Consider the following 56,622-nt stretch of genomic DNA (forward strand, 5'->3'; position numbering starts at 1 on the left):
CGGCGGCACCGCGCGTGAGCGCGAGCGGCCTGTGGCCGCGGTGGTGGTGGCACCACCCGCCGCACGGGCGCCGGTGGCCGATCCGGCGCGCCCGCGTGAGTCGCTTGGCGCGCCGCTCCCAGCCAACGGGTCTGCCCCGCGCTCCACGCAGGACCCCGGCGCTGCGCCGCCGCCCGCGAGCCCGGTGTTCGCCCAGACCGACCTGCCGGACACCCTGCGCGCGCAGTTGCCCGCGCTCAAGGTCACGGGGGCCACGCATTCCAGCAACCCGGTGTACCGCATGGCCATCGTCAACGGGCAGGTGCTGCACGAGGGCGACCAGGCCGCGCCGGGCCTGGTGCTGGAGAAGATCGAGCCGGGGCGCACGGTCTGGACCTTCCGCGGCTACCGGTACGCGGTGGCCGCGCAATAGGGCGTCCCCGGGGCGCCGGCACCCCCTGGGATGCCGGCCGGTGCGTCTGCATGACGCCTGCCGCTCCACCAGGGCCGCCCGTGGCGCGGCCGTGGACTCTTTTGCTCTCCTGGCGCGGGCCGCGCTGAACGCGCTTTTGCGGGGCTGGTCGCCGCCGCAGGGCGGCGAACGCCTGGGCTCCGTGCGGCCCGGTGGACCGCGGTGCGCCACCGGGGGAGCCCGCGCCGGTGCACGGGGCGGCCACGCCTTTCTGCCGCGCGCCGCGTTCGGGGTGGGGGGGTGGAGCGGGTCTTACGACCCGGCGCACAAGGTCGTAGGACATCAGTCGGATGGATTTGCCGCGCACCGCTTCGGACAATGGGCCCGGTGGCGGAGCGCTGCCTGCAAGGCCTGCGCTCCTGCCTGCCGCCGCCAAAGCGCCGTGCCTGCTGCCGGTATAAATCCAATAGCAAAGAATCAATATGGGACAAGCGTCAAAGCCACATTTGATTCAGGAATCACACCGTTCTGCCGCGCGGCGTTTTTGTTTTCTTTTGCCCTTTGCCTTGTCTTCCAGGAGAAATTTCACCATGCCCCATCTACCAGCGGCGAGGGAGCGCGCAGCGCGTTCCTGGCGCATCCGGTCCCGCCATGCAGGGACCCTGCTGCGGCTATTGGCCGCCTCCTGGATGCTGGCCGGCGGCAGCGCGATAGCGCAGGTCAGTTGCGCGCCGGGCCAGTGGCTGGCGGAGTACTTTCCCAATACCGGACTGTCCGGCGCACCGGCGCTGACCCGCTGCGAAGAGGGGCCGATCGACCGCTACTGGATGACCGACAGCCCCGACCCCCGGCTGCCGGTGGATGGTTTCTCCGCGCGCTGGACGGCCTCGGTGCCCTTTGCGGCCGGCACCGCCCGGTTCGTGACGTTTACCGACGATGGCGTGCGCGTGTTCGTCAACGGCCAGCGGGTGATCGACAACTGGACCCCGCACGGCATCACGATGGACGTGGCCGAACTGCCCCTGGCGGCCGGCAACCATACGGTGCGCATGGAGTATTTCGAGGCCGGCGGAGAAGGCCTGGCCCAGCTCGTCATCGAAGGCGGGGCCGAGCCGCCGCCGCCCGCGCCGCCACGCATCCTGTCGTTCGGGGCGGACCCGGGCACCATTGACGCTGGCGCCACGAGCACCCTGGCGTGGAGCACCGAGAACGCCGCCACGTGCACGGCATCCGGCGGCTGGAGCGGCGACCGCCCCGTCAGCGGCACCGCCCCCGCCAGCCCGGTGGTGACGACCACCTACAGCCTGAGCTGCAGCAACGCGCAGGGAGATGCCACCGGGGCCTCCACGGTGATCCTCGTGCGCAACAGCCCGCCGCCGGTGCCCCCCACCATCGCTAGCTTCGCCGCGACGCCCAGCCGCATCCGGCCGGGAGAAAGCGCGCGCCTGGACTGGCAGTCTCAGAACGCCTCCGGCTGCACCGCCTCGGGTGGCTGGAGCGGTGCGCGCCCGGTGCAGGGCAGCGAGCAGGTCAGTCCTGCCGCCAGCGCCGCCTACACGCTGGAGTGCGTCAACAGCGCGGGCCAGGCCACCAGCGCGCTCGTCAACGTGACGGTGGACGCAGGCAACCCGCTGCCCCCGGTGGGCGGCGTCACCGCCACGGCCACCCAGCAGGGCGTGCGTGTTGGCTGGAACCCCGTGACCAAGAGCGGTAAGTGGGTCAATGGCTACTACGCGGGCTGGTTCTGGAACCTGTTCCCGCCGGACGCCGTCGACATGACCACCATGACCCATTTCGTGTTCGGCCGCTATGCGCCCGCGCTGGGCTCGCTGCCCGGCGGACAGGCGGGCGATCTGCTGGAGGGCGCCGGAACGGGCCATCTGGCCAACGTGGAGGACGCGCTGATCGCCAAGGCCCATGCGGCGGGCGTCAAGGCGGTGATGATGGTGGGCGGGGACAGCGATGGCGCGGGGTTCATCGCCGCCACGGCGAACCCCACGGTGCGCGCACGCTTCATCAAGAACATCCTCGACAAGGCGGTGCAGAAAAACTACGACGGCGTGGACATCGACTGGGAAGAAAAGCTGGACACCGAGGTCGGCCGCGCCCAGGCCCTGGCGCTGCTGCGCGAGCTGCGCGCCGCCTCGGCGCTGCGTGCCCGCTACCAGGCGCCGAACGCGCCGCTGGAACTGAGCTGGCCCGGCTTCTGGGTGAACAAGAACCAGCCGGACATCACGCCCTGGCACGCCCAGGTGGCCGAGCTGGTGGACCAGTACAACCTGATGACCTACAGCATGGCGGGCGACTGGGGCTGGAAGTCGTGGCACCACTCCCCCCTGTTCGGCGAGGGCGACCTGCACCCCACGTCCATCGCCTCCACGGTGCAGGCCTACCTGAGCGCGGGCGTACCGCGCACCAAGCTGGGCATTGGCATCGGGCTCTACGGCGTGTACTACCCCCGTCCGGTGACGGGGCCGCGCCAGGACCTCACGGGCATGCAGGGCTGGGTGGACAACGGCGACTGGATGAACAACTACCAGCGCCTGGTGGAGGAAAACGCCTTCGGGCAGCCCGGCGCCGCATATCGCTGGGACGACGTGGCCAAGCAGGGGTACATCACGTACTCGCAGCCCTGGTACCGGGGCTCCACGCCGGTCACCTACCTGAGCTTCGAGGATGAGCGCTCCATCGCCGAGAAGGGCAAATGGGTGCGCGAGCAGGGCCTGGGCGGCACGCTGGTGTGGACCATCAACTACGGCTATCTGCCGCAGTCCGGCACCAACCCGCAGATGCAGGCGGTCAAGAAGTCCTTCATTGCAAGCAGTGCCGCCAGCTACCGGGTGTACCGCGACGGCGTGGCGATCGCCACGGTCACCGATCCGGCCTACACCGACACCACCGCGCCCAGCGGCAGCCACAGCTACCAGGTCAGCATGCTGGATGCGTCCGGCAACGAAGGCCCCCTGTCCGCCGCGGTGGTGGTTCAGGTGCCCTGATTCCGCCCGCGCCACGGGGCGGGCGGCGCCCGTCCGGTGGCCGGGGGAGGGCAGAACGGCCGAAGGCCGCCGAGGCCCGGGCTCAGCGCAGGAAGCGCCCGTCGCGCCCGACCAGCGTCAGCTCGACAAAACGCGAGGCGTTGCGGTCCGGGGTGGTGGCATGGATCTCGAAGCCGCCCAGGTCCCACTTCTTGAGGTTCCAGGTGGCATCGATGAAGGCGGCGCGCGTGGGGTTGCGCCCCGCGCGCTGCAGTGCCTCGGCGAACACGCGGGCGTTGATGTAGCCCTCCAGCGCCAGGTGCGAAGGTTCTGCGGTGGCGCCCGCCGCCTTCCAGGCCGCCTGAAAGTCCCGCACCACCGGCATGACCGCATTGGAGGGCAGCGGCACGACCTGCGAGATCGCCATGCCCGTGGCGTCCGCGCCCAGGGCCTTCACGGTGGCGGGCGTGCCCATCACCGACAGCGCATACAGCGTCACGCCGCGCTTGATGGCGCGGAACGCCTTCACGAACTCCAGCGTGGGCTTGCCCGCCAGGCCGATCACGATGGCCTCGAGGTTGCCGCCCGCCAGCTTGGCCGCCGCCGTGCCCGCGTCCGAGGCATTGTTCTCCACCGTCACGGTCAGCGCCTCGGGCAGCTTGAGGCGGTCCATCGACTGCTTGGCGGCGGTGAACACCTCTTTGCCGAACGAGTTGTTCTGGTAGACGATGCCGATGCGCTGGATGCCGATGGTGGACAGGTGCTGCACCAGCTTTTCGGCCTCGTCGGCGTAGCTCGCGCGGATGTTGAACACGTTGCGGGCACTCTTGGTGCGGCTCAGCTGCGCGCCCGTGAACGGCGCGAAGAACGGGATCCCGCTGTCGACCACCTTGGGCAGCATGGCGTCGATCATGGGCGTGCCCATGCAGTTGAACAGCGCGAAGGTGCCCGGATCGGCCAGGAACTGCGTCACGTTGGCCAGCGCCTTGGGCACGTCGTAGCTGTCGTCCTGGGTGACCAGCTCGATGGTCTTGCCGTGGATGCCGCCCCGTGCATTGATGCCCGCAAACGCCGCCTTGGCGCCCTGGTGCATGGCCGAGCCGAGATCGCCCAGCGGGCCGGTGAGGGCGGTGGACTGTGCAATCCGGATGGCCCCTTCCTGCGCGCGGGCGCTGCCCAGTCCCAGCCAGGGCAGGCTGACGGCCGCGGCCAGCAGCTGGCGCCGGGCAAGGCGTGGCGAAGGGCGGATGGCTGGCCGTGCCAGGCCTGCGGGCGGGTGGTTGTCGGGCATGCGTGTCTCCTCGGGTGGCCCAGGCGGGCGCATCGGCTGCTGGGGAGGCGACATCATCCTGTCACAATTGACATTTTTTTGTCGTTCTGACGACAATCCGGGTCGTGGTATTCCCGCATCGCATGCCCCCTTTGTTGCTCTCCCCCGGACCCGCACCGCCATGGACTCACGCATGAACCAGGATCTTTCGCTCCACCAGCGGCGCCGGCCGCCCACGGTGGACGAGCTCGGCGGCATACCCTGGCTGAGCCTGCTGCTGCCCGCCGAGCGCGAGCGGGCCGTGGCGTCGCTGCTGGTGGGGGACGCCAACGCGGGCGACTACGTCTGCCGGGTGGGGCGGCCGGTGACCTACTGGTTTGGCGTGGTGGAGGGCCTGCTCAAGATGAGCAGCGACAACGCGCAGGGGCAGACCATGACCTACGCCGGCCTGCCGCCCGGGGGCTGGTTTGGCGAGGGCACGGCCTTGAAGCGCGAGCCCTATCGCTACAACATCCAGGCGCTGCGCAAGAGCGTGGTGGCCGGGTTGCCGATCGACAGCTTCCACTGGCTGCTGGACCACTCCATCGGCTTCAACCGCTTCGTGATGAACCAGCTCAACGAGCGGCTGGGCCAGTTCATCGCCGCGCGCGAGATCGACCGCCTGAACAACCCCGACGTGCGCGTGGCCCGCAGCCTGGCATCGCTGTTCAACCCGGTGCTGTACCCCGGCGTGGGGGAGGTGCTGCGCATCACGCAGCAGGAGCTGGCCTATCTGGTGGGCCTGTCGCGCCAGCGCGTGAACGAGGCGCTGGCGGCGCTGGAGGCGCAGGGCGCGATCCGGGTGGAATACGGCGGCCTGCGCGTGCTGGATCTGCTGGCGCTGCGCTCGAGCATCTTCCCGCTGCAGCAGGGCGTTTGAGCGGCGGCGGGCCTCAGCCCGGCAGCGAGGGTTGCTGGCCGCGCGAAGGGGGCTGCAGGCTGGCGCGCTGCGGGGGCGCCGGTACGGGCACCGGCGCGGGCGAGGCCGCGCCGCCGCTCCAGTGGTTCTCGCCGCCGCCGTCGCGCGTGAGGCGGAAGGTGCCCACCATCTGGGTGAGGCGGCCCGCCTGGTCCTTGAGGCTGTCGGCCGCCGCGGCCCCTTCCTCCACGAGGGCGGCGTTCTGCTGCGTCATTTCCTCGAGTTCGCCCACCGAATGGCTCACGTGGCCGATGCGCTGGCTCTGTTCCTGCGTGGCGGCGGTGATCTCGCCCATGATGTCGGACACGCGGCGCACCGACAGCACCAGCTCCTCGATGGTCTTGCCCGCGTGGTTCACCAGGGTGCTGCCCTCCTGCACCTGATCGACGCTGGCGCCGATCAGGGCCTTGATCTCGCGCGCGGCATTGGCCGAGCGGCCGGCCAGGCTGCGCACTTCGCCCGCCACGACGGCGAAGCCCCGGCCCTGTTCGCCGGCGCGGGCGGCTTCCACCGCGGCGTTGAGGGCCAGGATGTTGGTCTGGAAGGCGATGCCGTCGATCACGCTGATGATGTCGGCGATCTTGCGCGAACTGGCGCTGATGGTGTCCATGGTGCGCACGACCTGCGACACCACCTCGCCCCCGCGCGTGGCCGCGTCGGACGCGGTGGAGGCGAGCTGGTTGGCCTGGCGGGCCGAGTCGGCGCTTTGCGACACGGTGCCGGTCAGGTCCACCAGCGCGGTGGCCGCGCCCTGCAGATTGTGCGAGGTCTGCTCGGTGCGCTGGCTCAGGTCCAGGTTGCCCGAGGCGACTTCCGAACTGGCCACGAGGATGGAGTCGGCGGTCTGGCCGATCTCGCCCACCAGCGTGCGCAGGCGCTCCTGCATGGCGGCGATGGCTTCCAGCAGACGGCCGGTTTCGTCCTGGATGCGCACTTCCACCTGCGAGGTGAGGTCGCCGCGCGCGATGCGTTCCGCCACCACCACGGCGCGGCCGATGGGGGCGGTGATGCTGGCGGTGATGCGCCACGCGATCAGCGCGCCGAGCCCGATGGCCAGCAGCACCAGCAGGCCGCCCACCATGCGGGCGTTGCTCTGGGTCTGCTCGGCCGAGGCCGTGGCGTCGGCGTTGAGGCTGTTCTGCAGCTCGATGAGTTCGCGCAGCTTGGCGCGCCACGCGGTTTCCACGGGCGCCACGCGGGTCATCAGTGCCAGGGTCGCGCTCACCGTGTCGCCGTCGTCGGCCGATTTGATCGCGTTGTCGAGCTCGGGGCGCGCCTTGCGGCCCAGCGCCTGCACCTCGCCCAGCAGCTTGATCTCGGCGGGCGTGGCGCCGGCGGGGGTGAGGAGTTCGCCCAGGGCGGTTTCCTGGCGGCCGTATTCCTTGAGCGTCGCGGAAATGGCAGCGATCTGTTCGTGTGCCTGCTTGGGGTCGATGTCGTTGAGCATGGCCGCCGAGCGGCTCTGGATGCCGATGGCGCTCACGCTCTCCAGCATGCCGTTGACGAGCTTGGACTTGCTGGCGCCGGCACCGGTGACCTGGCGCATCTGCTCATGCACCTTGCCCACGGAAAGCTGGCCCACGGCAGCGACGGCCACCACCAGCACCAGCATGCAGCCGAAGCCCAGGCCGAGCCGGCTGGAGATCGACAGGGATTTGAGTGATGAAGCGGCCGGCATGGTGTTCCTTGAGGTCTCTGGGTGCAATGGATCGGGATGCACAAGGCAAAGCAATAACGGGGCCCGCATCAGCCGGGCCGGCGGCCGCGCCCCGCACGCCGGCCCAGGGCAGTGTAGGCAGAATTGACAAGAAGTGTCATGAGGCTTGCGGATGGCGCCATGCCCGTTGTGCATGGGTGTTTGTTACAAATGGCCTTCCAGGGCGTGCACCACTCCCGCAGGGCAGAAGGCGGGGGGGAGGCTGTGGAAAATGAGGGAAAATACGGCAAATCGGTGTACTGCATTGGGTTTTTTGCTATTTGATTGGTAGCACTTGACGGGTGCTTCGTTGGCCGGTGGCCCCCGGTGGCGCACCCCATCATGTATAAACCCGTTACAGATGTGAGGCCTCAGGATGAACCCGCTTTCCCTCCCCCTGGCGTGCCGCGCCGCCGCCGCCGCGCTGGTGGTCGCCGCGCTCGCCAGCTGCGCCACGGCACCCGCGCCGGACCAGCGCGAACTGGTCGTCGCGGTCACGGCGTCGCACGAGCTCATCACCTTCCATGCCGGCCAGCCGGAGCGCATCCTGGAGCGCCGCTCCGTGACGGGCCTGGCCTCGGGCGAGCGACTGGTGGGCCTGGACTTTCGCGTGGCGCGCGGCGTGCTGTATGCGCTCTCGCAGGCGGGGCGGCTGTACACGCTCGACATCCCCACCGGGGCCCTGCGCCCCGTGGGCCCAACGCCGGCCGTCCTGGCCCTGCGGGGGACGGCCTTCGGCTTTGATTTCAACCCCGTGGCCGACCGCATCCGCGTCGTCTCGAACGCGGGCCAGAACCTGCGGCTGCACCCGGACACCGGCGCCGTGGTGGACGGCGACCCGGCCGTCGAGGGCGTGCAGCCCGACCCGGCCCTGCGCTATGCCTGGAGCGACACGAACGCCGGCCGCGCGCCCGATATCGCGGGCGCCGCCTATACCTACAACGCGCAGGACGGCAAGCTCACCACCAACTACGCCATCGACCGTGCGCTCGGCGTGCTGGTGACGCAGGGCTCGCGGGAAGGCGCCACGCCCGTGGTGTCGCCGAACACCGGCCAGCTGCGCACCGTGGGGCCGCTGGGCCTGGGGCCCCTGACCGATGTGTCGTTCGACATCTCGGATGTCGGCAACACCGCGCTGATCGCCGTGCGCACGCCGGCCGACGGCCAGACGCGGCTGCACCTGGTGAACCTGGACACTGGCGCCACCCGTGCGCTGGGCAGGGTGGGCGAGGGCGCGCCCTTGCTGGGCATGGCCATCGAACCATGACGCATGCCTGCTTTCCCGCGCGCCGCACCGGGCGCCCGGTGGCCGCGTTCCTGCTGGCCGGCGCGTGCATGGCGGGCCTGGCCACGGCGGCGCGGGGTGCCACGGTGCAGGTGGACGTGCTGGACACCGCGGGCAAGCCGCTGGCCGACGCCGTGGTGTTCCTCGACTCGGCCGACGCGGCCCGGCAGGCCCGGCCGCTGGCCGGTGTGGAGATGGCGCAGGAGAAGCGAAGGTTCGTGCCCGGCGTGCTCGTGGTGCCGGTGGGCACCGAGGTGCGCTTCCCCAACCATGACTCGGTGCGCCACCACGTCTATTCGTTCTCGCCCGCCAAGAAATTCGAGCTCAAGCTCTACACCGGTACGCCCTCCAATCCCGTGCTGTTCGACCGGCCGGGCGTGGTGGTGCTCGGCTGCAACATCCACGACCAGATGGTGGGCTGGATCCTGGTGGTGGACACCCCGCACTACGCGCGCAGCTCCGCCGCCACGGGCAGGGCGCAGCTCGACAATGTGCCGCCCGGCACCTACACGCTGCGCGCCTGGCACACGCGGCTGCCGGTGGGCGCCCCCGCGCAGGAGCAGGCGCTGACGGTGCCCGCCGCCGGCGGCGCCGCCGCGTCGGTGCGTTTGGCGGGGTTGCAGCCTTGATGCAGCTGCGCCTGCTGCGGCGCAGCCTGATCCTGCGGCTGGTGGGACTCTCGCTGCTGCTGCTGCTCATCGTGCAGGCGGCGGGTTTTGCGGTGGTGCGCGCCACCATCGAGCGCAATGCGCGCGCCCAGATCGCCCAGGCCCTGGACCTGGACGAGAACGTCTGGCGCCGGCTCCTCGAGCAGAACGCCGACAAGCTGCGCCAGGGCTCGGCCCTGCTCGCGGCCGACTACGGCTTTCGCTCCGCCGTGAATTCGGGCGACGAGGAAACCATCCAGTCCGTGCTGGAGAACCACGGCAGCCGCATCGGCGCCGCCGTGACGGCGCTGCTGGGCACCGACCTCACGCTGCGCGCGGTCAGCCTGTCGGGCAGCATGGAGGCGTTTCCGGCCACCCTGCGCGAACTGGTGCCGCCGCTGGCTGCGCAGGCCCAGGGCAGCCAGATCGCGGTGATGGACGGCGTGCCCTACCAGTTCGTGATGGTGCCGCTGCGCGCACCGGTGGTCATCGGCTGGGTGCTGATGGGCTTTCCCATCCACCAGCCGCTGGCCGACGAGATGCGGCAATTGCTGTCGGTGCATGTGGCGCTGGTCGTCCAGGGCGCGGACGGCTCGGTCCAGGTGCCCGTGAGCACGCTGCCGCCCGGCCCGCTGGCGCTGCTGCAGCGCCAGGGCATTGCTTCGGGTGAACTGCAGACGCCGGAAGGCACCTTGCTGGCGCGCACCATCCGCCTGCACAGCGTGGGCGGCGAGGTGCAGGCGCTGCTGCTGCGCTCGGTGGACGAGGTGCTCGCGCCCTACCGCCAGCTGCAGGTGCTGCTGGCCATCATCACCGTCGCCGGCGTGCTGCTGTTCGCGGTGGGCACGGGGCTGGTGGCGCAGCGCCTGACCACGCCGCTGCGCTCGCTGCTGGCCGCCACGCAGCGCCTCTCGCGCGGCGAGTACGACGTGCCGCTGGCGCACACCGCCCGCAGCGACGAGATCGGCAACCTCGCGCGCTCGTTCGACCATATGCGCGTGGACATCGGCGCGCAGCAAACGGAAATCCGCCGCCTGGCCTACTGGGACCGGCTCACCGGACTGCCCAACCGGGAGCGCTTTCGCGAAGCGGTGGTGCAGGCGATCGCGGGCGCGGGCGGCGTGGCGGCAGGGCCACCGCAGCCGCTGGCCGTGCTCACGCTCGACCTGGACCGCTTCAAGCATGTGAACGACGTGCTCGGCTATGCCTTCGGCGACCGCCTGCTGCAGGCCGTGGCCGAGCGCCTGCGCCAGCAGGTGCCGTTGCCCGGCCACATGGTGGCACGCCTGGGCGGCAACGAATTCGCCGTGCTGCTGCAGGGCGCCGATGCGGCCGCCGCCCACGACACCGCGCTGCGCATCACGCGCTCGTTCGAGGAGCCGCTGGCCTTCGAGGACCAGACGGTGGACCTGAGCGCCGGGATCGGCATTGCCTGCTGGCCAGGCGACGCGGACGATGCCGACACGCTGCTCAGCCGTTCCGAGATCGCCATGTACGCCGCCAAGCGCAAGCTCAGCGGGGCGCTGCAGTACGACGCGTCGTTCGATTCGGCCAGCACGCAGACCCTGTCCCTGCTGACCGAACTGCGCCGCGCCGTCGAACACCGCGAACTGCGCCTGTACCTGCAGCCCAAGGTGGCGCTGCGCGGCCAGCCCGGCCTGGCCGCCGAGGCCCTGGTGCGCTGGCAGCATCCGCAGCGCGGCCTGGTGCCGCCCATGCAGTTCATCCCGTTCGCCGAGCAAACGGGCTTTGTGCGCCAGCTCACGCTGTGGATGTTCGAGGAGGTCGCGCGCCTGCTGGCCGACCCGCGCACCCGGGGCCTGCCGCTCAGGGTCTCGGTCAACCTGTCCACGCGCGACCTGCTGGACCCGGAGCTCAGCGCGCGGCTGGCCGACATCCTGGTGCGCCATGGCGTGTCCGCCAGCGCCTTCTGCCTGGAGATCACCGAAAGCGCCATCATGGACGACCCCCAGCGCGCCGAGGCCATGCTCAACCGCCTGTCCCAGCAGGGCTTCAAGCTCTCCATCGACGATTTCGGCACGGGGTACTCCTCGCTGGCCTACCTCAAGCGCCTGCCGGTGGACGAGCTCAAGATCGACAAATCGTTCGTGATGGGCATGGCGGCGGGCGAGGACGACGCGATGATCGTGCGCTCGACCATCGACCTGGCGCACAACCTGGGGCTCAGCGTGGTGGCCGAGGGCGTGGAAACCGCGGACATCCTGGAGCGGCTGCGCTCACTGGCGTGCGACGAGGCGCAGGGCTACCACATTGCACGGCCCCTGCCCGTCGATGATTTCCTGGCCTGGCAGGCGCGCCAGGGGTAAGCTGTCCGGTTTTTCACCGGAGGCGGATGCCGCAGAGGCACCGCCGGCCGGCCTTTCCGCGCCGGGCCCGCAAGGCCCGTGCGGCCCACAGGCGAAAATACGCGCAATGTCCTCTTCCAGTTCCCGTCCGCCCGCCGGCCCCGCAGCGGCTCCCGCCCCGGATGCCGGCGGCCCGTCCGCACCCGCGCCGCGCCCCGTGCTTCGCCGTCCCGTCATCGAAGCCAAGGCGGCCAAGGCAGCGCCCGCCCGTCCCGCGCCGCCGCCCCGGCCCTCCCGCGCGCTCGCACCGCCCACCTACCGCACGGCGTCGGGTGGCTTTGTCGCGCCGGTGCGGCAGGTACCCCCGCCTGCCGCACGCACCGTGGCACCCAACGGCCTGGTCAGCTCCCGCCTGAACAAGCGCATGGCCGAGCTGGGCATGTGCTCCCGGCGCGAGGCGGATGACTGGATCGCCCAGGGCTGGGTCAAGGTCAATGGCGAGGTCGCGGAGATGGGCGTGCAGGTGCTGCCCACCGACCGCATCGAGGTCGACAAGGTCGCCCAGGGGTTCCAGGAGCAGCGCGTCACCATCCTGCTGCACAAGCCCATGGGCTATGTGAGCGGGCAGGCCGAGGACGGCCACACGCCCGCCGTGGCGTTGATCAACCCCCGCACGCACTGGCGCGACGACCCCAGCCGCAACCGGTTCTCGCCGCCGCAGCTGCGTGGCCTGGCGCCGGCCGGGCGGCTGGACATCGATTCGGTGGGCCTGCTCGTTCTCACCCAGGACGGCCGTGTGGCGCGCCAGCTCATCGGCGAGGACTCCACGGTGGACAAGGAGTACCTCGTGCGCGTGCAGTACGGCGATGTCGCCACCGACGTGCAGTCGGCCTTCCCGCGCGAACAGCTCGCGCGGCTGTGCCACGGCCTGGCGCTCGACGGCCAGCCGCTCAAGCACGCCCAGGTCGACTGGCAGAACCCCGAGCAGCTGCGCTTCGTGCTCACCGAAGGCAAGAAGCGCCAGATCCGCCGCATGTGCGAGCTGGTGGGGCTCAAGGTGGTGGGGCTCAAGCGCATTCGCATCGGCCGTGTCACCCTGGGCAACCTGCCGGTCGGGCAGTGGCGCTACCTTTCTCCCGGCGAACGGTTCTGACAGGCCGGGCGCCCCGGCTTCTTCCTGTGTCGCTTGACCATTCCTGAACGGAGCCTTTCCACCCATGTCCCCATCACCGCGCCGCGGCGCCAATGCAGCCGGCCCCGGGGCAAGGCGCCCCGCCGAACCCTCCACGCCTGGCCCCCTGCGGCAGTTGCGCGTTTCCGACCTGCGCGGCGTGGCACGGCTGGTCACGCAGGCCACCACGGGCATCAGCCGCGTGGCCGAGGGCGTGCACCAGTCGGTGCTGGGCACCCTGGGTTTGCCTGGCGGGGCGCAGCCCGGGCAGGCGCGGGGCCTCACGGGGCTGGTCTACCAGAGCATTCGGGGCGTGACATGGCTCGTGGATGCGGGGCTGCAGGCGGGCCTGGCGCGGCTGGAGCCGTTTTTCGAGCCGGCCGTGCCGCACACCGGCGTGCAGTGGGAGCGCGAGGCCGTGCTGGCCGCCCTCAACGGCGTGATGGGGGACCGCCTCCAGCGCGACGGCAACCCGCTGTGCACCCGCATGGGGTTCCACCGGGAGGGGCTGCCGCTCGACCTGCCCGCCCTGGCCGCCAGCGGCGCGGCCACCGGCAAGGTGCTGGTGCTGGTCCACGGCCTGTGCATGAACGATCTGCAGTGGCGGCACGGCGGCCATGACCATGGCGCCTACCTCGCGCAGGCGCTGGGCTGCACGCCGGTCTACCTGCGCTACAACACGGGCCTGCACACCTGCGCCAATGGCGCGGAGCTCGCGGCGCAGCTGGAATCCCTCGTGAGGGACTGGCCGGTGCCCGTGACGGAGGTGGCGGTGCTGGCCCACAGCATGGGCGGGTTGGTCGCGCGCAGTGCGTGCCACCAGGCGGTGGCGCAGGGGCTGGGCTGGCCGGCGCTGCTGCGCCACCTGGTGTGCCTGGGCACGCCCCACCATGGCGCGCCGCTGGAAAAAGCCGGCCTTTGGGTGGACATCCTGCTGGGCAGCACGCCGTATTCGCGCCCCTTCGCACGGCTGGCGCAGCTGCGCAGCGCGGGCATCACCGACCTGCGCCACGGCCACGTGCTGGAATCCGACGGGCAGGGGCGCGACCGCTTTCACCGGCAGCCTGACCGGCGCGTTCCGGTGCCGCTGCCCGAGGGCGTGGCCTGCCATGCCGTCGCCGCCACGCTGGCCGCGCGGCGCAGTCCGGTGGCCGAGCGGCTGGTCGGCGACGGGTTGGTGCCGTTGCACAGTGCCCTGGGCATCCACGATGATGCGCGGCGGACCCTGGGTTTTGCCAAGGATCGGCAGGCCGTGTTCCACCGGATGGGCCATCTGGCGCTGCTGGGCGATGCGGGCGTGGCGCGGCAGCTGGAGCAGTGGCTTCGGCCCGCGTGAGCGGCAAAGGGAGGAAAGCGGTCCGGTGGTCCGCTTTTCCACGCCAACGGCCTTGTGGGGCCTTGGCCCGCGGCTACCATGTGGCCATGAATATGTGACAAGGAGAAACTAGTGAGCGACGTGAAATACCGGCTGGTAACCCGCAGCGACTTCGACGGCCTCGTGTGTGCCGTGCTGCTCAATGAGCTCAATCTCATCGACGAGATCACCTTCGTGCACCCGAAGGACATGCAGGACGGCAAGATCGCCATCACCAGCCGCGACATCACCACCAACCTGCCCTATGTGCCGGGGGCCCACCTGGTCTTCGACCACCACGAATCGGAAACCGTGCGCAACTCGGGCCGGCGCGACGAAAACCACATCATCGAGGCCCATGCGCCGTCGGCGGCCCGCGTGGTCTACAACCACTACGGCGGCAAGGCGGCCTTTCCGCGCATCACCGACGAAATGATGGCGGCGGTGGACCAGGCCGACTCCGCCCAGTACTCCCGCGAAGACATCCTGGACCCCCAGGGCTGGGTGCTGCTGAACTACATGATGGATTCGCGCACGGGACTGGGGCGTTTCCGCGACTTCCGCATCAGCAACTATGCGCTGATGATGGACCTCATCCAGTATTGCCGCGACCACGACATCGCCGACATCCTGGCTCTGCCCGACGTGCAGGAGCGCGTGCAGCTGTACCGAGACCATGCCCCCAAGGCCCAGGAGCAGCTGCAGCGCTGCGCCATCCGCATCGGCAAGCTGGTGGTGCTGGACCTGCGCGAGGAAGAAACCATCTGGGCCACCAACCGCTTCATGATCTACGCGCTGTTCCCCCAGTGCAACATCTCCATCCACGTGATGTGGGGCCTGCAAAAGCAGAACACGGTGTTCGCCACGGGCAAGTCCATCCTCGACCGCAGCAGCCAGGTGCACATCGGCAACCTCATGCTGGAGTTTGGCGGCGGCGGGCATGCGGCCGCGGGCACCTGCCAGGTGGCCAACGACAAGGCCGACAAGATCCTGCAGACGCTGGTGCAGCGCATCACGATCGAGGGCTGAAGCCCGCCCCCTCAGTCGTCGCTGAGCAGCGCGCGGTAGATGGCGGCGCCCAGCAGCGCGCCTGCGATGGGCGCTGCCCAGAACACCCACAGTTCCGACAGCGCATAGGCCGGGCCAAACAGCGCCGGGCCGGTGCTGCGCGCGGGGTTGACCGAGGTGTTGGTCACCGGGATGGAGATCAGGTGGATGAGCGTGAGGCACAGGCCGATCGCCAGCCCGCCAAAGCCGCTGGCCGCGCGTTTGGCCGTGGCGCCCAGGATCACGATGAGGAACACGGCCGTCAGCACGACCTCCGTCACCACGGCGGCCACCAGGCCATAGCCGCCGGGGGAGTGTTCGCCATAGCCGTTGGTGGCGAAACCCCCGATGTCCGCGCCCGGCTTGCCGGTGGCGATGAGGTACAGCACGCCCGCCGCGGCGATGGCGCCCAGCACCTGGGCCACCACGTAGCCGGGCAGCTCGGACGCCTTGAAGCGGCCACCCAGCGCCAGCCCCACCGACACGGCGGGATTGAAATGCCCGCCCGAGATCGGTCCCAGGGCATAGGCCCCTGTCAGCACCGTGAGGCCAAAGGCCAGGGACACGCCGACAAAACCAATGCCCAGCTGCGGGAAGGCGGCAGCCAGCACGGCGCTGCCGCAGCCTCCCAGGGTCAGCCAGAACGTGCCGAGGAACTCGGCGGACCATTTTTGAAGGGATGTGGGCATGGCAGGACGGCTCCGAAAGAAAAAAGGGCACAGGGTTCTGGAAGGCTGCTCCCTTCGGAACAGCGGCGGCGCGTGCATCTTATGGGGGGCAAATGACAAAAAATACTGCCAGTTGCCTGCAGATTGTCAACAATCTTCAGCGCCCGGCCCCGTCTGCCCGCCGTCTGCAGGGACGGACGGCAGGCCGCGCCGGAGGCCGCCGTGTGCGAAACACCCTTGAAATCAGCCAGTCCGCCCCGAGGTGAACACGCGCGAACGCCTTTCCTCGCCACCCACGTGGCCCGTGAAAGGCGTTCCCTTGCACCTTACACAGCAATCTCCAAGACACCATGAGCACCAAACAGACCCTGTCTTTCCAGGCCGAAGTGGCCCAGCTGCTGCACCTTGTCACGCACTCGCTGTACTCCAACCAGGAGATCTTCCTGCGCGAGCTGATCTCCAACGCCTCGGACGCGTGCGACAAGCTGCGCTTCGAAGGCCTGAACAATTCCGCGCTGTTCGAGGACGCTCCCAACCTGGAAGTGCGCGTGACCTTCGACAAGGACGCGAAGACGCTCACCATCACCGACAACGGCATCGGCATGAGCCAGCAGGAGGCCATCGAGCATCTGGGCACCATCGCCAAGAGCGGCACCAAGGACTTCATGGGCAAGCTCTCGGGCGACCAGAAGCAGGACGCGCAGCTCATCGGCCAGTTCGGCGTGGGCTTCTATTCGGGCTTCATCGTGGCCGACAAGATCACGGTCGAGTCGCGCCGCGCGGGCCTGCCTGCCGGCGAAGGCGTGCGCTGGGTGAGCGGCGGCACGGGCGACTTCGAGGTGGAAACCATCAACCGTCCGCAGCGCGGCACCAGCATCATCCTGCACCTGCGCGACGACGCCGAGGAATACCTCAACGCCTGGAAGCTCAAGTCCGTCATCGCCAAGTACTCCGACCACATCAGCCTGCCCATCCTCATGGAAAAGGAAGAGTGGAAAGACGGCGAGCTGATCAACCCTTCGGACGAGAACGGCGGCCGCCAGCCGGGCGCCATGGTCAAGACCGGCGAGTGGGAAACCATCAACAAGGCCAGCGCGCTGTGGAGCCGCCCCAAGAAGGACATCACGGACGAGCAGTACGCCGAGTTCTACAAGACCATCAGCCACGACCATGAAGCCCCGCTGACCTGGGCGCACAACCGCGTCGAGGGCAACACCGAGTACACGCAGCTCCTGTACATCCCCGCCAAGGCGCCGTTCGACCTGTGGAACCGGGACAAGAAGGCCGGCGTGAAGCTGTACGTCAAGCGCGTGTTCATCATGGACGACGCCGAGGCGCTGATGCCCACCTACCTGCGTTTCGTCAAGGGCGTGATCGACTCGGCCGACCTGCCGCTGAACGTGAGCCGCGAGCTGCTGCAGGAAAGCCGCGACGTGCGCGCCATCCGCGAAGGCTCGACCAAGCGCGTGCTCAGCATGCTGGAAGACCTGGCCAAGCACGACAAGCATGAGGCCACGGCGGGCGACGACGGCGTGACCGATGTGGTCGACGCCGACGACAAGGCCAAGGAAGGCAAGTACAGCCAGTTCTACGCCGAATTCGGCGCCGTGCTCAAGGAAGGCCTGGGCGAAGACTTTGGCAACCGCGAGCGCCTGGCCAAGCTGCTGCGTTTTGCGTCCACCACCAGCGACACCGCCACCGTGGGCTTTGCCGATTACAAGGCCCGCATGAAGGAAGGTCAGGAGGCCATCTACTACATCACCGCCGACACCCTGGCGGCGGCCAAGAACAGCCCGCAGCTCGAAGTCTTCAAGAAGAAGGGCATCGAGGTGCTGCTCATGACCGACCGCGTGGACGAGTGGGCGCTGAACTACCTGCACGAATTCGACGGTACGCCGCTGCAAAGCGTGGCCAAGGGCGCGGTGGACCTGGGCAAGCTGCAGGACGAGGCCGAGAAGAAGGCCGCCGAAGAGGCCGCCGAGACCTTCAAGCCCGTGCTCGCCAAGCTCAAGGAGGCGCTCAAGGACAAGGCCGAGGACGTGCGCGTGACCACGCGCCTCGTCGATTCACCCGCGTGCCTGGTGGTGCAGGACGATGGCATGAGCACCCAGCTCGCGCGCATGCTCAAGCAGGCGGGCCAGCAGGCGCCGGAGACCAAGCCCGTGCTGGAGGTCAATGCCGAGCATGCGCTGGTCAAGAAGCTCGACGGCAGCGTGCATTTCCACGACCTCGCGCACATCCTGTTCGACCAGGCGCTGCTGGCCGAAGGCGGCCTGCCCGAAGACCCGGCGGCCTACGTGCGGCGGGTGAATGCGCTGCTGGTGTGACGGGGATGAAATAGGCTGCTGGCGCCCGGCCATCAAGCGCCGATAGCTATTAAAAATAGAGCAAACCCCGTCGATGCCAGGGCATCACGGGGTTTTTTTGCGCCGGCGCTGGCGTCCTCCGCGCCAGCGGGCGGGGGCGGTGCGCCTCAATCCTCCGGCCGCGCCTGCTCCAGCAGGCGGTCGTGCGCGCGGTTGCGCTCCTGCGGGTCGGCGTCGATCAGCTCCTTGAGCGCGCCCTGCGGCGCCAGCAGCCCCTTGCGCCGGTCATTCTTGACGGGCAGGTTGCGCCAGCCCGAGAGCACCAGCCAGTCCCAGAGCTCGGGCGGCACGGGGCAGGTGATCGCCATCTTGACCGGCCCCCGGATGATGAACGTGCCCACCGCCGGCAAGGGCCCCACCGGGGCAGGCCGGCGCTGCTGGCGGATGGAAAAGAGGTTGCGGAACAAATCCTTCATGGCCGGGGCAACTCGCTGGGGATCTGGGATGGCGCAGCATAGCCCAGTGCCGTGGAACCGGTCCACTGTCCGGGGGCGCCTGCGCGCCACGGCCGGCGTGGTGGAAACAATACGCAATACGGTTCACGAACGTTAACGATTGTTTCTGCGCGGATTACGCCTGCCGCGCTCGATAAATTCAGGCCCTGCCTTTGCCCATGGCGGCCCAGGCGCGTTCACGCACTCCCTCGCATTTTTTGCCAGCCCTGAGGGGCCTGGTGAGGTCGCGGCGTGGCCGGAAGTTCGAGCCATCCACTTCAGGAGAATTCAATGCCCTATCGATTGACGCGACTATGGACGAGCGGCCGCGCTCCCTGGCGCGCGCAGACATCCAGCGGGTCCATGCAGCCTGCCAGCGATGCCACCGCGCAGGCACGCGAGGTTCCTGCGGCTGCGCCCGCGCAGCGCGCCGTGCGCCGCTTCCGCTGGCTCTTGCTGGCCAGCGGGTTGTTTGCCGGGGCCGCCCTGGCGCAGTCCGCCGACCTGGTGGTGAACCATGCGGATTCCCCGGACCCGGGGCCCGCCGGAGGCATCTTCACGTACACGCTGCGCATCGACAACAACGGCCCGAACGGCGCCACCGGCGTCACGCTGGTGGACACCCTTCCCGCGGGCTCCACGTTCATCGACGTGAACACCACGGCGGGCTCGTGCAGCGAGGCTGGCGGCACCGTCAACTGCGCCGTGGGCAACATCGCGTTCAACACCAACCAGACCGTGACGATCCGCGTGCGGCTGCCTTCCGCGGGCGTGTGGACCAACACCGCCACGGCCTCCAGCGCCACGTCCGATCCCAACACCAGCAACAATGTCAACAGCGTGCAGGACACCACCGCCACGCAGGCGGCCGACCTGGCGCTCGTGGCCACGCCTTCCACGGCCAACGTGGTGGCCGGGCAGGCCTACAGCTATGCGCTGCAGGCTGCGAACAACGGCCCGAATGCGGCCGATGGGAGCCAGCGCATCACCTTCACCGTGCCGGCCGGCGCCTCCATCACGTCGACGCCCACGGGCACGGGCTGGTCGTGCACGGCCTCGGGCGGTTACCCGCTGAACAGCGGCACGGTGACCTGCACCCGCGCGGGCACGCTCGCCAATGGAGCGTCCGCCGCCGTGCTGACGGTCCCCGCCGTGTCCAACGTCAACGGCACGGTGACCGCCGCATTCGCCATCGACGGCCTCAAGCCCGACAACTCGGCCATGCCGGACGGCAACACCTCCAACAACACCACCTCCGCCGACGTGACTTCCGCCTCCGGTGCCGATGTGGCCATCACCAAGAGCGCCGCCAGCTCCAATGTGGCCCAGGGCACCAACGTGGTGTACACGCTCACGCCGCGCCTCAATGGCGGGGAGTCGCTGGTGGGCCGGCCCGTCACGGTGACCGATACGCTGGGCGCGGGGCTCACCTTCGTGTCCGCCGTGGGCACAGGCTGGACCTGTGACGCCACGATCACCTGCACGCGCACGGAGTACACCGGTGCCAACTTCACCAACATGCCCGTCATCACCGTGACCGCCACGGCCAACAGTGCGGGCACGCTGGGCAACACGGCCGCCGTCAACACGCCGCTGGCCGACCCGGTGCCCGCGAACAACTCGGACTCGGTCAACGTGACGGCCAGCAACGATGCGGACATGCAGCTGACCAAGACGGCCAGCATCAACCCGGTAGTGCCGGGCCAGGCGTTCAACTACACGCTGACGGCGCGCAACACCGGCCCCTTGGCGGTACCCAACGGCCAGGCGATCACCATCTCCGACGTGGTACCTGCCGGTGTGACGCTCAACAGCCTCGTCAGCGCCACGGGCTGGACCTGCGATGCACTGCCCTTTGTCGGCAACGGCGTGGCAGCCTGGAACTGCACCCGCTCCACGGGCCTGAACGCGAACTCCAGTGCGCCTGCCGTCACGGTGTCCGCCGTGCTGGCCAGCGCGGGTACCGTCACCAACAATGCCTGTGTGGCGCTGGGGGGAGGTGCGCGAGTGGACAGCAACGGGACGAACAACTGCGTGGGCGTGGGCGTCACCGCCACCGCCACCCAGGCCGACCTGCGCGTCGTGTCCAAGACCGCAGCGCCGGACCCCGTGGTCGCGGGCCAGAACCTGACCTACGTCATCACGGTCGACAACGTCGGCCCGGCGTCCGCCAGCAATGTCATCGTGTCGGACACGCTGGCCAGCCTGGTGACCACCGGCGGCTTCCAGTCCGCCGTGGCCTCGCAGGGCAGCTGCACGCCCAACGGCGTCACCAACGGCACCTCGCAGAACCTGAGCTGCAACCTGGGCACGCTGAACTCCGGCGCGCAGGCCACGGTGACCGTGGTGGTGCGCCCCAGCATCGCCGCCACCGGCCCGCGCACCAACATCGCCACCGTGCGTTCCGCCGACGTGGGCGACCCCAACCAGGCCAACAACAGCGGCAGCGTGACCAGCCAGGTCACGGCCATCGTGGACGTGACCGCCGCCAAGACGGCCACGCCCTCCACGGTCGCGGCCGGTGCGCCCATCACCTTCGTGGCGACCATCGGCAACACGGGGCCTTCCACCGCACAGACCGTGCAGATGGTGGACACCCTGCCGTCCAATGCCGCCTTTATCGACGTGGTGAGCGTGAGCGGGGGCGGTAGCTGTGTCCCCGTCGCGGCAGGCACGGTGGGCGGAACGCTCACCTGCAACTGGGCCAGCATCAATGCCGGCGTGCAGCAGACGGTGAACTACCGCATGCGTCCCCTGGGCAACGCGGCAGGCAGCAGCGTGGTCAACAGCGTCGCCGCGACCACCGCCACCACCGAGTCGAGCCTGGCCAACAACAGCGCCACCACCACGACGCCCGTCACGGCGCCGCAGCTGGACATCCTGGTGAACAAGGTGGACAGCTCCGACCCGGTGGACCTGGGGCAGTCGACGACGTACACGATCACGGTGAACAACAGCGGCCCGTCCTTCGGCACCAACGTGGTGATGACCGACGTGTTCCCCGCGCCGGGCTCCTCGCCCACGGCCACCTTCAGCTACCGGGGCTCGCTCACGGTGAATGCGGGCGGCTCCTGCACCGAGCCCGCGGTGGGTGCGACCAGCGGCACGCTGATCTGCTCCTTCCCAGGGCTCAGCAGCGGCCAGAGCGCCACCATCACCTACGTGATGCGCGCGGAAACCCTCACCGTCGCGGGGGCCACCAGCGGCACCGCGTTCAACCAGGCGAGCGTGGTGGTGGAGGAAACCGAGACCACGCTGGCCAACAACGTGGTGACGCATGACACGACCGCGCGCCGCTTCACCGTGGCCACGGACCTGGCTCTGACCAAGACGGCGCCCGCGGGCCCGATCGCACCGGGCGCGGCGCTGGACTACACGCTGGTGGTGACCAACAACGGCCCGCTGGCCAGCGATGGCGCGCAGGTGGTGGATGTGCTGCCGGCGGGTGTCAACTTCGTCTCCGCTGCCGGGTGCGTCAATGCCTCGGGCACCGTGCGCTGTGCGGTCGGCGCACTGGCGGTAGGGGCTTCGCGCACCTTCACGATCAGCACCATGCTGTCGTCCCCCTACAGCGGCGCACGTCCGCTGGTGAACTCCGCCACCGTGGATGCGCCGGGCGATACCAACCCGCCCAACAACACGGCCAGCGCCACGACCACGGTGTCCAACACCACCAGCAGCATCCCCACGCTGTCCGAGTGGGGCCTGATCCTGCTGGCGGTCCTGCTGGGGCTGATGGCCTGGCAGCACCCTGCCGTGGGTCGCCGCCGGTAGTGCGCGCGTGGCAGCGGCTATCGCGGTGATCGCGCCGGGATAGCCTGCTGCTCGCGGCCCGGTCCAAGGCCAGCACGCTGCCTGCGTGCTGGCCTTTTTTCATTCCGGGATGCGTGTGGGGTGCGGGAGGTCCGCCGGGTGTGTGCCGCGGGCTGCGTGTGCGCCGCGTGGGCCGGCCCGCACGCTGGCGGGGGAGGGCGCGGGGGCCGTCTAGCCGCGCGAATCCGCGGCGTCCAGCCGGTAGCCCATGCCGTAGATCGCGGTGATCGTGTAGCCGTTGCCCGGGGTCAGCTGCAGCTTGGCGCGCAGGCGCGATACATGGGTGTCGAGCGAGCGCGAAGCCGCCTCGCTGATTTCGCCCCACACGACTTCGCGCAGGTGCGCGCGGGACAGCAGCCGCCCCGCGTTGCGGAACATGAACAGGGCCAGTTCGTACTCGCGGTTCTTCAGCGCCAGCGGAGCGCCGTGCAGGGTCAGCAGCCGCCGCTCCGCGTCGAAGCGGTAGGGGCCGAAGACCAGCGCCTCGCCCATGGTCTGCGGGTAGGCCCGCCGCAGCAGGGCCGAGACGCGTGCCACCAGCTCGCCCATGCGCACCGGCTTGGTCATGAAGTCGTCGGCGCCCCGGTTGAGGGCCTCGATCACGTCGCGCTCCTCGTTGCGCCGGGTGACCAGCAGGATGGGAAGCTGGTGCCCGATCATCTCGCGCATGCGCTGTATGACCTCGATCCCGTTCATGTCGGGAAGATGCCAGTCTGCGATCAGCAGATCGAAGGTCTCGTGGCGCACGTCCTTGAGCAGGCTCGCGCCGCTGGCATAGAAGTGGCACACGTGGTGGAGGCGCTCGAGGGCGCCCTTGATCATGTCGGGCAGGAGGGGGTCGTCGTTGAGGACGGCAATGCGCATGGTGGTGTGAGTCTTCGGGCCTGGAGGCCCTTCGCAAGTCAGAAAAATGCCCTTCTTGAAGGTCGTTTTTCTGATGGTGCGCGACATCGCACCCGCGTGCACACGGGTTGACAATCGTTTGCAATGAAGAGGCGCCAAGGGCATCGCCGGCACCCGCGGGGCGAATCCCGTGGCGCGGCACGCAGGCCGCGGGGCTGCCTCAGGCGGACAGGGGCTCTTCCTGCATGGCCTCGATCTGCTCGATCAGCATGTCCACCTGCCCGCGCCAGTAGTCGCTGGTGCCGAACCACGGGAAGTTGACCGGGAAGATCGGGTCCTGCCAGCGGCGCGCGAGCCAGGCGCTGTAGTGGATCAGGCGCAGCGTGCGCAGTGGCTCGATGAGCGCCAGCTCGCGGCGGTCGAAGCCGCGGAACTGCTCGTAGCCGTCGATCAGGGCGCCGAGCTGGTGGGTGCGCTGGCGCCGGTCGCCCGACAGCAGCATCCACAGATCCTGCACGGCCGGGCCCATGCGGGCGTCGTCCAGGTCCACGAAGTGCGGGCCGCCCCGGCCCCATTCGTCCAGCGGCGTCCAGAGGATGTTGCCGGGGTGGCAGTCGCCGTGCAGGCGGATGGGGGTGGCATCTTTCAAGCTAAATGGGGCTCCAGCGCTTGATGGATAAGCGCTGGAAGCTATCAATTCAAGAGCCTTTTCGCACTGGGCCTTCCACTGGGCCTGCATGTCGAGCGGGATGATTTCCCGGGCAAGCAGCCAGTCGTACGACGCCGTGCCAAAGGTCTGCACGTCCAGCAGCGGGCGGTGCACAAACGGCCGGGCCGCGCCCACGGTATGGATGCGGGCGAGAAAGCGGCCGATCCATTCGAGCACCTCGAAGTCATCCAGCTCGGGCTGGCGGCCGCCGCGCCAGGGGCTGACCGAAAACGCAAACCCGTCGTGCTGGTGCAAGGTGCTGCCGTTCAGCACCAGGGGCCCCACGGCGGGCACCTCGGCGGCCATCAGCTCGGCGGCAAAGGCGTGCTCTTCCAGGATCTGCGCCTCGCTCCAGCGGCCAGGGCGGTAGAACTTGGCCACCACGCGCTCGCCATCCTCCAGGGTGACCTGGTACACCCGGTTTTCGTACGACGACAGGGCCATGAGGCGCCCATCGCCATACAGGCCCACGCCGGCCAGCGCGTCCAGCACCTGGTCGGGGGTGAGGCGGGCGTAGGGGTGCTGGTCGGCGGGGGGGCGGGTGTCGGGCGCGGTGTCGGGAGGCAATGGGGTCATGCCCCATTGTCGCCGCCCGCCCCGGCATGTCCCGCGCGTTGCGTGTCAGCGGGGCAGCATGGTGGCGATGTGCCCGGCGCGCGGGTCGCCGCTGCCGGCCAGCACGGCGGCAAACAGCGCCTGCGTGGCCTCGGGCCCCTCATGGTTGTGCACCACCAGCCAGGGGTTGGAGGCGGTCTGTACGGCGGCGCTGAACTGGTTCCAGGCCGCCACCAGGCGGTCGTTGAGGCCCTGTGCACCCCAGTCGGCGTGGCGCTTCTTGACCTGGGCGGGCGCAAAGAACATCACCGGGCGCGGGCCGGGCAGCTGGCCGGCACCGCCCAGATCGCCCACATGACTTGCACCCACCGAGCAGCTGTAGGCCAGGCCCGTGAAGTGGGCGTGGATGCGCTGGCGCAGGCCCACGCTGCCCGCGAAGTCGATGTACACGCTGGGCGTGGCGCCGTCGAGCTGCGATTCCAGCGCGTCGTAGGTGACCACGCGGTCGTAGCAGCCCAGGCTTTCGCAGAAGGCCACATTGCCCGGCGACGTCAGCCCCACGACCTCGATGCCGCCCCGTTGCGCCAGCTGGAACGCGGTGCCGTAGGCCGTTTTGCTCGACGCGCTGGACAGCAGCATGCGCCTGGCGCCGAAGAACTGCTGGTCTGCCAGAAAGTCGTCGATGAGCCACGAGGTGATGAACAGCGGCCGCAGCAGCGCCTGCACGTCCTCGTTGTCGGCGCGGTACAGCGGGTCGGTGCGGGTGCGCAGGTAGTGGTTGTAGACGGCGTGCAGGCCCGCGCGGTGGGGGGCACCGTCGCTGAAGCCGGCCGCGTTGGCGCGCTGGGGCGAGAGCACCGCCTGGGTGCCCATGGGCCAGTAGCCGTACAGCCGCTCGCCCACCGCCACGTCGGGGTGCGATGACTCGGTCACCGTGCCAAACCCCCACACGGGCACGATGCCCCAGCCGGGCTCGCTGGTGGGGAAGAACTGCCAGTAGTTGAGCATGTTCCCCAGCGCGGCATAGGTGATGTTGTTGGACGTGAGGGCGAACTGTTCGACCCGCACGCGGACCTGGCCCTCGGCGAGGGCGGGTTCTTCGGCGGCCCACTGGCGGGTGGTGGCCAGCTGGTCCTGGCGCACGAGGAGGGTGGTGGTGGTGCTCATGCCGCGACGCTAAACGAAACCCCCCGCCGGCTCAAGATGCCCGCGCCGCCTGCGCGACAGCGCGGCACGGCCGCTCAGCCGCCCAGGGGGTGCGCCAGCTGCTCGAACGGAAGCGACTGCTTGACCAGGATGACGGTGCAGGGCGCGTCGCGCGCCACGCGCATGGGCACCGTCGCGATGAAGCGCTGGGTGTGCAGGCCGTGGGTGGCCGCGCCCAGGATCATCATGCTCACGTGGTTGCTGGCGGCGTAGCGCACCAGCGCCTGGGCCACGTCGCTGGCTTCCAGCACGTGGTAGCTCGCGTGGTGGCCCGACAGGTCCAGCCCCTGCGCCCATTGCCGCAGGCTCGCCATGTGCTGGCGGTGCAGCGTGGTCTCGCTGCGTTCGCTGTCGCTCGTGCTGCTGGCCGAGGGCGAGATCACCGTCACGCAGGCCAGGCGCGCGCCGGGCCGGATGCCCAGCGAGCGCGCGACCGCCTGGCGCAGCGAATACAGCGTGGCATCGCTCACGTCGGCATGTGGCACGGCCACCATGAGGATGGGAGTCTCCTCGATCTGCTGCGCGGGCAGGGGGCTGGGCTGGTAGTGCATGCCCGCCGCGCGCACCCAGCGGCGCAGGTGCGTGGTGAGCGGCGTGCCCTGCGTGCGCTGGCCGCGCGCGGTGATGGGCACCTGCGCCGGGTGGGTCAGGTCGAACGCCAGGTGGGCGGCCGAGGGGTAGCGGCTGGCGGCCTCGGGCTCCAGGCAGCGCAGGATGGCTTCCTGCAGCCAGGGCGGGATGTCGGCGCGGTGCTTGCGGGGGGGCGCGGGCGTCATCCACAGCCGCTGGCGCAGGCCGCCCTGCGTGGTGGGCGAGCCAAAGGGCAGCTCGCCGGTGGCCAGCTCGTACAGCATCACGCCGATGGCGAAGATGTCGCTGCGCGGGTCGCCGCGCACGCCCACCACCTGTTCGGGGGCGATCCAGGTGGGCGAACCCACGGCCTGGCGCATTTCCTCGGCCAGCAGATCGGGGTAGTGCGCGTGGCACGAGAGCCCGAAGTCCAGCAGCACGGCGTCGCCGTCGCTCTTGATGAGCACGTTGGCCGGCTTGAGGTCGAGGTGGCAGACGTTCTGCTGGTGCAGGCTGTGCGCGGCGTGGGCAATGGCCGCGCCCAGCCGCGCAATGGTCTCTGGCGGGGTGGGCGCCATGCCCGGACCGGCGGCGCCGTCCAGCCAGTGCTGCAGCGTCTGGCCCGGCACGTATTCCATGACGAGGTAGGGCAGGCGCACCAGGTCGCCGGCGGCGACGAAGCGCGGCACGTGGGGGCCGGTGAGGACCGGAAGGATCTGCAGTTCGACCTCGAAGCCCACGATGTTCTCCGCGCCGTCGCCCGCGGTCATGCGCGGGATCTTCATCGCCATCGGAAAGCCGGGGCTGCGGCCTGCCTGCGCGTACTCCACGGCATAGATATGCGCCATGCCGCCCGCGTGGATGCACTCGGCCACGCGAAAGCCGTCGATCTCGGTGCCGGGCTCAAGCAGTTTCATGTTGATTTTCCCTTGCGCCGCGTGCCGCGCTGGCGCCGTCCCCCTGCCCGCATCCCCCAGCGATGCGGGGGCGGGAGAAGCGGCGCGGCCGCTCAGGGGGGTGTTTCATCCCTACTGGCCTTTTTCCAGGCGGTCCGCATAGAAGCCGGGCAGGCCCGCCGCGCGGATGGCGGCCGCGGCGGCCAGGTGGTCGTACGGCACGCGATGGAAGGTGATCTGCGCCGCCGCGTCGTCGAACAGCGCGTACATGGCGCGTGCGTCGCCGTCGCGCGGCTGGCCCACGGAGCCCACGATGGCGAGCCACTGGCGGTGTGGCGGCACGGGCACGGGCACGCCGGGCTCGGGCGCAAAGCGCATGAGCTTGGCGGTGGGCGTGAGGAAGTACAGCACCTGCTCGTGCACATGGCCGCAGAACACATAGCGGATGGCGGGGTCGATGGCCTGCGCCGCCATCATGCAGCGCTCGGCCGCGTTGGAGTCGTCCACGTAGCGCCACTGGGCGGGTGCGTCGGCGCTGGCGTGCACGAGCAGGGCGTTGCCGCCCAGCCGCGCGGTCAGCGGCAAGGCCTGCAGGAAGGCGTGGTGCCGCGACGCGAGGCGGTCGTGTGTCCACCGCGCGCCCAGCTCTGCGCGGTTGCGGGGCGTCGCGGGCGGCGCGAGCGCCATGGCGTCGTGGTTGCCCAGCACGCACAGCGCGCCGTTCTGCGCGAGCGCCATGGCCTGGTCTGCCACGGCCACGGGGTCGCCGCCGTAGCCCACGAGGTCGCCCAGCAGGGCGAATCGCTGGGCGCCCTGCGCGCGGGCATGCTGCAGGCAGGCGTCCAGGGCCTGGCGGTTGGCGTGGATGTCGGAGAGGAGGGCGGTCTTCATGGCGCGAGTATTGGGCACCATCATCGCGCGCGTGGCTGAATGCCAGCTTGCAGCGCGCGGGCCGGGCGCCGGGGAGCGCCATGCCGCATGTGAGAATAGCTTCCAGCGCTTGGCTGGCAAGCGCTGGAAGCTATGATTTTTGTAGCTATTACAGACTGCGCTGGCGCGCGGGCTTGTCCAGGGCCAGCACCAGGGCCAGGGCGATGATGGCCGGCAGCGCCTGGGTGAAGAAGATCTTGGGCACGGCGGTGGCGGCGCCGAAGACCCCGGCCACGATCACGCAGCCCAGGAAGAAGATCTTGAACAGCCGGTTGCCGGTGAACAGCCCCCAGAACAGCCCGGCGGCCAGGAAGCCGTTGTACAGCCCCTGGTTGGCCGCCAGCGTCACGGTGGCATCGGCCAGCTCCTGGGTCAGGTTGAAGGTCTTCAGGCCCAGGGGCTTGTTCCAGAAGAACATCTCCAGCACCAGGATGTACACATGCTCGATGGCCACGAGGGCCACCGCGATGCGGGGAAGCAGCAGCCGGCCCATGGCTTACACCAGCGTGATGGTCACGTCGATGTTGCCGCGCGTGGCGTTGGAGTAGGGGCAGACCTGATGGGCTGCGTCCACCAGCTTCTGTGCCGTGGCCTTGTCCAGGCCGGGCAGGCTGATGGCCAGGCGCGCGGCGATGCCGTAGGCGTTCGGGATGGGGCCCAGGTCCACTTCGGCGTCGATGGACACGTCCTGCGGCACGGGGATGCCGATCTTGCCGCCCACGGCCTTCATCGCGCCGATGAAGCAGGCTGCGTAGCCCGAGGCGAACAGCTGCTCGGGGTTGGTGCCGGTACCGGAGGTGCCGGGCGAGGACAGCTTGACGTCCAGGCGGCCGTCATCGGTCTTGGCGGCGCCGTCACGGCCACCGGTCACGTGGGCCTTGGCGGTGTAGAGGACTTTTTCGAGTTGCGTCATGGTGTCTTCCTTTGCAGTGGGTCAATGAATGTCCGCGATGCGGACGGGGGGTGGAAACGAACGGTGAAAGAAAAGGGTCAGCGCGGCGGGTTGATCCGGTCGCGGAAGGTCTTGAGCTGGCCGGTCAGGGCGGTCAGCTCGGGCAGGGTGCACTGGCTGCTTTCGAGCACGCAGGGCGGAATGTTTTCCGCCTTGTCGCGCAGCGCCCGGCCCGGGGCCGTGAGGCTGATGCGCACGCGGCGCTCGTCCTGCGCATCGCGGATGCGGGCGATCAGGCCCGAGGTCTCCAGGCGCTTGAGCAGCGGGGTGAGCGTGCCCGAGTCGAGGAACAGGCGCTCGCCGAGGTCGGAGACGGTCACGCCGTCCTGCTCCCACAGCACCAGCATCACGAGGTACTGGGGGTAGGTCAGGCCCACGGCCTCCAGCAGGGGCTTGTACAGCTTGGTCATCGCCAGCGAGGCGGAATACAGCGCGAAACACACCTGGTTGTCCAGGCGCAGCGCTGCCGGGCTGGGGGTGGTGGAAGTGTTGCTGCGTGCCATGGGGTGGATTGTGCGGTGCAATTCAATTGCGTGCAATTGAATTGTGTAATCTTTTGTTGCTGGGTTGGTTTTGCGGACGGACGCGGCGGCCTTTCGCCCACGGTGCTATCCGCGCGCAGCGCGTGCCATCAAGGCGCAAGAGGCCCGGCCCAGCCTGGCCGCGGCCTCTGCGGGCTGTCAACGCCCGGTGAAACGCGCGGGCCGCTTTTCAACGAAGGCGCGCACGCCCTCGGCCGCATCCTCGCTGTTGGCCAGCTGTTTCTGCACGGGAATGAAATCGGCCACCGCGGCGGCCTGCCCCTGCTCGATGGCCTTGAGCACGTTGAGCCGCGTGGCCACCACGGCCCGTGGCGCCTGGGCCTCGATGCGCCGGGCGATGGCGATGGCCTCGTCCAGCACCTGCGCGGCGGGCACCACCTTCTGCACGAAGTTCAGGCGCAGCGCCTCGCTGCTTCCGAACTCGTCGGCGGTCAGCAAATGCAGCAGCGCATTGCCGGTGCCCGCGCGTTCGGCCATGCGCAGCGTGGCGCCGCCCGTGGCCATGATGCCGCGCTGCACCTCCATCTGCGAGAAACGGCAGTCATCGGCGGCGACCACGATGTCGGCGCCCAGCATGAGCTCGATGCCCACCGTGAAGCAGATGCCCTTGACCGCCACCACCATGGGCTTGCTGCGGCGCCGGTAGCCGGGCAGGCCGTAGTCGTGGGGCTCCACCAGGCCTTCGGGGATGGCTTTTTCGCCGCGCTGCATGTAGGCGCTCACGGCGGGCAGGTCCAGCCCGGCGGTGAAGTGGTCGCCAAAGGCATGCAGCACGCCCACGCGCAGCTCTGGGTCATCGTCGAGCCGGGTGTAGGCCTCGGCCAGTTGGCGGAACATGGGCGGCGTCCAGCCATTGCGCTTGGCCGGGCGGTTGATGCCGATCAGCAGGATGTGGCCGAGCACCTGGGTGTCGATACAGCCTTCGGCCGGGGGCGTGGTGGGGGTGATGCTGCTGGTCATGGGCGCAAATGTCTCCTTGCCCATGATTGAAAACCCAACGCGATGGGCGCGCCGTCCCCGGGGGGACAGCGCGCCTGGGGTCCTCAGTAGGTGTAAACGCCCTGGCCGGTCTTGCGGCCCAGGCGGCCGGCGGCCACCATTTCCTTGAGCAGCGGGCAGGGGCGGTACTTGCTGTCGCCGAACTCGGTCAGGTACACGTCCATCACGGCCAGGCACACGTCCAGGCCGATCATGTCGGCCAGCGCCAGCGGGCCGATGGGCTGGTTGCAGCCGAGCTTCATGCCCGCGTCGATGTCCTCGGGCGTGGCCAGGCCCTCGGCCAGCACGAAGAAGGCCTCGTTGATCATCGGCACCAGGATGCGGTTCACCACGAAGCCGGGCGCGTTCTTCACGGTGATGGGGCTCTTGCCCAGGGCCTCGGCCAGGGCCTTCACGGCGTCGTGCGTGGCATCGCTGGTCTGCAGGCCGCGGATGATCTCCACCAGCGCCATCATGGGCACGGGGTTGAAGAAGTGCATGCCGATGAAGCGGTCGGCACGCGACGTGGCGGCGGCCAGCTTGGTGATGGAGATCGAGGAAGTGTTCGAGGCGATCAGCACCTCGGGCGCGACCAGCGCATCCACCTGCTTGAGGATCTTGAGCTTGAGCTCGTAGTTCTCGGTGGCGGCCTCGATCACGAGCTGCGCGGCCTTGAGGTCGTCGTAGCTGGTGGAGACCTTGATGCGCGCCAGCGCCGCGTCCTTGTCGGCCGCCGTGATCTTGTCCTTCTTGATCAGGCGGTCCAGGCTGCCCGACACCGTGGCCAGGCCTTTTTGCACCGCGGCATCGGAGATGTCGACCATCACCACGTCGATGCCCGAGACCGCGCAGGCCTGTGCAATGCCATTGCCCATGGTGCCCGCGCCGATGATGCCAACCGTTCGAATCGTCATATAGAGAGCTCTCTTCAAAGTGAAACAGACGGGCAGCATGGTAAAGCGAATCGAACGCTCGTTCGGTTATCGTGCCTCCACACCGCCGCCATGTACGGCGCAGGAGGCAACACAACATGTTCGATTACATCGTCATTGGCGGCGGTTCGGCGGGCTCCGTCCTGGCGGGCCGGCTGACCGAAGACCCCGCCGTGCGGGTCTGCCTGCTCGAAGCAGGCCCGGCCGACAGCAGCGTGCTCATCCATTGCCCCGCGGGGCTGGCCGTGATGGCCAAGTTCGAACTCAACGGCTGGGGCTTCAACACCACGCCGCAGGCCGCGCTGAACCACCGCAGCGGCTACCAGCCGCGCGGCAAGGTGCTCGGGGGCTCCAGCTCGATCAACGCCATGGTCTATATCCGGGGCCAGCATGCCGACTACGACCATTGGGCCGCCCAGGGCAATCCCGGCTGGGGCTGGGAGGATGTGAAACCCTACTTCCTGCGCGCCGAGAACAACGAGCGCGGCGCCGATGCCTGGCATGCCCAGGGCGGCCCCTTCAACGTGGCGGACCTGCGCGCGCCAAACCGCTTCAGCCAGTACTTCGCCGACGCGGGGGTGCAGGCCGGGCATCCGTACAACCCCGACTTCAACGGTGCCACGCAGGAGGGCGTGGGGCCGTACCAGGTCACGCACAAGAACGGCGAGCGCCACAGCGCCGCCAAGGGCTATCTCACGCCGCACCTGGCACGGCCCAACCTCCAGGTCGTCACCGGCGCGCAGGCCACCCGCATCCTGTTTGACGGCCGGCGCGCCGTGGGCGTGGAATACCGCCAGGGCGGCGCGCTGCGGCAGGTGAAGGCCTCGCGCGAGGTGCTGCTGAGCGCGGGGGCGCTGCTGTCGCCGCAGCTGCTCATGCTCTCCGGCGTGGGGCCGGGCGCGCAGCTGCAAAGCCACGGCATCCCGGTGCTGCATGGCCTGCCCGGCGTGGGCGCGCACCTGCACGACCATCCCGACGTGGTGCAGGTCATGGATGCGCCCGCGCTCAAGGACCTGTTCGGGCTGTCGCTCTCGGGCATGGCGCAGACCCTGCGCGGCATCCGCGAATGGCGGCGCAGCCGCACGGGCATGCTGACCACCAACTTCGCCGAGGCCGGTGGCTTCATCAAGAGCGATCCGTCCGAGCCCCTGCCCGACCTGCAGCTGCACTTCGTGATCGGCAAGCTCGTGGACCACGGCCGCAAGACGGTGTTCGGCCACGGCTACTCGGCCCACGTGTGCCTCCTGCAGCCGCGCAGCCGGGGCTCGGTGACGCTGGCGAGCAAAGACCCCATGGCCCTGCCGCTGGTGGACCCGCAGTTCCTCGCCGACCCCGATGACATGCGGCGCATGGTGCGCGGCTTCCAGCGCACGCGCGAGATCCTCGCGCAGCCTGCGCTGGCGAAGTTCGGCGCCAAGGAGCTGGCGGCATCCGCCAACGCGCGCACCGACGTGGAGATCGAGCAGTTCATCCGCCAGTACGCCGACACCATCTACCACCCCGTGGGAACCTGCCGCATGGGGACGGGGCCCATGGACGTGGTGGATGCCGAACTGCGCGTGCATGGCCTGTCGGGCCTGCGCGTGGTGGACGCGTCCATCATGCCGCGCATCGTGAGCGGCAATACCAACGCGCCGACGGTGATGATCGCGGAGAAGGCGGTGGACCTGCTGCGTGCGCGGGTGTGAAGGAATTCACATTCGCGGCACTGAACGCGGTTTTTAAGGTTCGAAGAAGGTCTGCTTAAGGAGTTTTTAACAGGCAAACCGGCCGCGCTTTTCTAGACTTCTTTTCATGGAAGCGGGTGCATGGTGCACCCGGCCCGGCACCCCTAGAAGCAGGGTGTTGAGAGGTCCCACGAGGCCATGAAAGAAGCAGATGAAGATTGATGCCCGCGAAATTGCCGCACTGACCCAAGCCCAGCCCGCCGCCCGCCGCATGGACATGTACGCCAGCATCCACAAGGCGCTGCGCGCCTTCATGGCCGACACGCTGCTAGGCCTGGGCCGCATGGATGTGGAGGACGACCTGGAGTTCGCCCACACCTGCGACCGTGTGATGCAGCTGCTGGACCTGTGCCGCGCGCACCTGCACCACGAGAACCAGTTTGTGCACGCCGCCATGGAGGCGCGCCAGCCCGGCTCCAGCCAGAGCATTGCGGGTGAGCATGTGGAGCACGAACAGGCCATCACGGCCTTGGCAGACGGGGTGAACCACCTCATGGCCTGTGCCAAGCCCGCACGGGCTGCGGCCACCCTGGCCCTGTACCGCCAGCTGGCGCTGTTTGTGGCACACAACTTCGAGCACATGCACGAGGAAGAGACTGCGCACAACCGCGTGCTCTGGCAGTGCTACACCGACGCGGAACTGGCGGGTGTGCACGATGCGCTGGTGGCCTCGATCCCGCCGCACGAAATGATGGTGGTAGCCCGCTGGATGGTGCCCTACATGTCACCGGCCGAGCGCACGGCCATGCTGTCGGACATGCAGCAGCATGCGCCCGCCCCCGTGCTGGCCGCAGTGCTGGCGCAAGTGCAGCCGCACCTCACGCAGCCCGAGTGGACCAAGCTGATGCGCAGCCTGGGCCTGCCGGTGGTGCCTGGTCTGGTGCACTGAGGCGTCAGGCGTCTTCCAGCACCACGGGGCGCAGCACGCACAGCCGAAAACGCCCGCGCCCTGTTTTTTCGATATGGATGTGCGGGCAGTTCTCCTGCAGGCGGCGCTGCAGCAACAGCAGGCGGGCCTCCAGGTTGTCGGCCACATCGGGCAGGCGCAGGGTGGGGTCCAGCCGCAGTTCGCGGTTGGTGAAGTCCACGCGCCCGGTGTGCTGGTGGTCGCGCAGCAGCTTCCAGATGATGGCTCCTGCCACGCCCTTGATCAGGTAGTCGTCGTTGATGAACACGCTGTCATTGGCCGCAAAGTGGCGCACCCGCAGCGCGCTGCCGCTCACTGGCGTTGCTACAGCGGGGGCGGGCAGGGGCTCGGTCGCATCGGGCGCTGCCTGCAGCAGGTCGATGGCGGCAGCCAGCTGGCCCGCAATGGCCACCAGCAGGTCTTCATCTTCGAAGCCAAAGCGCATGTCCTGGGGGCTTTCGGCAAACAGCACGCCCAGCGGGCGTCCGGCGGACATCAGGGGCACCGCCACCTGGCTGTGCGGCTGGGCCAGGCCCGGGTAGGGAATGTCCAGGCCGCGGGCGGGCTGGGGATTGCCGGTGCCGGCATGGGCATCCAGGCTCTCGCGGATGGCGTGGCTGTAGCGGGCGGCATTGGTGAAATGGCTGATGCGCACGGGTGTCCCTTCCTGGGCCGCGACGCCGATCACCCCCTGGCCGAGGCGGATCTCCGATCCGACGCCCGAGGTTGCGTAGCCGCAGCTGGCCACCGTGTAGAGCTGGCTGGAAGGCGCGTCGAGCAGGAGCACCATCGCGTGCTCGATGTCCAGCTGCTCGCGCAATGCGCCCAGGGTGCATTGCAGCAGCTCGTCGAGCGCGGTGCAGCGGGCCATGCGCTCGCTGCAGGCCCGCAGCGCGTGCAGCATGCCGGGGCGCGGCGCTGGCGGAGGCAGGCTCTCGCCCGCCACGGATTCGATGCGGTCCACCGCGTAGATGTCGGCCCCCTTGAGTTCGAAGACGCCCGCCATTCCCGCGTGCGAGGCAATGCCCGCCAGCTGCGCGCGCATGCTCTCGAACACCGGGCCCGTGGCTTCCGTGCGCTGGTAGTCGAGGTGCAGGCGGTAGAAGCTGGCCGTGCGCGGGTCCAGGACCAGCACCGAGGCGCGGGGGTTGCGCAGGATGTTCTGGCGCGTCTTGTTGAAGAACTGGAACGACAGGGCGACATGCCCTTCGTCCACGTACACCGCCTGCGAGATGTAGGCGACGTTGGGGGTTCCATCGGCGTCGCAGGTGGCCATGACGGCCGGTATCGCTCCTTCCAGGCAGGGGCGGATCGTGTGCAGGGACAGGAGGGGCTGGCTCATGGCTGCGGCGCGGGCAGCGCGGCGCCCGCGCGCGGCCCCGGTGTCTGGTCGAAGGCCCTGGCAGGCGTGAAGCTGACGGCGACCACGTCCGCCAGCGGCGCTGCCAGCATCGCGCCCACGTAGCGCGGACCGTACCCCACCAGGCCCACCTCGTGTTCCATGGAGCGCAGGTACGCCTCCAGCAGCGGCGCGTCGGCGGCGGCGGCCGGGCGCTGCACCGCCCGGCTGGCCTTGAGCTGCAGCGTGCGGTGCGTGGACGGCTCGCTGAAGACGACGGCGATCTGCCCTGTCTCGGCAATGTCCTGCAGCAGTTGCCGCGACTGGCTGCGGCGCAGGAAGACGGTGACCTGATGCCCGTCCGCGCTGATGTGGGAGCCGACCGCGCGCATGATGCTCGGCTGCAGCTGGGCGTTGCACGATGCCACGATGGCCGACACGCCCTTGGCGACCATGGCCATGCGGTCCGGATCCAGCAGCGGGGGAAGGGCCATGGCGGTGCCGCCGGTTCAGGCCTTGAAGCGCCTGCGCGTGAGCGCCAGGGCCACCCAGAAGGCCACCACCGTGGTCACCACCAGCACCAGCCCGTGGCGCAGCGCATTGGCAGGCCACTGGTCCATGAACAGGGGCCGCACCAGCTCGACCGCATTGGTCAGCGGCAGCCAGTCCGAGATGGCGCGCACGATGGGCGGCAGCTGCTCGCGCGGGAAGAACACCCCCGACAGGAACATCATGGGCGTGAGCACCAGCGTGAAGTAGTAGGTGAAGAAATCGTAGCCCTTGGCGAGTGCGTTGAAGATGAGCGCGATGCTGGAGAACATGATGCCGACGAAGAGCAGCACCGGCCAGGCCACGAGCAGCTTGGGGCTGTGGCTGATGGAGAGCGCGAGCATCACGCCCAGGATGGCCGTCACCGTGAACAGCGCCTTGAAGGCGGCCCACAGCATTTCGGCGAGCACCACGTCGTCAAGCCGCACCGGCGCGTTCATGATGCCGTCCCAGGTCTTTTGCACATGCATGCGCGAGAAGGCGGAGTACAGCGCCTCGAAACTGGCGGCGTTCATCGCGCTCATGCAGATCGAGCCACTGGCCAGGAACAGGATGTACGGCACCTGCGTCGTCGCGCCGCCCGCCGTCCCCACGTTCACCTGTCCCACCAGGGCGCCCATGCCGTAGCCAAACGCCACCAGCCACATCAGCGGCTCGGCGATGTTGCCCACCAGGCTAGGGATGGCCAGCTTGCGCCAGACCAGCAGGTTTCGCAGGAACACGGGCCACCAGCGCGCCGAGAGGCTGGGCGCGCGCCAGACGGAGGCAAGGGGCGGGGCGGCAGCGGTTGCCGTGGAGGGGGATACGGATTGCATGGGCTTATTGTGCTGTGTCGGGCCGGGGGTGGATAGGTGGCCGTGTCCACCGCCCCACGGGCCTGTGGGGCCGGCGGGCACGGGCATTGCTTGCGGTCGTGCCATAGCGCACTGATCCGACACCCGCCCCCAAGGAGCCCCCATGAACCGCAACGACGTCACCGAGAAGATCATCAGCACCAAGGTCGCCAAGGGCCTGCAATGGGATGCCATTGCCAGGAAGGTCGGCCAGTCCAAGGAGTGGACCACCGCCCTGTGCCTGGGCCAGATGACCGCATCGCCCGTGCAGGCCAAGGTGCTGGGCAAGATCTTCGGCCTCACGGCCGAGGAGCAGAAGTGGTTGCAGGTCGTGCCCTACAAGGGCTCGCTGCCCACGCCCGTGCCCACCGACCCGCTGATCTACCGCTGGTACGAGATCGTGAGCGTGTATGGCACGACCATCAAGGAACTGATCCACGAGGAGTTCGGCGACGGCATCATGAGCGCCATCGACTTCAGCATGGACATCACGCGCGAGGCCGACCCCAAGGGCGACCGCGTGAAGGTGGTGCTGTCGGGCAAGTTCCTGCCGTACAAGCAGTACTAGGGCGTGCCATCAATCCCTACCCCCACGCGCTGGCCCCGCAATGCGGATAGATGCGCGAAGCGGTGCGCGGCGGGGCGGGCAGCGGCCTACGCCGCTTTCCAGAAGATGTAGTCGGCCTGGTACTTCACGCTCTGGCGCTCGCCCTTGTTGGCGGCCGCACAGGGCGAGGCAGGCGCCACGCCGCCCTTCAAGGCCACGCGCTGGATGAAGGTCACACCTGCCATCGCGCCGCCGCCCATGGCGGGGTGGGCCTTGACCAGCTGGTAGGGCAGGTTGCCTGCACCCGATGGCGCCACGGCCAACTGGGTGGCCGTCAGCTTGGAGCCATCGGCCGACTCCCAGGTGGCGGGTGGGCCGTAGTAGGTGCCCACTTGCTTGCCGCTGCGGTCGTTCAGTACCGCCTTGGGGCCCACGAACACCCATTCGGTCTGGCCGGGCGCGTTGGCCTTGTCGCGGCATTCATAGGTGATGTCGCCCACGCCGATGGTTTCCATGGCGACCCGGTTGCCGGCGGGTACCTTGATGGCGTCCGGCAGGCTGTCCTGCGAGAACATGGGGCTGGGGGTGGGCTGCTTCATCGCCCCGCAGGCGGCCAGCAGGGCCGTGGCGGCAAGTGCGCCCGTCAGGGCCGCGAAACGGGAGCGCAATGGCTGGGTGTGCATGGTATTTCCCTTTTCTTCAGTGGGTTGAAAAAGCGCAGCGGTCCCAAGAACGGTCTGCTGCCCCTGGGAGTACGCGCGCCAGCGCCGCCTGGATCCACCCGGCGCAAAAAATAGTCCGCACGCCCTGTGGCCGGGGTGGCGGGGCGCGCAACCCGTGCATTAAAGTTGGCCGATCGCCGCGGCTTCACGACCCTTTCTGCCGCCCGTCCTCACTTTTTTTCTGGAAAACCTCCCATGACCACCCTCGGAACCCCGCTGTCGCCCCATGCCACCAAAGTCATGCTGCTGGGCTCGGGCGAGCTGGGCAAGGAGGTGCTGATCGCGCTGCAGCGCCTGGGTGTGGAAACCATCGCCGTGGACCGGTACGAGAACGCCCCCGGCCAGCAGGTGGCCCACCACCAGCGCACCATCACGATGAGCGACCCGGCCCAGCTCAAGGCCCTGATCAAGGCCGAGAAACCCCACCTGGTGGTGCCCGAGATCGAAGCCATCGCCACGCCCATGCTCGAAGAGCTGGAAGCCGCCGGCACCGTGCGCGTGATCCCCACCGCCCGCGCCGCGCGCCTGACCATGGACCGTGAAGGCATCCGCGTGCTGGCCGCCGAGACGCTGGGCCTGCCCACCAGCCCGTACAAGTTCTGCAACTCGCTTGAGGAACTGCAGGCGGCCATCGATGCCGGAATCGGCTACCCCTGCATCGTCAAGCCCGTGATGAGCAGCTCCGGCAAGGGCCAGAGCAAGATCGACGGCCCGGCCGACGTGCAAAAGGCCTGGGACTACGCCATGGCCGGCGGCCGCGTGAGCCATGGCCGTGTCATCGTCGAGGGCTTCATCGACTTCGACTACGAGATCACCCAGCTCACCGTGCGTTCGGTGGGCGCGGACGGCCAGATCGCCACCAGCTTCTGCGACCCCATCGGCCATGTGCAGGTGAGCGGTGACTACGTGGAAAGCTGGCAGCCCCACCCCATGCACCCGGCCGCGCTGGAGAAGTCGCGCCAGATCGCCAAGGCGGTCACGGACAACCTGGGTGGCCAGGGCCTGTTCGGCGTGGAGCTGTTCGTCAAGGGCGAGCAGGTGTGGTTCAGCGAGGTGAGCCCGCGCCCGCACGACACCGGCCTGGTCACGCTGTGCACCCAGCACCAGAGCGAGTTCGAGCTGCACGCCCGCGCCATCCTGGGCCTGCCAGTCGATACCAGCCTGCGCAACCCCGGCGCCAGCGCCGTCATCTACGGCGGCGTGGAGGCCCAGGGCATCGTGTTCGACGGCGTGGACGAGGCCCTCGCCGTGCCCGGCACCGACCTGCGCCTGTTCGGCAAGCCCGAGAGCTTTGCCAAGCGCCGCATGGGCGTGGCACTGGCGCGTGCGGCCGAGGTGGAGACGGCGCGCACCAATGCCAAGCTGGCGGCCAGCAAGGTGAAACCACGCACCCCCTGAGCCGCTTCGCGCCTTCCCTCTGTCTCGCTTCGCGGGAGGGGGACGCCACCCGTGGCCTGGCAAAGCCAGTTCCACGGTGGCACCGGCTTGCGCTGCGTCAGTTTTCGCCGTTGCGTGAAGCGTGGCGCACCGGAGTGCACTGATCCAGACTTCAGTTCAGCCATCCTCGCGGATCTGCCGCCCCGTGAGCTTGAGGAACAGGTCCTCCAGGTTGGCCGGCCGGTGCAGGGTGCGCAGGTGCGGGTGCGCGCCCAGCGCCTGCAGCAGAGGCCCTGCGTTCTGGGTGTAGAAGAACACCGTCTCGCCGCTGATCTCCACGCGCGCCGCCAGGGCCCGCAGGGCGGCATTCTCGGCCAGCGCCACGGCGCCCACGCCGAACACTTCCACCACGTCCGGCTCCAGGTGCTGCGCGATCAGTTCGCGCGGGCGGCCCTCGGCGATCTTCTTGCCGTGGTCCAGCACCAGGAGGCGCGAGCACAGGCGCTCGGCCTCGTCCATGAAGTGGGTGGTCAGCAGGATGGACTTGCCCTGCTGGAGCAGCAACTGCAGGCGCTCCCACATGAGGTGGCGGGCCTGCGGGTCCAGCCCCGTGGTGGGTTCGTCCAGCAGCAGCAGGCGCGGGTCGTTGACGAGTGCGCGGGCCAGGCTCAGGCGCCGCTTCATGCCCCCCGAGAGTTCGCCCGGCTTGGCGTTCGCCTTGTGCGTGAGCGCCGCGAAGTCGAGCAGGCGCGGCACGCGCTCGTCCATCACCGCGCCCTTGAGCCCGAAATAGCGGCCGAACACGCGCAGGTTCTCGGCGCAGGTGAAGTCGGGGTCCAGGGTGTCGAACTGGGTCACCACGCCCAGCTGGGCCTTGATGGCGAGGGCATCGCGCGGCATGTGCAGCGGGGCGCCGCCCGGCGCGGGTGTGAAGTGCACCGCACCGCCGTCGGGCGCCGTCAGGCCCAGGCACATGCGGATGGTGGTGGTCTTGCCCGCGCCGTTCGGGCCGATGACGCCCAGGCATTCGCCGGGAGCGATGGAAAAGGAGACATCGTCCACCACGGTGGTGTTGCCATAGCGCTTGCGCAGTTGCAGGGCTTCGAAGAGTGCGGTCATGGCCTGATTGTGTGCCATGCTGGCACCCCGGGCCGCGCGGCGGATGATGGCCGCACCCCCGCAGAGCGCCCGCCCCTTTGAACGAGAAATGCGCCATCCTGCCTGCACCATGAAACCCAGCCCCGCCGATACCAGCTATGTCGAATTGCCACTGGACGCCCTGGATGCGACCCGGATCGAAGCCGTCTGGCGCTACGACGCGGCGGCCCAAGGCCGGCAACTGGTGCTGCCGGACGGCAGGATGGACCTGGTGGTGCATTGCGCCCTGCGGCCCGATGGCATGGTGGCGTCCGTCTGGCCGGTGATCGCGGGCCCCGCCGACCAGCCCGCGTTCGTGAGCCTGCGCGCCGCGACGGTCGTCCTCGGGGTGCGTTTTCACATGGGCTGGGGCGGCGCCTGCCTGGGCACGGCGCCCGGGGCGCTGCGCAACCGGACGGTTTTCGGCGCCGAGGCCGCGCGGATGCTGGGTCCTTCTTGTGCCACCAACCCCTTGCTGCAGGCGCGCACGCTGCGGGGCGTGGAGCAGGCCTTGCGCTCCACCGCCCGCGCGCTGGCGGCCCGGGCCTCGGTGGCAGCGGCCCAGGGTCGGGCGCTCGCGGCCATCGAGCAGATGGTGCGGCAGGGCCAGACCGTGGAGGAAGGCGGTGGCGGCTGGGCCGTACCCTCCTCGCGCACGCTGCGTCGGGACATGGCGGCGGTGGCGGGCTTGCCCCTGCGGAGCCTGGCGGGCATCCTGCGCTTTCAGCGCGCCATGGACCTGCTGCAGGCCGGCCGCCCTTCGCTGGGCGAGGTCGCCTTGGCGGCGGGCTATGCCGACCAGGCGCACATGACCCGCGAGTTCCGCCGCTACGGGGGCTTCACGCCCGCGGCGCCGGCACCGGCGCCGCTGGTCCGGCGGGCGCCCTGCTTGCCCTGATGGCGTTGGCCGAAACCTTCAAGACGCGCGCGTGCGCAACGGCCAGACTTCCCTCTTTTTTGAGCCCGTGCGATGTACAGCCAATCCCTCTTCTCCATCGACGATGTCCGCGAACTGCAGGGCCTGGTGCGCTCCTACCCCCTGGCGACCGTGGTCGCGGCGGCGCACGCGGGCCTGGAGGCCCACCTGCTTCCGCTTCTGCTGCTGGCCGAAGGCGGCGGCCTGGGGCTGCTTCAGGGCCATGTGGCGCGCATGCACACGCTGGCGCGGTCTGTCCCGCAGGGCGCGGAGGTGCTCGCGGTGTTCCAGAGTCCCAATGCCTATATTTCTCCGCGCTGGTACGTGAACGGCCAGCGCAGCGCGCGCCTGGCCCCCAGCTGGAACTATGTGGCGGTGGAAGCCAGGGGGCGCATCCGCTTCGTCGACGACGGCGGCTGGATGAGGGACCACCTTGCCGCGCTCACGGCGTCCCAGGAGGCGCACCGCGCGCAGCCGTGGTCCCTGCACGATGCCTCGCCCGCCTTCATCGACGAGGCGGCGCTGCATCTGCGGGGCTTCGAGATCGAAGTCACCCGCCTCGAGGGCAAGCGCTTCCTGTCCCAGCAGCGCACGCCCGCGGACCGGTCCAGTCTCGTCGCGCACCTGGCGCTGGAGCGCCAGGGGGCGGCGCACGATGTCGCGGCGCTGATCGTTCCCTGACCGCCTGCCGTTGCCCGGAGGTGGTCTTCAGGTGGCGGCGGTCAGCCGGCCGCGGCCCGTGGCCTTGGCGTCGTAGAGCGCGCTGTCGGCCCGTGCCATCAGGGCCGCCAGGCTGGATTCTCCGGGCTGCAGCACGGCCATGCCGGCGCTGTAGTCCAGGATGAAGCACAGTTCTGCCGCGCTGGCGTCATGCAGCTTGTGGCGCAGGCGCCGGTCGAACGAGACGCCCGCCGACGCCGTGTTGTGCAGCATCAGCACGCCGAACTCCTCGCCCCCGAGCCGCGCAATCAGGTCGCCGCTGCGGCAGGTGTCGCCCAGCAGCCGCGCAAACAGTTGCAGCGCACGGTCGCCCGCGTCGTGCCCGTGGGTGTCGTTGATCTGCTTGAAGTGGTCCAGGTCCAGCATCAGCGCGGTGAGCGGCAGCCGGTGGCGCCATGCATGCGAAAGCAGGTTTTCGCCCTGGGTGGTGAAGCCTCGGCGGTTGAGCAGGCCCGTGAGCCCATCGGTCATGGCCAGCGTGCGCAGCTTCTGCTCTGCCTCGTACCGCCAGGCCACCAGCACGGCGACGGTGCCCAGCACCAGGCTCACGTTGGTGGCCAGCGCCGCGGCCAGGTTGACCGGGTGCGGCGTGCGAAAGCTGGGGTACTCGTCGGTGAAGGCGCCCAGCAGCCCGCGCGCCAGGGTGAAGGCGGCCGAGGTGGCCAGGCAGCCCAGGAGCAGGCTGCGCCAGCGCACGTCGGCGAGCACCAGCGGGTACAGCGTGGCCCGCGCCACGATGCACAGGATGACCGCCATCAGCCCGTTGGCCCAGCCCACGCGCCAGGCGTAGTGGTCAAAACCCAGCGTGTAGCCCAGCGGCGCGGCCACCACCAGCGCCAGCAGCACACGCCGCAGGGGGCGGGGGCCCAGCCATTCTTCCAGCGCGCGGTAGAGCATCCACTGGGCAGCGGCGTTGCATGCGATGGACAGCGTGGACAGCGCCCGGTCCCATAGCGAGGACGACGCGATGATGGCGGCCCAGGCCAGCGCCTGCAGCAGCATGCTGGCCTGCACGTGGCGTGCGGCGCGGCTCACATCCCGCCCCATGATGAGCGGCAGGACGGCCGAGATCATGAACAGGTTGGCGGCCATCGCCGCCATGAGCGTGAGGAAGTCCAGGGGCATGGGAGACGGGGCGCTGCTTCTTTCTTGTCGTCACTGGAAGGCGACTTCGGCAAAGCTGCGCAGCTTGCGGCTGTGCAGCCTGTCCACGCCGCCGTTGCGCAGGATCTCGATGGCGCGCATGCCGATGCGCAGGTGCTGGTCCACGCGCTCGCGGTAGAAGTGGTTGGCCATGCCCGGCAGCTTGATCTCGCCGTGCAGCGGCTTGTCGGAGACGCACAGCAGGGTGCCATACGGCACGCGGAAGCGAAAGCCGTTGGCCGCGATGGTGGCGCTTTCCATGTCCAGCGCCACGGCGCGGCTCTGGCTGAACCGGCGCTGGGGCATGTTGTCGGGCAGCAGTTCCCAGTTGCGGTTGTCGGTGCTGGCCACGGTGCCGGTGCGCATGATGCGCTTGAGCTGGTCCTCCGGCACCCGCGTCACGTCGGCGACGGCCTGCTGCAGCGCCATCTGGATCTCGGCCAGCGCCGGGATGGGTACCCACAGCGGCAGTTCCTCGTCCAGCACGTGGTCCTCGCGCACGTAGGCGTGGGCCAGCACATAGTCGCCCAGCTGCTGGCTGTTGCGCAGGCCCGCGCAATGGCCCAGCATCATCCACGCGTGCGGGCGCAGCACGGCGATGTGGTCGGTGATGGTCTTGGCGTTGGCCGGCCCCACGCCGATGTTGACCATGCTGATGCCGCTCGCGTCCTTGCGCACCAGGTGGTAGCCGGGCATCTGCGGCAGGCGCGGCGGGGCGATGCCCAGCTCGTCGCCCGGCTGCGCGGGCAGGCCCGCGCGGCGAGTGACCACGTTGCCGGGCTCGATGAAGGCCACGTACTCGCTGTCTTCCCTGGCCATCTCGGCGTGGCCCAGGCGCACGAACTCGTCGATGTAGAACTGGTAGTTGGTGAACAGCACGAAGTTCTGGAACCATTCGGGCGCGGTGCCCGTGTAGTGGCGCAGGCGGTGCAGCGAGTAGTCCACGCGCGGCGCGGTGAACAGCGACAGCGGCTGTGCCTCGCCCGGGCGCGCCTGCCAGGTGCCGTTGGCGATGCCGTCGTCCATGGCCGCCAGGTCCGGCAGGTCGAACACGTCGCGCATCAGCATGCGGCGCTCGGCCGTGAGCGTGCCCTCGATGTGGTCGTGCTCGGCGAACGAGAAGTGGATGGGGATGGGGTGCGCGCTGGTGCCCACCTCCAGCTCGACGTTGTGGCTGGCCCGCAGCAGGCGGAACTGCTCGGCGTAGTAGTTGGCGAACAGGTCGGGGCGGGTAAGGGTGGTTTCGTACCGCCCGGGGCCTTCCACGAAGCCGTAGGCCAGCTTGGAGTCCGCCCGTGCCACCGTGGTGGTGTGCACCCGCACGAAGGGATAGAACGCGCGCACCGCGCTTTCGGGCGTCTCGCCCGCCACGAAGCGCTGCATGGCATCGCGCAGGTGGCCGATCTGTTGCTGGTAGATGCGCTGCACCTGGGCCAGCGCTTCGGCCGGGTCGGTGTGGCGGGTGGGGGCGATGAAGTCGGGAATGAGGGGCATGCCCCTATTGTCCACAAGCCGGGAACGTGTTTGTGTGACGGGCTGGCGCCGGGGCCGCGGAGGGCCTCAGGAATTGACCGCCAGCAGGGGCTCCAGGCCGTGGAAGTCGCGCATCCAGCGCAGGATGGACGCGGCGTCCCGGGGCACCGACACCACATGGCCCTGGATCAGGTCGCACCCCAGGCCCGCCAGCAGATCCACCTGCGCCTGTGTCTCCACCCCCTCGGCCACGGTCCTGATCTGCAGGCTGCGGCCCATCTGGATGATGGCGGTGACGATGGCCACGTCGTCGGCGTTGTCCGGGGTGTCGACCACGAAGGAGCGGTCGATCTTGAGCTTGTCGATCGGGTAGCGCTTGAGGTAGGCCAGCGATGAGTACCCGGTGCCGAAATCATCGATGGAGATTCCGACGCCGAGTGCCTTGAGGGCATTGAGGGTGTCCAGCACCTGGCCCGTCTGGTGCATCAGCACGGATTCGGTGAGTTCGATCTCCAGGTACTGCGGTGCCAGCCCGGTCTCGTGCAGCATGGCCGCGATCTCGCCCGCCACGTCGCGCTGGCGGAATTCGAGGGCCGACAGGTTCACCGCCACCGGCACCATGGCCAAGCCCTGGTCCTGCCACTCCCGGAGCTGGCGACAGGCCTCGCGCATCACCCAGCGGCCAATGGGGGTGATGAGGCCGCGGGATTCCGAGAAGGTGATGAACTCATCCGGACCGACCAGGCCGCGCTGGGGATGGCGCCAGCGCACCAGGGCCTCGAAGCCGCGCAGCGAGCCGTCTTCCAGGCAGATCTGGGGCTGGTAGTGCAGCACGAAGGCGTTGTGGACGATGGCCTCGCGCAGCAGCCGCTCGTGCTGCAGCACATCGATGGCGCTGGCCTCCATGCTGGGTTCGTAGAACTGGCGGTTGCCCCGGCCGCTTTCCTTGGCGTGGTGCATGGCCGCGTCGGCGCAGCGCAGCAGCGCGTCGCCGGTGGCGGCATGCTCCGGAAAGAGGCTGATGCCGATGGACGGCGAGACGGTCAGCGGCACCTGGTCGAGCGTGAACACGCCGTGCATGGAGTCGAGCAGCTTGTCGGCCACCCTGGCGGCGTCATCGGGGCTTTGCACGTCGGTCAGGACCACCACGAACTCATCACCGCCCAGCCGCGCCACCACGTCGGCATCGCGCACGCCCTGGCGCAGCCGCTCGGCCACGTTGCACAGCAACTGGTCGCCCGCGTGGTGGCCGAGCGAGTCGTTCACCGTCTTGAAATGGTCCAGGTTCACGAACAGGACGGCCGCGCGGCCGTGGCGCCTGCGCGCCAGCGACAGCACCTGCGACAGCTGCTCCATCAGGAAATGCCGGTTGGGCAACTGCGTGAGGGTGTCGTGCAGCGCGATGAAGGCCTCGCGCTCCTGCGCCTGCTTGCGCGCGGTGATGTCCCGCACCACCACGATGCGGTAGTCCGCATGGTGCAGCGGCATGGTCTTGCCCACCACCTCGACGGGGATGGCATGCCCGTCCTTGTGGCGGATGGTCACTTCGTAGGGGTCTTCGCGCCCGCTGCGGGTGTAGTCCAGCGCCACGGCCCGCCATTCGGGACTGATGAAGTGGAAGATCGAGACCCCCAGCACCTCCTGCAGCCCGTAGCCCACCAGGCGGGTGAGCGCCTCGTTGCCGTCCGTGATGATGCCGTCGCGGTGGAACACGATGGCCTCGTCCGTGGCCTCGGTGAACTTGCGCATGCGCTCTTCGCTCTGGCGCACCTGGCGTTCCGCGCGCCAGCGCTCGGTGATGTCGGTGATCAGCACGAACGAGCCCAGCTGCTGCGAGCCGGCGCCGAAGTGCGGGATCAGGTTGACCTCGATCATGCGCGTCTCGCCATTGGGCAGGATCTGCTCGCGCGTGTACTTCACGTGCTCGCGGCGCGTGGAGCGCTCCACATGCGGCTGGATCACCTGCCAGGCCTTGTCGCCAATGGCTTCCTGCACCGTGAGCCCCAGGATCGATTCGGTCGTGTGGCCGTTGTAGGCGGCGTAGCCCTGGTTGGCGAACTGGCAGCGCAGGCCGGGCAGGTCGAAGTACGCCATCAATGCGGGCACGGAATCGGCGATCAGGCGCAGCAGCGAGTCGCTGGAGCCCCCCTGGCCAGGGGCGTTGGCTGCGTTGATTGAATCTGGCATGTCCCACCCGGTGCTGAGAAGGTGTGGCGGTCTGCACGCGGCCCCGTGGAGATCGCCAGCACGTTCTTCCGTTATAGCCGATAGACCTTGCGCGCGTGCAAGGTAGTTGCCCGGATACCCCGGGCGGGATAATCGGGCCATGACCTCCAAAGAAAACCAAGCCGGCACTGATTTCAGCACGCTGGCCCTGAGCCCTGCCATGCTGTCCAACCTGCAGCAGCTGGGCTACATGCAAATGACTCCGATTCAGGCGGCCAGCCTGCCGCCCGCGCTGCTGGGCAAGGACCTGATCGCCCAGGCCAGCACCGGCAGCGGCAAGACCGCCGCCTTCGCCCTGGCCCTGCTGGCCAACCTCAACCCGCGCCGCTTCGCCGTGCAGGCGCTGGTGCTGTGCCCCACGCGCGAGCTGGCCGACCAGGTGACCACCGAGATCCGGCGCCTGGCGCGCGCGGAAGAGAACATCAAGGTCGTGACCCTGTGCGGCGGCGTGCCGCTGCGCGCCCAGACGCTGAGCCTGGAGCACGGCGCCCACATCGTCGTGGGCACGCCCGGCCGCGTGATGGACCACCTGGAGCGCCAGCACCTCAGCCTGGAAGCGCTGAACACCCTGGTGCTCGACGAGGCCGACCGCATGCTCGACATGGGCTTCTTCGACGACATCGTGGTGGTGGCCAAGCAGTGTCCCAAGGAGCGCCAGACCCTGCTGTTCTCGGCCACCTACCCCGAGGGCATCGCCAAGCTCAGCGCTCAGTTCATGAAGGCGCCGGTGCAGATCACGGTGCAGGCCCAGCATGCCGAGGGCAAGATCGAGCAGCGCTGGTACGAGGTGAAGCACAGCGAGCGCCTGCACGCGGTGTCCCAGCTGCTCAACCACTTCCGGCCCGAATCGTCGATCGCCTTTTGCAACACCAAGCAGCAGTGCCGCGACCTGGTGGGCGTGCTGCAGGCGCAGGGCTTCAGCGCGCTGGCGCTGTACGGCGAGCTGGAGCAGCGCGAGCGCGACCAGGTGCTGGTGCAGTTCGCCAACAGGAGCTGCTCGGTGCTGGTGGCCACCGACGTGGCGGCGCGCGGGCTTGATATCGCCAACCTGGCCGCCGTGATCAATGTGGACGTGACGCCCGACCCCGAGGTGCACATCCACCGCATCGGCCGCACGGGCCGGGGCGACGCCGAGGGCCTGGCGCTCAACCTGGCCAGCCTGGACGAGATGGGCAGCGTGGGCAAGATCGAGGTGCTGCAGGGCCGGGAGTCGCGCTGGTTCCCGGTGGCGGAGCTCACGCCCGCGGGCAGCGGCCCGCTGGTGCCGCCCATGGTCACCATCCAGATCATCGGCGGCCGCAAGGAGAAGATCCGCGCGGGCGACGTGCTGGGCGCGCTGACCGGCGAGATGGGCTACACCCGCGAGCAGATCGGCAAGATCAACGTGAACGACTTCTCCACCTACGTGGCGGTGGACCGCGCCATCGGCGCCCAGGCCGCGCAGCGCCTGAACCAGGGCCGGGTGAAGGGCAAGGCCGTGAAGGCCCGCCTGGTGACGGATTGATGGCGGCTTGCCGGTGGGGGCACCCCCCATCAGGATGGCAAATGCCGCTGGACCTTGTCCGGCGGTTTTTTTTGCTCCTTTTTGTGGGTAGCTGATCGTCCGCAACGGGACCCCATCCCGAAGCCTGGGCATCCGCCGCCGTGCCTGTGGTATTCACTTATTGTGCAAAGACCTATAGAGGACTATAGTTCTTTGCCATGATCTCCCATTCAAAAGTCGTGGCGCTGGATTCCTCCCCGGGCCTGAGCCGGTACGCCGCCCTGGCGGCTGCACTGCGTGCCCGCGTGGTGGCCGGCGAATGGCCGCCTGGCTCGGCCCTGCCGGCAGAAAGCCTGCTGGCCACGGAGCACCAGGTGGCGCTGGGCACCATGCGCCGTGCGCTGGAACTCCTGGTGGCGCAAGGGCTGGTGGAGCGCATCCACGGCCGGGGCACCTTTGTGCGCCAGGGCATTGCCGGCGCCTCGATGCTGCGGTTTTTCCGGTTTGACAGCGGCGGCGGCGAAATGCCGCGCTCGCGCATCCTGTCGCGCCAGCGCATGGCGGCCCCGGCTGCCGTGGCCCGCAGGCTGGGCCTGGCCACGGGCGAGATGGTGCTGCGGCTGCAGCGCCTGCGCCTGCTGGCCGACCAGCCCTGCCTGCTGGAAGACCTGTGGCTGCCGCTGGATGTGTTTGCGCCCCTGGCAGAAGGAAACACCGCGGAGTGGGACGACCTGCTGTACCCCATGTTCGCGCGCCGCTGCGGTGTGCATGTGCACCGGGCCGTGGACGACATTGGCTTTGCCATGCTGACAGCCCCGCAGGCCGTCCACCTGGGGCTGGCCGCAGGCCATCCGGGCGTGGTGGTGCAACGGGCCGCCTACGACCTGGGCGGGCGCTGCATCGAATGGCGCACCACGCGCGGCGATGCCCACGCCTTTCACTACACCGTGACCATTACATGAACGGCACCCCTGTGCGGTGCCACGGGCCTGGCAAGGCCCGTGCCGCTGCGCCTGCCGGCCTGGGGCGCGCCGCTTCAGGCGCACTCCCATGAACGACTGAAGACGAAACCAAGGAGACCCGTATGCACCATCTATCCGATCCTCTGAATTCACCAGATCTGTCGCGTCGTGCGGCGCTGGCTGCCGTGGGTGTCACGCTGGCAGCGCCCTGGGTGCGCACCCACGCCGCGGGCGTGGGGGGCGGGCGCGCCGTGACCCTGGTCGTCTCCTACCCCGCAGGCGGCGGCGCCGACCTGATGGCGCGCATCATCGCGCCCCGCATGGCCGAGGCGCTGGGGCAGGGCGTGGTGGTGGACAACAAGCCCGGCGCCAGCGGCCAGCTGGCCGCATCGGCCGTGGCCCGCGCCACGCCGGATGGCACGACCCTGCTGCTCGATGCGTCGTCGTTCGCCGTCAATCCATCGCTGTATCCCAAGCTGCCCTACGACAGCAACACCGCCTTTGTGCCGCTGGCCGTGCTGGCGACCTTTCCGAACGTGCTGGTGTGCCACCCGGGCTTCGGTGTCAATTCCGTCAAGGAAGTCATCGCGCGCGCCAAGGCCAAGCCCGAAGAGGTGGCCTATGCGTCGTCCGGCAATGGCTCGGCCCAGCATCTGGCCGGGGCGCTGTTTGAAGAGCGCACGGGCGTGCGCCTGTCCCACATTCCCTACCGTGGGGGCGGCCCTGCCATGAACGACGTGATGGGCGGGCAGGTGCCGCTGTTCTTTGCCAATGTGGCCTCGTCCCTGGGCCACATCCAGGCAGGCAAGCTGCGGCCGCTGGCGGTAACCAGTGCGCTGCGCGCCCGATCGCTGCCGGATGTGCCCACCATGGCGCAGGCCGGCGTGGCCGACTACGAAGTGCTGGAATGGAATCCGGTGCTGGCCCCGGCGGGCATTGTGCCCGAGGTGCGCACGCAGCTGGTCAACGCCATCCGCAAGGCGCTGGCCGACCCCGAGGTGCTGGGCCGCATCCGCGCGCTGGGCGGCGATGCCTTTCCCGACGCGACCCAGGCCAGCGCCGGCAGGTTCATCCAGGCCCAGCAAGCGCAATGGGGCAAGGTCATCCGCGAGCGCAAGATCGTGGTGGGCTGACCCATGAGTGCGCTGGCCCCCTCCGCGCCGTTGCGGGATGTCCCGGAGGGATGGGACACGCACGTCCATGTCTTTGATGCCGCCGCCCCGGTCCAGGCCGGGCACTACCAGCCCGCGCACCAGCCCCTCGAACGCATTGAGGCCGAAGCCGCGAGGCTGGGCGTGGGGCACCTCGTGCTGGTGCAGCCCAGCGTGTACGGCACCGACAACCGGCTTGTGCTCGAGGCCCTGGCGCGCGAGCCGGGTCGGCACCGCGCGGTGGTCGTGGTGGATACCGACATTGCCGATGACGCGCTGCAGACCATGCACACGCTGGGCGTGCGCGGCGTGCGTTTCAATCTGGTGTCCCCGGTGGGCAACGGGGCGCAGGCCATGCAGTCGCTGGCGCCCCGCCTGAAGGCACTGGGCTGGCATGTGCAGTGGTATGCGGCGCCTGCCCAGCTGGCGCAGATCGCCCAGCTGCATGCGCAAACGGGCCTGCCCTGCGTGCTGGACCACCTGGCGGGCATGCATGCCGCCCTGGCGCGGGACGATGCGGCCTGGCAGGCGCTGGCAAGGCTGGCCGGCCTGGGGGCGTGGATCAAGCTGTCAGGCTGGTACCGCCTGCAGGCCGCGGCGCCCTACGCCGAACTGCACGATGCGATCCGCCGCGTGGCCGGGCTGGCGGGGGAGCGGCTGGTGTGGGGTTCGGACTGGCCGCATACCGCATTTGCACCGGACTCCATGCCCGCCTACGCGAGTGTGTGGGAGCCGGTGGTGAATGCCCTGGGCGCGGTACGCGCCGACAGGGTGCGCATGGCGGGCGCAGCGCTGTACCGCTGAAGTGGGTGGGGGCAGTGCGCCCGCACGGGTGCATCCCGCATCCGCTGGCTACCTACCTGGCGCCCGATGCTTCCAGCATCCGCACCATCTCGCTGAAGCCCCGCTGGCGGGCCAGCTGCAGTGGCGTGTTGCCCTGCCGGTCGGTCAGCGCATGGCTGGCGCCGGCCTGCAGCAGCGCCTGCAGCGTGGCCTGGTGGCGCGGCCCTCCGTCGCCCAGCACGATGGACTCGATCAGCGCCGTCCAGTGCAGGTTGTTCAGATGGTCCAGCGGAGCGCCGGCGGCGATCAGCTGGCGCACCACGCCGTCGTGCCCCAGGTGGGCCGCGGCGATCAGTGCCGTGCCGTCGTACCGGCTCGTCACCTGCCCGGCGCGGGCGCCCAGGGCCAGCAGCAGGCGCAGGGTGTCTTCGTCGTCCGCCACCGCCGCGATGGTCACGGCGTCGTAGCGGTCGTTCTCCAGCGCATTCACATCGGCCCGGGCCTGCACCAGCTGCCGGATCACATCGCGCTGGCGGGCGAACGTGGCCACGTGCAGCGGCGTGCGGCCGTGGGCATCGCGGGCATTCACATCGGCGCGTGCCGCCACGAGCTTTTGCAGCATGCCCACATCGCCGCGCGCGGCGGCGGCGTGCAGGCCCTGGTAGGCCGCCGTTTGCGCCGCGGTGGGCGCCACCTGCGCCTGGGCGGGCTGCGCCAGCAGCAGGGCCGCGGCCAGGGCCAGGGGCATTGCGGTGTGTCGGTTCATGGCGTGTCCCTTCAGCGGTTCGTGGTGCTTTGGCGGGTGTCTGCGCAGCGGGCGAGCGCCCCAGGAAGGGGCGCTGCGCTGTGGGCTTACTTCAGCTGGTCCGCCACCTTGGCGATGGCGGCCATGGCGCATTGCTCGTCCAGGTGACCGCCGGGCGCGCCGCCCACGCCCACGGCGCCGATGACTTCATTGCCCACCTTCAGGGGCACGCCGCCGCCCAGCAGCAGGTAGCCGGGGATCTGGCCCAGGTTGGCGGCGGCGGGGTTCTTCTGCGAGCCTTCCATGATGGCCAGCGTGGTGTTCTTGGCCGATGCCGAGGTGTAGGCCTTCAGGCGGCTGGCTTCCAGGGTGTGGGGGCCGGCGTTGTCGGCACGCTGCACGGCGCGCACGGTGCCGGCGCGGTCCACCACGGTGGCGGTCACGTTGTAGCCGGAGGCCGTGCACGCGGCCACGGTGTGGGCGGCGATCTGATTGGCCAGGTCCAGCGAGATGTTCTTTTCGGTGCGCACGCCTTCGGCGCTGGCAGCGGCGCAGGCGGCCAGGGACAGGGTGAGGGCGGCGGCTTTGGCAAGGGTGTTCTGCATGGTGTTCTCCGTGGGCGTTCGGTGGTTTCGGGTCCGGTGCCACCCGTTGTGGCGCCGTGGGAGAACTGTAGGAAACGGCGTGGATTCCGGCCATTCGTACGCCTACGCCGGGGCCTCCGTAGAACTACGGAGTGCCCGCCCGGGGCGGTGGGCGGTTTGAAGGCCGCATCCGCAGCCTGCGGGCTGGCTATTGCACCAGGGCGGCGTAGCGCCGGATCAGTTGCGCCAGCGACTCGGCCCCGAGCTTGGCGAACAGGTTGGCGCGGTGGGTTTCCACCGTGCGGGGCGAGAGTGCCAGCACCCGGCCGATTTCCTTGTTGGTCAGGCCCTCGACGATGAGGCCCAGCACCTCGCGCTCGCGGCCCGAGAGCTGGGCGTAGCGCTCGCGGGCCTGCTGGTCGGCCTGGTGGCGTTCGCGCGAACGCACATGCTGGCGCACGGCGTTCTGCAGGGCTTCGATCAGCACCTCGTCATCCACCGGTTTTTCCAGGAACTCCGCCGCGCCTGTCTTGAAGGCGCGGCGGCACATCTCCACCGTGCCGTGGCCGGTGAGCAGGACCACCGGCTGGTCCACGCCCTGCGCCAGCAGTTGCTCCAGCACCGCGAGGCCGCTGATGCCGGGCATGCGCACATCCAGCACGATGGCGCCGATGCTGGCCCGGTCAAACCCGGCCATGAAGGCATGCGGGTCGGCCCAGGTCTGCACGCGCAGCCCGACGGTGCTGATGAGCAGGCCCAGGCTGTCGCGCACGGCGGCGTCGTCGTCCACCAGGTGAATGAGGGGGGAAAGGGACGTGGCGCTGTCGCTCATGGCTGCGGAGAGGGTGGCGCGGCGGCAGGGGTGCCAGGCGCCGCGGGCAGCACCAGCACGAACTCGGCGCCGCGTTGGGCGGCGGCGTTGCCTGGCGCCGCAGGGGCCAGTTCCAGGCTGGCGCCCATGGCCTGGGCAAGGCTTTCGCACAGTGTCAGGCCCAGCCCCAGGCCGCACGAGCGCGTGGTGTAGAAGGGCTCGAACAGATGCTCGCGGGCTTCGGGCGGCACGCCGGGGCCGTGGTCGCGAACCGACAGGGCGATCCGCGTGCCATCCCGCGCCGACAGCCGCAGCGTGAGCCGGCGTTCGGCGGGGGGAACCTGCTCCATGGCCTGCATGGCGTTCATCAGCAGGTTGTGGATGATCTGCTGCAAGGCCACGGGCTCGGCCAGCACGGGCGCCAGGTCGGGCGCCACCGTCACCTCGGCCGCGATGGCGCGCTGCGCCAGCTCGGGCTCCAGCAGGTGCAGCACATCTTGCAGCGCCGTGGCCAGGTGCAGCGGCTGGGCCTGCGCCGACAGGTCGGGTCGCTCCACCAGGCGGCGCAGGCGGCCCACCACCGTGGAGGCACGCCGGGCCTGCTCCACCGCGCGCGCCATGGCCGTCTGGGCCGTCTCCAGATCCGGCGGGTCGTCCGCCAGCAGCCGCTGCGCGGCCTGGGTGCTGGACAGCAGCGCCGTGAGCGGCTGGTTCAGCTCGTGGGCCATGCCCGCGGCCAGCTCGCCCAGGGTGTTCAGGCGGGCGACCTGGCCGAGCCGCAGCAGCTCTTCCGCCCGCTGGCGCGCAATGCGCTGGCGCCACAGCGCCCGGCCCGCCGCCCACAGCGCGGCGGTCAGCACGCACCAGCCCAGCATGCCCAGCCAGGGAAGCTCGCGCAGGCCCACATGGCGCTGCGCCACCACATCCAGGGGCTGGCTCGGCGCCGCGAGCAGCTTGTGAAAACCATACGACCAGCCCAGGCCCCAGCGGCCCGGTTCCGTGCGGCCCGGCTGCACGACGAAGGCCGTGCCGCCCTGGGCGAGCGTGACGCGCACCGGGCTGCTGTCCATGGCCATCGGCCATTCGTCCCGGGGGATGGTCATGCGCAGGTCGATCTGCAGCGCATAGCTTGCGGGGGTGCTGGCCAGCACCAGGTGGTAGCGGCCCGCAGGCAGGTCGGGCAGTGCCATTTCGGCATGGCCTGACTGGCGCGATGCGGCCTCGGCGGCCGCCAGGGCCGGCTGCAGCGCGGTGGGCCATGCGCCCCCCGCAGGCCGCTGCAGCACGGAAAGGATCTGCGGGTAGACCGAAGGCAGGCGCGGCAGCGGGGAGGCTGCCGTGGCCTCTTCGGTGGCGCGCGCGGCATCCGGGGTGGCGCCTGGCTCCGGAGGCTGCAGCAGGGCCAGGGTGGCCATCACCGCGTCGTGCTGCACCACGCGCTGGCTCAGGAGCCGGTGCACGATACGGGCATCGGTCTCGAAGGCCTCCCGCAGCTGCTGCAGGCGCGCGTGAACCAGCCAGCCCGCGCCGGCGCAGGCCACCACGGCCCACAGCAGCAGGCCGGTGAAATGAACCCGCGCGAAACGGCGGCGCCATGCCCTGGTCATGCGCCGATTCTGGCATGGGGCCCTGGCGGTGGCTGCGCGGCGCAGCCTCTCTGGCTCTGGTGTAATCGGCTGCGCTCGCCGGTTTCCGTTTCCCCTGTCGCGTCTGGATGCCTCTCTCATGCCTGCAACTGCCCCCGTGGTCCATCGCTGGTTCTCGCCCCGCAACCTGCTGTGGGCTTCCGTGGCGGTGGCCGTGGTCACCATCCTGCTCAAGACCCTGGCCTGGCTGGTGACGGGGTCGGTCGGGCTGCTGTCGGATGCGATGGAGTCGTTCGTCAACCTGGCCAGCGCGATGTTCGCGCTGGCGATGGTGACCGTGGCGCAGCGCCCGGCCGACGACGACCATCCCTATGGCCACCACAAGGCCGAATACTTCTCGTCGGGTTTCGAGGGCATCCTGATCGTGGGCGTGTCCGTGGGCATCCTGTGGGCGGCGGGCCACCGCCTGGTGGCGCCCCAGCCCCTGGAGCAGGTCGGCTGGGGCCTGGGCCTTTCGGTGCTCAGCTCGGCGCTCAATGGCCTGCTGGCCTGGCTCATGTTCCGTTCGGCGCGCGAGCACCGCTCCATCGCGCTGGAGGCCGATGCCCGCCACCTTGTCACCGATGTGTGGACCTCCGCCGGCGTGCTGGTGGGCATCGCCGGCGCGGCCCTGACCGGCTGGCTGTGGCTGGATGCGCTGGCGGCGATCGTGGTGGCGCTGAACATCCTGAAAGAGGGGCTGGAGCTGGTCTGGCGCTCGTCCCAGGGCCTCATGGATTCGGCGGTGGAACCCGAGGTGCAAGCCACCATCGACGCCACCTTGCAGCAGTTCGTGCAATCGCAGGCGCCCGGCGCCGTGCGGTTCGACCATGTCTCCACCCGCCGCGCGGGCCAGCGCCGGTTTGTGGACATGCACCTGCACATGCCCGCCGACTGGACCCTGCGCCACGCCGCCGAGCTGCGCGGCCAGGTCGAGCGCGCGCTGATGGCCGCCGTGCCCGGCCTGCGCGCCACCATCGAGCTGCTGCCCTCCGACGTGGAAGCGCATTTCGACGACCCCCGTGACGATTTGAAGGATGCCGTGAAGTGATCAGCGTATTGCAACGTGTGCGCGAAGCGCGCGTAGATGTGGACGGGCAGACCGTGGGCGCCATCGGCGCAGGCCTGCTGGTGCTGGTGTGTGCCGAACGCGGTGACACGGAGATGGAGGCCGACAAGCTGCTGGCCAAGATCCTCAAGCTGCGCATTTTTTCGGACGCCGCAGGCAAGATGAACCAGAGCGTGCAGGACACCGGTGGCGGCCTGCTGCTGGTCAGCCAGTTCACCCTGGCGGCAGACACCACCGGCGGCAACCGCCCCAGCTTCACCCAGGCGGCTGCACCCGATGAGGGGCGGCGGCTGTACGAC

At 69.5% G+C, this 56,622-nt stretch carries 49 protein-coding genes (1 of these 49 only partly in view); 23 read left to right on the forward strand and 26 right to left on the reverse strand.

Going from position 1 to position 56,622, the window contains the following annotated elements; genetic code table 11:
• On the forward strand, positions 1-412 hold a 412-nt coding region (locus tag AC07PV_RS11115), incomplete at its 5' end, for a general secretion pathway protein GspB (RefSeq protein WP_494630260.1).
• A 569-nt stretch (positions 413-981) separates the two neighbouring features.
• Complete coding sequence (locus AC07PV_RS11120; protein ID WP_492254524.1) at positions 982-3,387, forward strand: glycosyl hydrolase family 18 protein; 2,406 nt, start codon at positions 982-984, stop codon at positions 3,385-3,387.
• A gap of 82 nt (positions 3,388-3,469) precedes the next feature.
• Here the strand turns inward: AC07PV_RS11120 and AC07PV_RS11125 are convergent, their stop codons facing one another.
• Positions 3,470-4,657, reverse strand: a complete 1,188-nt coding sequence (locus tag AC07PV_RS11125; protein ID WP_492254525.1) for an ABC transporter substrate-binding protein — start codon at positions 4,655-4,657, stop codon at positions 3,470-3,472.
• A 160-nt stretch (positions 4,658-4,817) separates the two neighbouring features.
• On the opposite strand from AC07PV_RS11125, the gene AC07PV_RS11130 reads away from it, so the two are divergent.
• Positions 4,818-5,555 (forward strand): Crp/Fnr family transcriptional regulator, encoded by a 738-nt coding sequence (locus AC07PV_RS11130; protein ID WP_218293061.1) that lies wholly within the window; start codon positions 4,818-4,820, stop codon positions 5,553-5,555.
• Between the two features lie 13 nt (positions 5,556-5,568).
• On the opposite strand, the gene AC07PV_RS11135 is transcribed toward AC07PV_RS11130, so the two are convergent.
• Positions 5,569-7,272, reverse strand: coding sequence for a methyl-accepting chemotaxis protein (locus AC07PV_RS11135; RefSeq protein WP_218293062.1), 1,704 nt, complete (start codon positions 7,270-7,272; stop codon positions 5,569-5,571).
• 394 nt (positions 7,273-7,666) lie between these two features.
• Between AC07PV_RS11135 and AC07PV_RS11140 the strand changes: the two genes are divergently transcribed.
• The 6 genes from AC07PV_RS11140 (at position 7,667) to AC07PV_RS11165 (ending at position 15,082) form a co-directional block, all read left to right on the forward strand.
• Positions 7,667-8,557, forward strand: coding sequence for a DUF4394 domain-containing protein (locus AC07PV_RS11140; protein ID WP_494630262.1), 891 nt, complete (start codon positions 7,667-7,669; stop codon positions 8,555-8,557).
• A gap of 68 nt (positions 8,558-8,625) precedes the next feature.
• Positions 8,626-9,204, forward strand: coding sequence for a methylamine utilization protein (locus AC07PV_RS11145; RefSeq protein ID WP_218294373.1), 579 nt, complete (start codon positions 8,626-8,628; stop codon positions 9,202-9,204).
• The gene (locus AC07PV_RS11150) at positions 9,204-11,549 is read left to right on the forward strand and encodes a putative bifunctional diguanylate cyclase/phosphodiesterase (protein WP_218293064.1); all 2,346 of its coding nucleotides are present in this window, start codon (positions 9,204-9,206) and stop codon (positions 11,547-11,549) included. The genes AC07PV_RS11145 and AC07PV_RS11150 overlap by 1 nt, the downstream gene beginning before the upstream one ends.
• Positions 11,550-11,655: 106 nt before the next feature.
• Positions 11,656-12,681 carry a pseudouridine synthase gene (locus AC07PV_RS11155; RefSeq protein ID WP_494630263.1) on the forward strand — a complete coding sequence of 342 codons (1,026 nt, stop codon included), beginning with the start codon at positions 11,656-11,658 and terminating at the stop codon, positions 12,679-12,681.
• Positions 12,682-12,745: 64 nt separating this feature from the next.
• Positions 12,746-14,035: an esterase/lipase family protein gene (locus AC07PV_RS11160; RefSeq protein ID WP_494630264.1), complete on the forward strand. Its 1,290-nt coding sequence runs from the start codon at positions 12,746-12,748 to the stop codon at positions 14,033-14,035.
• A gap of 111 nt (positions 14,036-14,146) precedes the next feature.
• Complete coding sequence (locus AC07PV_RS11165) at positions 14,147-15,082, forward strand: exopolyphosphatase (RefSeq protein WP_218293065.1); 936 nt, start codon at positions 14,147-14,149, stop codon at positions 15,080-15,082.
• An 11-nt stretch (positions 15,083-15,093) separates the two neighbouring features.
• Here the strand turns inward: AC07PV_RS11165 and aqpZ are convergent, their stop codons facing one another.
• Complete coding sequence (gene aqpZ, locus AC07PV_RS11170; RefSeq protein WP_492246303.1) at positions 15,094-15,789, reverse strand: aquaporin Z; 696 nt, start codon at positions 15,787-15,789, stop codon at positions 15,094-15,096.
• Positions 15,790-16,118: 329 nt separating this feature from the next.
• Here aqpZ and htpG point away from each other — a divergent pair, with 329 nt between their 5' ends.
• Entirely contained in the window at positions 16,119-18,095 is a 1,977-nt protein-coding gene (gene htpG / locus AC07PV_RS11175) for a molecular chaperone HtpG (protein ID WP_494630265.1), read from the forward strand.
• Between the two features lie 146 nt (positions 18,096-18,241).
• On the opposite strand, the gene AC07PV_RS11180 is transcribed toward htpG, so the two are convergent.
• Complete coding sequence (locus AC07PV_RS11180) at positions 18,242-18,550, reverse strand: hypothetical protein (RefSeq protein WP_218293068.1); 309 nt, start codon at positions 18,548-18,550, stop codon at positions 18,242-18,244.
• A 381-nt stretch (positions 18,551-18,931) separates the two neighbouring features.
• Here AC07PV_RS11180 and AC07PV_RS11185 point away from each other — a divergent pair, with 381 nt between their 5' ends.
• Positions 18,932-22,342, forward strand: a complete 3,411-nt coding sequence (locus AC07PV_RS11185; RefSeq protein WP_494630266.1) for an IPTL-CTERM sorting domain-containing protein — start codon at positions 18,932-18,934, stop codon at positions 22,340-22,342.
• Positions 22,343-22,552: 210 nt separating this feature from the next.
• Here AC07PV_RS11185 and AC07PV_RS11190 read toward each other — a convergent pair whose 3' ends face one another.
• The 10 genes from AC07PV_RS11190 to AC07PV_RS11235 form a co-directional block, all read right to left on the reverse strand.
• Entirely contained in the window at positions 22,553-23,245 is a 693-nt protein-coding gene (locus AC07PV_RS11190; RefSeq protein WP_218293070.1) for a response regulator transcription factor, read from the reverse strand.
• A 199-nt stretch (positions 23,246-23,444) separates the two neighbouring features.
• On the reverse strand, positions 23,445-24,509 hold the full coding sequence (locus tag AC07PV_RS11195; protein WP_494630267.1) for a serine/threonine protein kinase: 1,065 nt from the start codon (positions 24,507-24,509) through the stop codon (positions 23,445-23,447).
• A gap of 45 nt (positions 24,510-24,554) precedes the next feature.
• The gene (locus AC07PV_RS11200) at positions 24,555-25,655 is read right to left on the reverse strand and encodes a DUF2855 family protein (protein WP_218340583.1); all 1,101 of its coding nucleotides are present in this window, start codon (positions 25,653-25,655) and stop codon (positions 24,555-24,557) included.
• Between the two features lie 74 nt (positions 25,656-25,729).
• Complete coding sequence (locus AC07PV_RS11205; protein WP_494630268.1) at positions 25,730-27,181, reverse strand: protein kinase domain-containing protein; 1,452 nt, start codon at positions 27,179-27,181, stop codon at positions 25,730-25,732.
• A gap of 111 nt (positions 27,182-27,292) precedes the next feature.
• Positions 27,293-28,051: a metallophosphoesterase family protein gene (locus AC07PV_RS11210; RefSeq protein ID WP_218293074.1), complete on the reverse strand. Its 759-nt coding sequence runs from the start codon at positions 28,049-28,051 to the stop codon at positions 27,293-27,295.
• Between the two features lie 148 nt (positions 28,052-28,199).
• Entirely contained in the window at positions 28,200-28,583 is a 384-nt protein-coding gene (locus tag AC07PV_RS11215; RefSeq protein ID WP_369641293.1) for a DUF1304 domain-containing protein, read from the reverse strand.
• A 3-nt stretch (positions 28,584-28,586) separates the two neighbouring features.
• Positions 28,587-29,003, reverse strand: a complete 417-nt coding sequence (locus AC07PV_RS11220) for an organic hydroperoxide resistance protein (protein WP_218293076.1) — start codon at positions 29,001-29,003, stop codon at positions 28,587-28,589.
• A gap of 77 nt (positions 29,004-29,080) precedes the next feature.
• On the reverse strand, positions 29,081-29,545 hold the full coding sequence (locus AC07PV_RS11225) for a MarR family winged helix-turn-helix transcriptional regulator (protein ID WP_369641294.1): 465 nt from the start codon (positions 29,543-29,545) through the stop codon (positions 29,081-29,083).
• A gap of 177 nt (positions 29,546-29,722) precedes the next feature.
• Entirely contained in the window at positions 29,723-30,544 is an 822-nt protein-coding gene (locus AC07PV_RS11230) for a crotonase/enoyl-CoA hydratase family protein (RefSeq protein WP_218293078.1), read from the reverse strand.
• Positions 30,545-30,627: 83 nt separating this feature from the next.
• The gene (locus AC07PV_RS11235; RefSeq protein WP_218293079.1) at positions 30,628-31,476 is read right to left on the reverse strand and encodes a 3-hydroxybutyryl-CoA dehydrogenase; all 849 of its coding nucleotides are present in this window, start codon (positions 31,474-31,476) and stop codon (positions 30,628-30,630) included.
• Between the two features lie 116 nt (positions 31,477-31,592).
• On the opposite strand from AC07PV_RS11235, the gene AC07PV_RS11240 reads away from it, so the two are divergent.
• Positions 31,593-33,182, forward strand: coding sequence for a GMC family oxidoreductase (locus AC07PV_RS11240; RefSeq protein ID WP_494630269.1), 1,590 nt, complete (start codon positions 31,593-31,595; stop codon positions 33,180-33,182).
• 190 nt (positions 33,183-33,372) lie between these two features.
• The gene (locus AC07PV_RS11245) at positions 33,373-34,110 is read left to right on the forward strand and encodes a hemerythrin domain-containing protein (protein WP_494630271.1); all 738 of its coding nucleotides are present in this window, start codon (positions 33,373-33,375) and stop codon (positions 34,108-34,110) included.
• 4 nt (positions 34,111-34,114) lie between these two features.
• Here AC07PV_RS11245 and AC07PV_RS11250 read toward each other — a convergent pair whose 3' ends face one another.
• Genes AC07PV_RS11250 through AC07PV_RS11260 form a run of 3 tightly spaced genes read right to left on the reverse strand, consistent with a single transcriptional unit; the run spans position 34,115 to position 36,831 of the window.
• A complete protein-coding gene (locus AC07PV_RS11250; protein ID WP_494630272.1) occupies positions 34,115-35,470 on the reverse strand; it encodes a GAF domain-containing protein in 1,356 nt (451 codons plus the stop codon).
• Entirely contained in the window at positions 35,467-35,961 is a 495-nt protein-coding gene (locus AC07PV_RS11255) for a hypothetical protein (RefSeq protein ID WP_218340577.1), read from the reverse strand. The genes AC07PV_RS11250 and AC07PV_RS11255 overlap by 4 nt, the downstream gene beginning before the upstream one ends.
• 15 nt (positions 35,962-35,976) lie before the next feature.
• Positions 35,977-36,831, reverse strand: a complete 855-nt coding sequence (locus AC07PV_RS11260) for an ABC transporter permease (RefSeq protein ID WP_369641296.1) — start codon at positions 36,829-36,831, stop codon at positions 35,977-35,979.
• Positions 36,832-36,973: 142 nt separating this feature from the next.
• On the opposite strand from AC07PV_RS11260, the gene cynS reads away from it, so the two are divergent.
• Positions 36,974-37,417: a cyanase gene (gene cynS, locus AC07PV_RS11265; RefSeq protein ID WP_218340575.1), complete on the forward strand. Its 444-nt coding sequence runs from the start codon at positions 36,974-36,976 to the stop codon at positions 37,415-37,417.
• An 86-nt stretch (positions 37,418-37,503) separates the two neighbouring features.
• Here the strand turns inward: cynS and AC07PV_RS11270 are convergent, their stop codons facing one another.
• Positions 37,504-38,079 carry a DUF3455 domain-containing protein gene (locus AC07PV_RS11270; RefSeq protein ID WP_494596324.1) on the reverse strand — a complete coding sequence of 192 codons (576 nt, stop codon included), beginning with the start codon at positions 38,077-38,079 and terminating at the stop codon, positions 37,504-37,506.
• 234 nt (positions 38,080-38,313) lie between these two features.
• Here AC07PV_RS11270 and purT point away from each other — a divergent pair, with 234 nt between their 5' ends.
• Positions 38,314-39,516: a formate-dependent phosphoribosylglycinamide formyltransferase gene (gene purT, locus AC07PV_RS11275; RefSeq protein ID WP_494596322.1), complete on the forward strand. Its 1,203-nt coding sequence runs from the start codon at positions 38,314-38,316 to the stop codon at positions 39,514-39,516.
• A gap of 156 nt (positions 39,517-39,672) precedes the next feature.
• On the opposite strand, the gene AC07PV_RS11280 is transcribed toward purT, so the two are convergent.
• Entirely contained in the window at positions 39,673-40,614 is a 942-nt protein-coding gene (locus AC07PV_RS11280) for an ATP-binding cassette domain-containing protein (RefSeq protein ID WP_218340572.1), read from the reverse strand.
• Positions 40,615-40,723: 109 nt separating this feature from the next.
• On the opposite strand from AC07PV_RS11280, the gene AC07PV_RS11285 reads away from it, so the two are divergent.
• Entirely contained in the window at positions 40,724-41,530 is an 807-nt protein-coding gene (locus AC07PV_RS11285) for a helix-turn-helix domain-containing protein (protein WP_492254540.1), read from the forward strand.
• Positions 41,531-41,602: 72 nt separating this feature from the next.
• Entirely contained in the window at positions 41,603-42,229 is a 627-nt protein-coding gene (locus AC07PV_RS11290; RefSeq protein WP_492254541.1) for an FMN-binding negative transcriptional regulator, read from the forward strand.
• Between the two features lie 27 nt (positions 42,230-42,256).
• On the opposite strand, the gene AC07PV_RS11295 is transcribed toward AC07PV_RS11290, so the two are convergent.
• The 3 genes from AC07PV_RS11295 to AC07PV_RS11305 all read right to left on the reverse strand — a co-directional run bounded on the left by AC07PV_RS11295 (position 42,257) and on the right by AC07PV_RS11305 (position 47,071).
• Positions 42,257-43,393: a GGDEF domain-containing protein gene (locus AC07PV_RS11295; RefSeq protein WP_494630274.1), complete on the reverse strand. Its 1,137-nt coding sequence runs from the start codon at positions 43,391-43,393 to the stop codon at positions 42,257-42,259.
• A gap of 30 nt (positions 43,394-43,423) precedes the next feature.
• Positions 43,424-44,905 carry an AMP nucleosidase gene (locus AC07PV_RS11300; RefSeq protein ID WP_218293092.1) on the reverse strand — a complete coding sequence of 494 codons (1,482 nt, stop codon included), beginning with the start codon at positions 44,903-44,905 and terminating at the stop codon, positions 43,424-43,426.
• A gap of 66 nt (positions 44,906-44,971) precedes the next feature.
• Entirely contained in the window at positions 44,972-47,071 is a 2,100-nt protein-coding gene (locus tag AC07PV_RS11305) for a putative bifunctional diguanylate cyclase/phosphodiesterase (protein ID WP_218340570.1), read from the reverse strand.
• A 139-nt stretch (positions 47,072-47,210) separates the two neighbouring features.
• Between AC07PV_RS11305 and dbpA the strand changes: the two genes are divergently transcribed.
• From dbpA to AC07PV_RS11325, 4 genes are all read left to right on the forward strand, one after another.
• On the forward strand, positions 47,211-48,614 hold the full coding sequence (gene dbpA / locus AC07PV_RS11310) for an ATP-dependent RNA helicase DbpA (RefSeq protein ID WP_494630276.1): 1,404 nt from the start codon (positions 47,211-47,213) through the stop codon (positions 48,612-48,614).
• 197 nt (positions 48,615-48,811) lie between these two features.
• On the forward strand, positions 48,812-49,555 hold the full coding sequence (locus AC07PV_RS11315; protein WP_369641304.1) for a GntR family transcriptional regulator: 744 nt from the start codon (positions 48,812-48,814) through the stop codon (positions 49,553-49,555).
• 122 nt (positions 49,556-49,677) lie between these two features.
• Complete coding sequence (locus tag AC07PV_RS11320; RefSeq protein WP_494630278.1) at positions 49,678-50,688, forward strand: tripartite tricarboxylate transporter substrate binding protein; 1,011 nt, start codon at positions 49,678-49,680, stop codon at positions 50,686-50,688.
• Between the two features lie 3 nt (positions 50,689-50,691).
• Complete coding sequence (locus AC07PV_RS11325) at positions 50,692-51,510, forward strand: amidohydrolase family protein (RefSeq protein WP_218340566.1); 819 nt, start codon at positions 50,692-50,694, stop codon at positions 51,508-51,510.
• A gap of 52 nt (positions 51,511-51,562) precedes the next feature.
• On the opposite strand, the gene AC07PV_RS11330 is transcribed toward AC07PV_RS11325, so the two are convergent.
• From AC07PV_RS11330 to AC07PV_RS11345, 4 genes are all read right to left on the reverse strand, one after another.
• Entirely contained in the window at positions 51,563-52,255 is a 693-nt protein-coding gene (locus AC07PV_RS11330; protein ID WP_218340565.1) for an ankyrin repeat domain-containing protein, read from the reverse strand.
• A gap of 86 nt (positions 52,256-52,341) precedes the next feature.
• On the reverse strand, positions 52,342-52,839 hold the full coding sequence (locus tag AC07PV_RS11335; protein ID WP_218293099.1) for a GlcG/HbpS family heme-binding protein: 498 nt from the start codon (positions 52,837-52,839) through the stop codon (positions 52,342-52,344).
• Positions 52,840-53,026: 187 nt separating this feature from the next.
• Entirely contained in the window at positions 53,027-53,650 is a 624-nt protein-coding gene (locus AC07PV_RS11340) for a response regulator transcription factor (RefSeq protein WP_218340564.1), read from the reverse strand.
• The gene (locus AC07PV_RS11345) at positions 53,647-55,236 is read right to left on the reverse strand and encodes a sensor histidine kinase (RefSeq protein ID WP_494630280.1); all 1,590 of its coding nucleotides are present in this window, start codon (positions 55,234-55,236) and stop codon (positions 53,647-53,649) included. Before AC07PV_RS11345 ends, AC07PV_RS11340 begins: the two co-directional genes overlap by 4 nt.
• 118 nt (positions 55,237-55,354) lie before the next feature.
• Between AC07PV_RS11345 and AC07PV_RS11350 the strand changes: the two genes are divergently transcribed.
• Positions 55,355-56,305 carry a cation diffusion facilitator family transporter gene (locus AC07PV_RS11350; RefSeq protein WP_218340562.1) on the forward strand — a complete coding sequence of 317 codons (951 nt, stop codon included), beginning with the start codon at positions 55,355-55,357 and terminating at the stop codon, positions 56,303-56,305.
• Positions 56,302-56,622, forward strand: the 5' portion of a protein-coding gene (gene dtd, locus AC07PV_RS11355; RefSeq protein ID WP_494630282.1) for a D-aminoacyl-tRNA deacylase. It continues 162 nt past the right edge of the window; 321 of the gene's 483 nt are visible here — the first part of the coding sequence; the start codon lies at positions 56,302-56,304; the stop codon falls past the right edge of the window. The genes AC07PV_RS11350 and dtd overlap by 4 nt, the downstream gene beginning before the upstream one ends.

This window comes from Acidovorax sp. GW821-FHT09A11 (genome assembly GCF_059418365.1).

Bases quoted from the DNA above. Each gene is read 5' to 3' on its own strand.
- AC07PV_RS11120 (WP_492254524.1), top strand. From the start codon at position 982: ATGCCCCATCTACCAGCGGCGAGGGAGCGCGCAGCGCGTTCCTGGCGC.
- AC07PV_RS11125 (WP_492254525.1), bottom strand. From the start codon at position 4,657: ATGCCCGACAACCACCCGCCCGCAGGCCTGGCACGGCCAGCCATCCGC.
- AC07PV_RS11130 (WP_218293061.1), top strand. From the start codon at position 4,818: ATGGACTCACGCATGAACCAGGATCTTTCGCTCCACCAGCGGCGCCGG.
- AC07PV_RS11135 (WP_218293062.1), bottom strand. From the start codon at position 7,272: ATGCCGGCCGCTTCATCACTCAAATCCCTGTCGATCTCCAGCCGGCTC.
- AC07PV_RS11140 (WP_494630262.1), top strand. From the start codon at position 7,667: ATGAACCCGCTTTCCCTCCCCCTGGCGTGCCGCGCCGCCGCCGCCGCG.
- AC07PV_RS11145 (WP_218294373.1), top strand. From the start codon at position 8,626: ATGGCGGGCCTGGCCACGGCGGCGCGGGGTGCCACGGTGCAGGTGGAC.
- AC07PV_RS11150 (WP_218293064.1), top strand. From the start codon at position 9,204: ATGCAGCTGCGCCTGCTGCGGCGCAGCCTGATCCTGCGGCTGGTGGGA.
- AC07PV_RS11155 (WP_494630263.1), top strand. From the start codon at position 11,656: ATGTCCTCTTCCAGTTCCCGTCCGCCCGCCGGCCCCGCAGCGGCTCCC.
- AC07PV_RS11160 (WP_494630264.1), top strand. From the start codon at position 12,746: ATGTCCCCATCACCGCGCCGCGGCGCCAATGCAGCCGGCCCCGGGGCA.
- aqpZ (WP_492246303.1), bottom strand. From the start codon at position 15,789: ATGCCCACATCCCTTCAAAAATGGTCCGCCGAGTTCCTCGGCACGTTC.
- htpG (WP_494630265.1), top strand. From the start codon at position 16,119: ATGAGCACCAAACAGACCCTGTCTTTCCAGGCCGAAGTGGCCCAGCTG.
- AC07PV_RS11180 (WP_218293068.1), bottom strand. From the start codon at position 18,550: ATGAAGGATTTGTTCCGCAACCTCTTTTCCATCCGCCAGCAGCGCCGG.
- AC07PV_RS11185 (WP_494630266.1), top strand. From the start codon at position 18,932: ATGCAGCCTGCCAGCGATGCCACCGCGCAGGCACGCGAGGTTCCTGCG.
- AC07PV_RS11190 (WP_218293070.1), bottom strand. From the start codon at position 23,245: ATGCGCATTGCCGTCCTCAACGACGACCCCCTCCTGCCCGACATGATC.
- AC07PV_RS11195 (WP_494630267.1), bottom strand. From the start codon at position 24,509: ATGACCCCATTGCCTCCCGACACCGCGCCCGACACCCGCCCCCCCGCC.
- AC07PV_RS11200 (WP_218340583.1), bottom strand. From the start codon at position 25,655: ATGAGCACCACCACCACCCTCCTCGTGCGCCAGGACCAGCTGGCCACC.
- AC07PV_RS11205 (WP_494630268.1), bottom strand. From the start codon at position 27,181: ATGAAACTGCTTGAGCCCGGCACCGAGATCGACGGCTTTCGCGTGGCC.
- AC07PV_RS11210 (WP_218293074.1), bottom strand. From the start codon at position 28,051: ATGAAGACCGCCCTCCTCTCCGACATCCACGCCAACCGCCAGGCCCTG.
- AC07PV_RS11215 (WP_369641293.1), bottom strand. From the start codon at position 28,583: ATGGGCCGGCTGCTGCTTCCCCGCATCGCGGTGGCCCTCGTGGCCATC.
- AC07PV_RS11220 (WP_218293076.1), bottom strand. From the start codon at position 29,003: ATGACGCAACTCGAAAAAGTCCTCTACACCGCCAAGGCCCACGTGACC.
- AC07PV_RS11225 (WP_369641294.1), bottom strand. From the start codon at position 29,545: ATGGCACGCAGCAACACTTCCACCACCCCCAGCCCGGCAGCGCTGCGC.
- AC07PV_RS11230 (WP_218293078.1), bottom strand. From the start codon at position 30,544: ATGACCAGCAGCATCACCCCCACCACGCCCCCGGCCGAAGGCTGTATC.
- AC07PV_RS11235 (WP_218293079.1), bottom strand. From the start codon at position 31,476: ATGACGATTCGAACGGTTGGCATCATCGGCGCGGGCACCATGGGCAAT.
- AC07PV_RS11240 (WP_494630269.1), top strand. From the start codon at position 31,593: ATGTTCGATTACATCGTCATTGGCGGCGGTTCGGCGGGCTCCGTCCTG.
- AC07PV_RS11245 (WP_494630271.1), top strand. From the start codon at position 33,373: ATGAAGATTGATGCCCGCGAAATTGCCGCACTGACCCAAGCCCAGCCC.
- AC07PV_RS11250 (WP_494630272.1), bottom strand. From the start codon at position 35,470: ATGAGCCAGCCCCTCCTGTCCCTGCACACGATCCGCCCCTGCCTGGAA.
- AC07PV_RS11255 (WP_218340577.1), bottom strand. From the start codon at position 35,961: ATGGCCCTTCCCCCGCTGCTGGATCCGGACCGCATGGCCATGGTCGCC.
- AC07PV_RS11260 (WP_369641296.1), bottom strand. From the start codon at position 36,831: ATGCAATCCGTATCCCCCTCCACGGCAACCGCTGCCGCCCCGCCCCTT.
- cynS (WP_218340575.1), top strand. From the start codon at position 36,974: ATGAACCGCAACGACGTCACCGAGAAGATCATCAGCACCAAGGTCGCC.
- AC07PV_RS11270 (WP_494596324.1), bottom strand. From the start codon at position 38,079: ATGCACACCCAGCCATTGCGCTCCCGTTTCGCGGCCCTGACGGGCGCA.
- purT (WP_494596322.1), top strand. From the start codon at position 38,314: ATGACCACCCTCGGAACCCCGCTGTCGCCCCATGCCACCAAAGTCATG.
- AC07PV_RS11280 (WP_218340572.1), bottom strand. From the start codon at position 40,614: ATGACCGCACTCTTCGAAGCCCTGCAACTGCGCAAGCGCTATGGCAAC.
- AC07PV_RS11285 (WP_492254540.1), top strand. From the start codon at position 40,724: ATGAAACCCAGCCCCGCCGATACCAGCTATGTCGAATTGCCACTGGAC.
- AC07PV_RS11290 (WP_492254541.1), top strand. From the start codon at position 41,603: ATGTACAGCCAATCCCTCTTCTCCATCGACGATGTCCGCGAACTGCAG.
- AC07PV_RS11295 (WP_494630274.1), bottom strand. From the start codon at position 43,393: ATGCCCCTGGACTTCCTCACGCTCATGGCGGCGATGGCCGCCAACCTG.
- AC07PV_RS11300 (WP_218293092.1), bottom strand. From the start codon at position 44,905: ATGCCCCTCATTCCCGACTTCATCGCCCCCACCCGCCACACCGACCCG.
- AC07PV_RS11305 (WP_218340570.1), bottom strand. From the start codon at position 47,071: ATGCCAGATTCAATCAACGCAGCCAACGCCCCTGGCCAGGGGGGCTCC.
- dbpA (WP_494630276.1), top strand. From the start codon at position 47,211: ATGACCTCCAAAGAAAACCAAGCCGGCACTGATTTCAGCACGCTGGCC.
- AC07PV_RS11315 (WP_369641304.1), top strand. From the start codon at position 48,812: ATGATCTCCCATTCAAAAGTCGTGGCGCTGGATTCCTCCCCGGGCCTG.
- AC07PV_RS11320 (WP_494630278.1), top strand. From the start codon at position 49,678: ATGCACCATCTATCCGATCCTCTGAATTCACCAGATCTGTCGCGTCGT.
- AC07PV_RS11325 (WP_218340566.1), top strand. From the start codon at position 50,692: ATGAGTGCGCTGGCCCCCTCCGCGCCGTTGCGGGATGTCCCGGAGGGA.
- AC07PV_RS11330 (WP_218340565.1), bottom strand. From the start codon at position 52,255: ATGAACCGACACACCGCAATGCCCCTGGCCCTGGCCGCGGCCCTGCTG.
- AC07PV_RS11335 (WP_218293099.1), bottom strand. From the start codon at position 52,839: ATGCAGAACACCCTTGCCAAAGCCGCCGCCCTCACCCTGTCCCTGGCC.
- AC07PV_RS11340 (WP_218340564.1), bottom strand. From the start codon at position 53,650: ATGAGCGACAGCGCCACGTCCCTTTCCCCCCTCATTCACCTGGTGGAC.
- AC07PV_RS11345 (WP_494630280.1), bottom strand. From the start codon at position 55,236: ATGACCAGGGCATGGCGCCGCCGTTTCGCGCGGGTTCATTTCACCGGC.
- AC07PV_RS11350 (WP_218340562.1), top strand. From the start codon at position 55,355: ATGCCTGCAACTGCCCCCGTGGTCCATCGCTGGTTCTCGCCCCGCAAC.